Here is a 57671-nt window from a genome sequence, read left to right on the forward strand (position 1 = left end):
GATCCCAAGACCTCGGTGGTGAACGGGAACAACCAGGTGCACACCTGCAAGAACGTCTACGTGACCGATGGGGCCTTCATGGCCTCTGCCAGCTGCGTGAACCCCTCGCTCACCTACATGGCATTCACCGCAAGGGCCGCCAACCATGCCGCCCAGGAACTCAAAAAAGGAAACATCTAATGGAAAGAAGATCAGCACTCAAGAACATGGGGATGGCCTTCGGCTACGCCGTGGCGACCCCCACACTGTTAAGCCTGCTCCAGGGCTGCAAGGACAAACCGGCCTATGCGGAATGGACGCCCGGCTTTTTGGACAAGGGACAGGGACAGGCCCTGGCCACCACCCTGGACGTGATCCTTCCCAGGACCGATACCCCCTCGGCCACCGAGGTGAACGTGCACGCCTTCATCGACTCCTATCTGGACGAGGTGATGCCCCTGGACCAAAGGGACTTCACAATGATGAAGATGGAGAAGTTCTATGACAGGGCATTGGAGGGCTCCGGCAAGACGGAGCTGGCGGAGCTGGAGGCGGCGGACATCGAGCCGGTGCTCGCCACCTACCTGAAAAAGCGCACCGACGAGGAGGAACAGGCGCACAACGAGGCGGTGATGAACTACATGCAGGCCATCATGCAGGGGGGCGAGGCCACCCTGGACGACGAGGTGGCGCGCTACACCTTCGCCAACGAGCTCAGGGACCTGGCCACATGGGCCTACAAGTCCTCTGAGAAGGTCGGCGAGGAGGTACTGGCCTACCTGCCCATCCCAGGGGAGTACATCGGCTGTGGGGACCTCAACACCCTTACCGGTGGAAAGGCATGGTCCGAATAGCGACAGGAACATAGAATAACAAAAGGGCCTCCCAAACCGGGCGGCCCTTTTTTTATTCAAAAAAATACCTCGGATGATTCTAATGTGGGGTGAACCTTTTCCGAGGCATTTAATCAATAAACACTATCACATGTACCGTAAAGCCCGGTACTGACTATGATCCACACATCAAGCAGTCATCGTCTGCTTGGCCTTCTTTGGCGCGTGCAATCATTTCTTTCATTTCTTCTGGCGTTAAGGGCTGTATGTCAACTTCCTGTTGACTTACAGACATAGCGTTTACATTTATTTCTTCTGCAGCATTGGATGGGGTTTCAATTTCGGCCACAACAGCCACTGGTTCCTCGCTCTTTTTGGTATTGTCCAGCGTGAATTTAATGGCGTCTACCGCGGCTTTTGTTCTTAGGTAGTACATACCTGTCTTCAATCCGCTTTTCCAAGCATAGAAGTGCATAGAGGTCAATTTAGCATAATTGGCATTCTCCATGAACAGGTTCAAGGATTGGCTCTGATCAATGAAATATCCTCGTTGACGGCTCATGTCGATGATATCCTTCATGCTGAGTTCCCAAACGGTTTTATAAAGCTCCTTGATGTCTTGTGGAATGGCATCGATATCTTGTACCGAACCGTTGGCACGCATCAATTCCTGTTTCAGATTCTCGTTCCAGAGTCCCAGTTTTACCAAGTCTTCCAACAAGTGCTTGTTCACCACAATGAATTCCCCGGAAAGCACTCTTCGGGTATAGATGTTGGAGGTATAGGGTTCAAAACACTCATTATTCCCCAAAATCTGCGAAGTGGAAGCAGTGGGCATAGGAGCGACCAACAAGGAGTTCCTTACCCCATGTTTCAAGACATCCTTTCTCAATTTATCCCAATCCCATCTTCCGGATAGTTCGCTGTCCTTTATCCCCCAAAGGTTATGCTGAAACTCCCCTTGGGAAATAGGTGATCCCTTGTAGCTGGAATAGGCCCCATCTTCCTTGGCCAATTCCATGGAAGCGGTGACCGCTGCAAAATAGAGGGTCTCGAAAATTTCTTGGTTAAGCTTTTTGGCCTCATCACTGGTGAAGGGCAATCGCAACATGATAAAGGTATCCGCTAATCCTTGGACACCCAAACCAACAGGTCTGTGCCTCATGTTGGAATTTCGTGCCTCTTCCACAGGATAAAAGTTCCTATCGATTACCTTGTTCAGGTTACGGGTGACTTGTTTGGTGACACGGAAAAGTTCTTTATGGTCGAACTCTCCATTCTTTATGAACATGGGAAGGGCTATCGAGGCTAAATTACATACGGCCACCTCATCCGGGGAAGTATATTCCAAAATCTCCGTACAAAGGTTGGAGGAACGGATAGTCCCCAAATTCTTTTGGTTACTCTTGCGATTGGCGGCATCCTTGTAAAGCATATACGGGGTACCTGTTTCGATTTGGGATTCCAGGATTTTTTCCCAAAGGTCCCTTGCCTTTATGGTCTTTCTACCTTTGCCTTCGGCTTCGTATTTTAAGTAACGGGCCTCAAATTCTTCACTATGGGAATCGAACAAGCCTGGGCATTCATTGGGGCACATCAATGTCCATTCGGCATCTGCCTCTACCCTTTTCATGAACAGATCGGGAATCCACATGGCATAGAACAGGTCGCGGGCACGCATCTCCTCTTTTCCGTGGTTCTTTTTCAGTTCCAAGAAGTCAAAAATATCGGCATGCCAAGGTTCCACATAAATGGCGAAACTACCCTTACGTTTTCCGCCACCTTGGTCCACATAACGGGCTGTATCGTTAAAAACCCTGAGCATGGGAACAATTCCGTTTGAGGTACCATTAGTCCCGGCGATGTAGGATCCCGTGGCCCTAATGTTGTGTATGGACAACCCGATACCTCCTGCAGATTGCGAAATCTTGGCAGTCTGTTTCAAGGTGTCGTAAATGCCATCGATGCTATCATCTTTCATGGCCAAAAGAAAGCAGGAAGACATTTGCGGTTTTGGGGTGCCGGAGTTGAACAGGGTCGGGGTGGCATGGGTGAAGTACTTTTTGGACATCAACTCATACGTTTCCACTGCGGAATCCAAATCATCCAAATGGATGCCCACGGCAACCCTCATCAACATATGTTGGGGACGTTCGGCAATCTTTCCGTTGATCTTCAACAAATAGGAACGTTCCAAGGTTTTAAATCCAAAGTAATCATAGCCAAAATCACGATTGTAGATGATGGTGGAATCCAGCTTTTCAGCATTCTCGGAAATGACCTGGTACACTTCATCCGAAAGTAACGGGGCTTTTTTTCCTGTTCTTGGGTTCACATATTCGTAGAGGTCCTTCATGGCTTCGGAGAAGGACTTTTTAGTGTTCTTGTGTAGGTTGGAGACGGATATCCTAGCAGCTAGCTTCGCATAATCGGGATGTGTTGTGGTCATAGTGGCGGCGATTTCCGCAGCCAAATTGTCCAATTCCGAAGTGGTAACCCCATCATACAGTCCCTCGATGACCCTCATGGCCACCTTTACCGGATCAACAAGACCGTTGAGTCCGTAACAAAGTTTTCTAACCCTGGCCGTGATCTTATCGAACATGATCGGCTCTTTTCTCCCATCTCTTTTAACTACATACATAGTGTTACTCGTGTTTTAGTCGTTGTTGATTTGTTCCTTAGTACTGTTAAAAAATTAACATTTTAAAATAAAGGCCATGAAAACCCTCTAAACCTATGGTTAGGAGGGCTGCAATTTTCTAATGATCAAAAATCCGCGTCGAAACTAATCTTCTGGGAATCGGAGTCCTTCTCTTTGTTCAGCACCCCTGCCTTTTGATATTCCGATACACGTTTTTCAAAGAAATTGGTCTTCCCTTGGAGGGAGATCATGTCCATGAAATCGAATGGATTGGTGGCATTGTACACCTTTTCACATTCGAGTTCCACCAACAATCTGTCCGTTACAAACTCCAAGTACTGGGTCATTAATTTGGCGTTCATCCCGATCAGGCTCACTGGTAGTGATTCGGTAATGAACTCCCTTTCTATATTGAGGGCATCCACAATGATGTCCTTGATACGTTCTTTTGGTACCTTGTTCACCAAATGTTTATTGTGTAGGTGAACGGCAAAGTCGCAGTGCATCCCCTCATCCCGAGATATCAACTCATTGGAAAAGGTTAGGCCGGGCATCAATCCCCGTTTCTTCAACCAGAAGATGGAGCAAAAGGCGCCGGAAAAAAAGATTCCTTCCACCGCAGCAAAAGCGATCAAACGTTCGGCAAAACTTGGTGATTCTATCCATTTAAGGGCCCAATCGGCCTTCTTTTTTATGGCAGGAAAATTTTCAATGGCCTTGAACAAGGTGTTTTTTTCCTTCTCATCCTTTACATAGGTATCGATGAGCAAAGAATAGGTTTCTGAATGGATGTTCTCCATCATAATCTGAAAACCGTAGAAGAACTTGGCTTCTGAAAACTGCACTTCGTTCACAAAGTTTTCGGCAAGGTTCTCGTTCACGATACCATCCGAAGCTGCGAAAAAAGCAAGTATGTGCTTGATGAAATACTGCTCGTCCTCGTTCAATTTGGTATTCCAATCGGTAAGGTCTTGATGAAGATCGATCTCTTCGGCGGTCCAAAAGCACGCTTCACATTTTTTGTACCATTCCCAAAGGTCATGGTGTTGAATGGGAAAGATTACAAATCTATCCTTGTTTTCCTGTAATATGGGCTCAATTGCTTCGGACATGTTGTTCTTTATATCGTTATTTAGTTTGGAAGGAGGTTTCCTCTTGAACAGAGGAGACAAATATTTAAAAATGTTGGTGAAAAGTAAAGGGGCAAACCCGAAAACGGGAGCAAAGTTTTTAACACTCAATGTTGAAATCTAGGATGGCCAAGCGTGGGCGAAGGGCTGATGAAATCAGGGATCGTGGAAAGATTTCTCAGCGCAAAAAAAAGACCAAAAAGTATATTTGAAGATACCTTTTGGTCCAGCCTTTATGATGAACGTGCATATGATTAAGATATTACCAAACAGTACGGCCTCTCCAAGTTGTGCCTTGACAATCCTTTATTGTTCTAGGTAGTTCCCCCGAAACCTAAAATCAATTCCAGATTTGGCCAAACTGAAGATTTTGTCTTGCAAGCGGTTTCCTATAATCAAGAGAATGGTTGCTCTGGCCGTACAATTTTTGGTAATACAATATGTTAAGAACGTTGGTTGTGAGATGTCATTTTTTGGCAACGACATTGTCCCAGTCGGATCGAATCTTGATTTGCTTGTGCTCCGATACCGCAGCAAAAACCAAGGCAACAATCAAAATCACAAAAAGAATTATACATTTTCTCATCTCAATACATCTTTTAGTGTCCCCTAATTTTTGGTAGCGCCAAGATAGATAACAAAAATTCTGGGCCATGTTGGGTATGTATGAACGGTCGCTTTTTGTGTATAATTGGTTTTGGGCATTTTCCCAATCCGATCCTGTACACCCAATAATTCCGTTTTTTGTCCCAAAAGCTGACATTTTTCACATGATTTTGCATTTTCTACCAGTTATACGCGTTAAATGTCCATTAGCACATAATTTTAGATCTGTATTAAGAATAATCCTAAATTTGAAATAACGTATACCTACACCATATGTTGGAAGCCGTAATTGTTGACGACGAGATCAAGGCACTTCAAAGCCTAAGTTGGGAATTGACCAATTTGAGTGATGAGGTGGATATTGTTGCGTCCTTTACCGATGCCCATGAGGCATTGGACTATTTGGAGCGCAATACCCCCGATTGCCTTTTCTTGGACATTGAAATGCCGGCCATGGATGGTTTTCAGTTTATCAAAAACCTGAAGAACAAGGATTTCCCTGTAGTGATCACAACAGCTTATAACCAATATGCACTCCAGGCCCTCAAGAACGAGGCCATCGATTATTTGCTCAAACCCATTGATACGGATGATCTTGAAATTACCATTGCCAAGATCAAGCGACACAATGCCAAGAATCTGACCGTTGAACGGCTGGAAAAAATTCTATTGAATTTCAATGCTGAGTCTCACAGCAAAAAAATCACCATAAATACTGACGGTAAATTGGTCTTTCTGAACAGCGATGAAATTCTGTTTGCCGAATCCGACGGAAATTATAGTACCATCTTTTTAAAGGATGGGCAAAAGATCCTGCTCACCAAAAAATTAAAGGAAGTCAATGCGCTTTTGCCTGAAAATAGTTTTTTCAGAATCCACAACTCTTATATCATTAACCTCAACAAGATCAAAGAATTCCTAAAAACCGATGGCTATGTGGTTTTGGAATCCAATCATAAAATCCCTGTCTCCCGGCAAAAAAAATCCGACTTTTTGGATATGCTGTAACCATCCCAAAACCCTGTGGCCATAATAAAGTTCAAACAAATCGACCACCTACATCGAGTACAAAGAACAACTCTGTTTTTTTTGTTTGCTCTTCTTACAACTATTGCCTCAAACGGTCAAGACATTCCTGAAGGCTTTAAGGAAAAAGCAGAAACCCTTGCGCAACTAAGGCCCAAAACCTATGAGTCCATAGACGAGGAACTCGACCAGGAAAAAAGGGATACCACCTTATTGCGCTATTTTGCCGCCATAAGCAAGGAAAACGATTACTTGGAAGGCGAGGCCTACGCCTTGAACCAATTGGGAATGAAGTACAGGAACTATTCCCAATATGAGAAATCGGTCCAGTTGCACGAACAGGCCCTGGAACTATCGGAAAAAGCGAACAATACCGAGATGCGGGTATTGAGCCTGAATATGTTGGGAGTTGTTTACCGACGCACCGATGCCATAAAGACGGCACTGGATTATCACCAAAAGGCACTTGAATTGGCCGAACAGGTGGAAAACCCATCGGATCATATCAAAAGGAGCATCAATGTGGCCTTGAACGGCATTGGGAACCTTTACCAGACCTTGGAACAGTACGACTTGGCCATTATGCAGTTTCGCCGTGCCTTAAAACTGGAAGAGGAACTGGGCAACAAACTAGGTCTTGCCATCAACCACCAGAACATTGGCCATTGCCTTGAAGAAAAGGGCGATTTGGATGCTGCACTCGAAAATTATCGAAAATCACTGGCCTATAATGAAGAAATCAACTCAGATATTGGACGTGTGATCTGCAAGAACAGTTTGGCACAGATCTATCTGAAACAGGATATGCCCTATGCCGCCTTGGTACTTTTGGAGCCCCTACATGACGAATCCAAAAGAATCGGTGATTATTTCATCGCCTCATCGGTCTTCATCAACACTGGTTGGGCACATACCAAATTGGGGAATTACGAAAAGGCCCATGATTTTATTGCGGAAGGCCTTGAAATGGCCAAAACCAGAAATCTCCCCAGTAGCATCCTGTACGGGTACCAAAAAATGTCGGAACTGGAGAATGCCCGAGGTGATTATAAAAAAGCGTACGAATTTTACAAAAAAGCAGATGAGTATGATGCCGAAATATCCAGTGCCACCAACCTACGGTACATGAACGATATCATCGTTAGGTACGAAGCGGACAAAAAGAACAACCAAATTGCCGTACTGGCCAAGGAAAACGAGATCGTTAGGCTAAGGTTGAAGAAAAACCAGACTACGCTGTTGGTGAGCGCATTGATCGTTGGGCTCATTTCTTCCATTCTTTATATCCTGTACCGACAATATCAGAGCAAAAACGAAAAAAGGGTACTTACCTTGGAACAGAAAATGCTCCGCAGCCAAATGAACCCCCACTTTTTGTTCAACTCGTTGAACTCCATCAAGCTTTACATCATCAACAACGAGCAAAAAAATGCGGTGCACTACTTGAACAAGTTCTCAAAACTGGTCCGAAAGATTTTGGAAGCCTCTTCACAACGGGAAATTTCCCTAGCAGAAGAGTTGGAGACCGTGGAGCTTTATATGAACATCGAGAATATTCGATTTTCCAATGAAATCGATTTCAGCATCAATGTGGACAAGGATATCTACATCGACAATATTAAAATCCCTTCCCTTACCCTACAACCATTTCTAGAAAACTCTCTTTGGCATGGACTGTCTCCCAAGGAGGGCGACAAGAAAATACAGATACGGGTTAAAAGAAAAGACCAAGGGCATGTAACCATCGAAATCATCGACAATGGGGTGGGACGAACCATGGCCGAAGCCAACAAAGAGAACAGGGTACTCAAAAGAAAATCAGTGGGTATCCATATTACCAAGGAACGACTAGCCAATTTCTCCAAGGATTACCAAAACAAATTTGATGTGGACATTGTGGACCTCTTCGACGAAAATGGGAATCCCAATGGAACCAAGGTCATCTTGGACATCCCCACTATTTAGGATTGCCCTTGGCAACCTCTTCCAATTCGTTGTACCATGCCTTACCAAATTTTCTGATCAGGGCATCCTTCACGAATTTGTATATGGGGACTTTCAACTCCTTGCCCAAACTGCATGCCGGATCACATATTTCCCATTTGTGATAATTTACCGCCGTAAACTCGGAATATTCCCGGGTCCGAACAGGGTACAGGTGACATGATATCGGCTTTTTCCATTTGGTAACACCATCTTCATAGGCAGCCTCCAATCCACATTTGGCTATCCCATCCTCCGAAAACACCACATAGGCACACTCATTGTTGTTCACCAAGGGGGTTTCCCATTCACCATCCTCTCCCTTTACAAAGGCACCTTGTTCCTCTATGGTCTTTATACCTTCGGGGCGTAAATACGGTTTAACATCCTGATAAACGTTCACCAATTTATCCGTTTCGGAATCCTCCAAGGGCGCCCCATACTCCCCACCTACACAGCAGGCTCCCTTACAGGCATTCAGGTTGCAGACAAAATCGTTTTCCAAGATCTCTTCGGATACGATGGTTTTTCCTATCTGGAACATACAGCTCAGTTTTGGGACAAAGGTAGTCCAAAACCCAAAATTTGACATTTTATAAACTTTTTAATGTCATCCAAAAGGTTTTTTTACACGTACATTTGCTGTCCGAAAAAAATAGGTGCCATGAATTTCAACTTTAAGGAAATAGCTACAGCGGGAATGATCCTTTTTGCCGTGATCGATATCTTGGGAAGCATCCCGATCATCATATCGCTAAGGAACAAGGTAGGTCACATACAATCGGAAAAGGCCTCGATTGTTGCTGCCTGCATTATGGTGGCGTTTTTGTTCGTTGGGGAAAAGATCTTGAAGCTCATCGGTATCGATGTGAACTCCTTCGCCGTGGCCGGTGCATTCATCATTTTCTTTCTGGCCATTGAGATGATCTTGGGGATTACCCTATATCGTGACGATGTGCCGGAGACCGCTTCCATCGTTCCCATTGCTTTCCCTTTGATCGCTGGTGCAGGAACCATGACATCACTTTTGGCCCTTCGCGCCGAATATCATGTGGAGAACATCATTGTTGCCATTCTACTAAACATTATCTTTGTATATATCGTTCTTAAATCCAGTGCGCGAATAGAACGGGTGTTGGGCAAAAATGGACTTAACATCATCCGAAAGGTGTTCGGTGTGATCTTGATGGCCATTGCGGTAAAGCTTTTTGCCTCCAACATCAACCAATTGCTCGAGCACGGATATTAAAACAGTGTCATGAATAAGACCCTTAGTATCATCCTCATCATTTTGGCCATGGGGCTCATCGCCTATAATGTGACCTTAGTGGATTTTGAAAATCCGTTCCATGGCGATAGTACCATTGCCCTCATCGGCATTGTGGCCTCGTTGTGTGCCATCGTATTGCTGCTGATCTTTATGACCTCCAAAAAGATTGAAAAGAAGCTGAAGTAAGATTCGATCAAGGTTTGACCCTAACGGCTCCTACTTGGGATGGGTCTATTATGGCTTCATCCAGTTGTTTTACCTTTTTCAGCATGGGATCAAAATCCCCTTTGATTTGTGCGGACATGTTGGGCGAAAACAATTGCTCTGCAATATTTGCCTTCAGATAGGCCTTTATCTTATCCTCATAGGCATAGAAATCCAACCTTACCTTTCTATCCAACACAAACTGGATAAAACGGTCAAAAAGGATGTCGTCTACCTTGAATTCATCCAAAAATTGGTTCTGGGTATATTCGGCATAGCGTGTCCTGTCCTCTTCCAAATGTTCAAAAACAAACCTAGCGAAGAATTGGTAGGTGTCATCCATGCTGTCTATGGCCTCTTCCTCATTGCTGCCTATGGGCACGAATACATCGGGAATGATCCCACCACCACCGTAGACCACTTTCCCTTTTGGGGTCACAAATCTTAGGGAGTCCGCTACCTTAATGCTATCGGCCGATACAAGCTCCCCGCTGGAATAGCGTTCCATGAACTTTTTATAATAATCGTGGTTACCGTTCTTGTATGATTTTTGGATGGAACGACCCGTGGGCGTGTAGTATCTGCTTACCGTCAACCTGACCGCAGAACCGTCCCCGAGGTCCATTTCGCGTTGTACCAAACCTTTGCCGAAAGAACGTCTTCCCACAATGGTTCCGATATCGTTATCCTGAAGGGCTCCTGCGATGATCTCGCTGGCAGAGGCCGATCGCTCGTTGATCAGCACATATACGGGTTTGTCCTCAAAATCTCCTTTGTCGGTAGCGTACGCTTTTTTTATCCTTCCCTTTTTATTTTTGGTGAACACGATCAATTTGTCCTCCCCTAAAAATTCATCGGCCAGTTTTTCTGCAATGCCCAAATATCCACCGGGATTGTCCCTAAGGTCGAGGACCAATTTTTCGGCCCCTCTCAATTTTAGTTTCTTGAGGGCATCCTTAAATTCATCAAAGGTGGATTCCGCAAAACGATTTATTTTGATGTAACCCATATCACCCGTTAGCATGTAGTATGCATCCACGCTCCTGATCGGTACACGGTCACGGGTCACGGACATGTCCAATACCTTGTTCTCGGATTTTCTAAAAACCTTCAGGTTCACCTTGGTCCCTATTTTTCCTTTTAAAGTGGAAACCACATCGTCATTGGGTATCCTCCTGCCGTACAAGGTATCTTGATCGGCCATTAAAATACGGTCACCAGGCCTTATACCGCTAATGTAGCTGGGCCCGTTCTTTATGGTCCTGATCACGGTGATGGTATCCCTAAACATATAAAAACTGACGCCGATACCGGCAAAATCCCCCTTCATGCTCTCAGCGACCTCGTTCATTTCACTCTTGGGAATATAAACGGAATGGGGGTCCAATTTGCCCAATATGTTGTTGACGGTCACATCCACAATACTGTCCGTATCTATTTCATCCACATACTCATAATCGATATAGTCGATGAGTCTGTTGAGTTTATCCTTTTTGGAATTGGTGGAAAAGAGTTTTTCCGGTGAATCGTTGAAGTGGAGTTTGCCCCCTATAAAGATGCCGATGGCTACTGCCAGTGCCAACAAGGTGGGCCAAATATATCCGTTGATCTTTTTCATAATAGCAATATGGTGTTTAGACCATTTCTTCCAAAATGGGCAAATGGAGCACTTCTACCCCAGCCCGCTCCAAGAACTTCAATCCGGAGTCATCTTTATAAGCTTGTTGGTATACCACACGTTTTATGCCAGCTTGGTGAACCAACTTGCTGCATTCCCTACAAGGGGACAAGGTAATGTACAAGGTAGCCCCCTCACAGGACTGGGTTGAGGATGCCACTTTCAATATGGCATTGGCCTCAGCATGAAGCACATACCATTTGGTATAGCCTTCATCGTCCTCACAAACATTCTCGAAACCTGTTGGGGTCCCGTTATACCCATCGGAAATAATCATTCTATCCTTTACGATAATGGCCCCCACCTGCCTTCTTTTGCAGTAGGACAGTTTACCCCATTCCTGGGCCATCCTTAGGTATGCCTTATCGTACTTTTCTTGTTTGCTCTCCTTCATAAATCCATGAATAAGCTGATAATTAAATAAATATACCTGCTTTGGAAGATCCTTACAACCTTATTCGATTAATTTTAACGATGCCCTCACTTGGGAAACGTAGCAATGAGCAAGGGTATTGTAATGGCAATGATCAAAATTGAGGCCGCCGCAATAAAAATGCTCCGTTTTACCTTCAACAGATCCAATACCACAAAAGCTATGCCCAAAACTATCAGGATAATGGTCACCTGTGACAGTTCTATTCCCGTGGCAAAACCTAAAAGCGGTGTAACCTTGTCTTCTTCTTCTGCCATCAACATCTTGAAGTAATTGGAAAAGCCAAAACCGTGGACCAATCCAAAAAATCCGGTGGCCACATAATGCAATAGTTCACCAATATTCACCCCTTCTTTGAACATGTAGGTAAAATTGAACAAAGCCGTCACCAAAATGGTCACTGGAATCAAGAACTCTATGAGTCCCACATCCACAGTCACGACTTCATATACGGATAGTGCCAACGAGGTACAATGGGCCACGGTAAAAATGGTCGCCAACACCAATACATGCTTCCAATTTTTGAACGTAAAGGGCACCGCCAAGGCCGATAAGAACAAGATATGGTCATAGGCCCCAAGATCCAACACGTGGTGAAGCCCCATTTTAACGTAGAAAAAAAACTCTTGCATAGCTTCTTGATTATGAAATTCCTCGCTCCTTTTGAATGGTCTCGTAGGCTTTTTGTACTTCCTTGAACTTTTCCTCCGCTCCTTTCCGGATGGCCTCATTTTCGGTCACCACACGATCGGGATGGTATTTTTTTGCCATGTTACGATAGGCTTTTTTCACTTCATCATCCGTGACACTTCTATCAATTTCCAAAATTTTATAGGCATTATCGGCAGATTTCACGAACATGGCCATTATGCTTTCAAAATCATGTGCGCCCACTCGCAAATAACCGGCTATTTCCCTCAGCTTTTGGACTTCGGAGGAGCTCAATTGCCCATCGGCCTGTGCAATACCGAACAAAAAATGTAACAATTGTAATCGGACCTCGTAACGGGTGCGTTGTACCATATAGGCACAGATACGCTCCGCGGAAACCTCTCTTTTTTTGATGACTTCGTTGAAGGTTCGGAAAATGGCGTTGGCCCTTTCCTTTCCATACGTGTTCAAAAAATACTGCCTTACATAATCTAACTCGGTTTGGTTTACCTTGCCGTCGGCCTTTATGATGATGGAGCACAGGGAAAGGAGGTTCAATTCAAAATCGGCAGGGGAAACGGTCTGTTTGCTGGCATTCTGGAACACCGTACCGCCTCCGCTGTTGGAACTTCCCCAACTATCCAGAAGGCTTCCCACGATAAACCCCAGAACAGCTCCCGGAAACCGAAATACAAAATAGCCGAGAAAGGCGGCCACCCATTTAATCATCCTGCAAATTTTAAACCCCAAATATAGGGCTTTGCTCAGTAAGCAAAGCTTTAAGCAATGTTAAGGGTGGTGAAAAAAACCATACAATACCGTATCTTTGGAATCTAATTAAAAATAAGCCTATGTATCCCGAAGAATTGGTAAAACCTATGCGCGCAGACTTGGCCAACGCCGGGTTTGAGGAACTACATACAAGTGAGGCGGTAGAAAACGCCCTAAAACAGGAAGGAACCACCTTGGTCGTGGTCAATTCGGTTTGTGGATGTGCCGCAGCCAACGCCAGACCAGCAGCCAAATTGAGCCTACAGAATGGTAAAACACCAGACCATTTGGTGACCGTTTTTGCCGGGGTTGATATGGACGCCGTGACAACTGCAAGAAACCATATGGTCCCTTTTCCTCCATCGTCGCCAAGTATGGCACTTTTTAAGGATGGGGAACTTGTACATATGATCGAAAGACATCATATTGAAGGTAGACCTGCTGAAATTATTGCAGAAAACCTGATGGAAGCATACGACGAATTTTGTTAATGCTTTCGATTATATAGAAAAGACAGACCACCCTTAAGGGTGGTTTTTTTATTTTTACGCTTAACTAAAATTAAAGTCGCGGCCGTGCTCAAATTGCTTTCCTATCCATTGACCGTTCTGTTCTTCATCTGTTTCGGATTGGTCTTGGTGATTTTCCATCCCATTCAATGGTTTTGCCTAAACGTTTTTGGATACGATGCCCATAAAAGGAGCGTTTCCATCCTCAATTGGTTCATTATGTTGTGCACCGGTATTTTGGGAACCCGTTACAAGTTTGAAAACACACATGACATCCCTACGGATAGGCCTCTGATCATTGTGACCAACCACCAGAGCATGTACGATATTCCCCCCATCATCTGGTTTATGCGAAAGTACCATCCCAAGTTTGTGAGCAAAATAGAACTCGGTAAAGGGATTCCGAGTGTTTCCTTCAACCTAAGGCATAGTGGATCTGCTTTAATCGACAGGAAAGATCCCAAACAATCCATTGAAGAGCTCCAAAAACTGGGAAAATATATCCAAAAGCATAACCGAAGTGCGGTGATATTCCCAGAAGGTACCCGAAGTCGGACCGGGGCACCCAAACCTTTTAGAACCACTGGACTCAAGGTGTTGATGAAGAACGCGCCTTCGGCCTTGATTATACCTATCAGTATAAACAATTCATGGAAATTGTTAAGATATGGCAAATTCCCCATGGGACTGGGCTCCTATGTACAGTTCAAGGTGCATGCCCCAGTAGAAATCCAAGGAAATGCAGATGACGTTATCGCTGAAGTTGAAAAACAAGTTGTTTCGGGAGTAAATACCGCATCATGAATCAAGACCAATTGGTACAAAATACTGTTCATTTTGTGAAAAAAACCCTTTTGGAAGCCGAGGGCGGTCATGATTGGTTCCATGTCGAAAGGGTATACAATACCGCAAAACTTATCTTGAAAAATGAACGGGCAGATGTCTTGGTAGTACAACTATCGGCCCTACTGCATGACATCTCGGACCCCAAATTCCATGATGGGGATGAAACTTTGGGGCCTAAAATGACCCAAGAATTTTTGAGGGGTCAAAATACTTCGGAAGACACTATCGACCATGTAGTGAAAATTATTCAACACATGTCGTTTAAAAATAGTCTGGACAAAAACCAAGGAGCATTTACTTCAAAAGAAATGGAGATTGTTCAGGATGCCGATAGGTTGGATGCCATAGGCGCCATCGGTATAGCAAGGGCCTTTAATTACGGAGGATTCAAGAACAGGGCACTGTATGACCCTGGCATGCCCCCGAACCCCAATATGACCAAGGAAGAGTACAAAACTTCCAATGCCCCCACCATCAACCACTTTTATGAAAAACTGCTCTTGCTAAAAGATGGCATGCACACCGAAACCGGAAAAAGAATTGCCCAAGAAAGACACCAATTTATGCTTGAATATCTGGAGCAATTCTACAAAGAATGGAATGGTAGGGAATAACTTTCTCCTAAAAATTTAGACCCCTATTTTTTCTGGGATAAACCTCGTGTCAGCCAACCTCTTCTATTTGCCGTAGCTATGGCATAAGGTGTAATCCAAAACAATCCGAAAGTATAAAGGATACTATACGAATAGGCCCAAAAAGATTCTGACAGTTGATACCGCTTTGCGTAGAACAATACCGGGAAAGTGGTCACAACAAGAATGCTGGCCAATGTGGAACTGATGAACAACAATGGGTGCGACAAAATGAAGAACAGCATGAACAGCAATAAAGGATAGCTCATAACAATATGAAGGAATTGGCTCAAAAACAGAAAACGCGTTCCGGATTTTGGGCCCTTACGAAAGCTTTTGAACACATATTTTGACATTTCTATATTCTCACGGACATTGCTCCTACCCCATCTAATGAACATTTTGTAGAGTCCACGATATTTTTCGGGAACATTGGTATAGCAATAGGCATTCCTTTGGAACAATACATGATGGCCCTGCTTTAGAATCATGTTGGTCATGGCGCGGTCCTCGCCAATATCCGAGGGCTTACCCATAAAAGTTTGGTTGATCCAATCGGGCAAACAGGCAAAAACTGCCGAACTTCTATAGGCAGCCAAGGCACCTGGGGTACAAAGAACAGAGTTCAAACTGCTCTCTGCAGACCGAACAAATTCAAAACTAAGAACAAAGCTCACATCCAACATTTTTGGCAATAAGGCTTTTTCGTTGTTCAACACTCTAATATTGCCGGCAACTGCACCACATTCCGGATTGGTGACAAAGGGGCTTACCAAATTGCGCAAGGTGTCTCTTTTTACTATGGAGTCACTATCAACAGTAACAAAAACCTCTCCCGTACCTTCATTGAAACCGCGGTATAGTGCATGCCGTTTTCCTTGGTTCTTGGATTGTTTGTATATGACCAAACAATCTCCCAATTCCCTTTTGGCCTCCTGTATCCAATGCCATGTATCATCTTGACTTCCATCGTCCACGGCAAGTAGCTGCAATTTTTCCTCGGGATAATCATTTTTGGCAAGGCTGATCAACGTATGGTAGACTTGTTTTCCTTCATTATAAGCCGGAACAATTACGGTACAAGTGGGCAGTTCCTCATCCGATACAGAGGCTATGGCCTTATATTTAAAGTACCTGTACACCGTATATAGAAAAAAGCCGACCCTGAAGAAAAGCAAGGCCCCTGCAAAAACCATAAAATAAAGACCCAATGTGGATCCCATTCGTTCCAAGTTGAACTGTTCAAAATCGCCCTGTAGGATATATACAAGATAAGCAGAGCCCAACATAAGCACAAAAGTGCTACCCAGAACAAAGACACCCCAAGCATCCGCTGTTTGGAAAAAAGTCCTGATTCTTTGTTTTAGATGAAATCCCTTTTGTTTTTTATACGCGATATGAAGATTATTATTTGCGTTTTTTTGCGATTGGTTATATACAGTGTTTCCCATGTGTCCTATTCGTAATTTTTTTATTTGTTGGGATGTACGTTCTCATTCCCTTTTTAGATGCTTTTTCATGATTTTTTAACGTAATAGGCACATAACCGATTCTAAGAGGCACCTTAATTGCAGATCAAATTGATGGAATCCGTGGCAAATCCCATGATCTTTTTCTCTTTTTCGTATCTTGCTAGGACATAATCAAACTAAACAAAATGCAAAGAAGAAATTTTTTGAAAAATGCCGCCGCTGCCTCGGCTGCATTCTCTATTGTTCCCAGCTATGTATTGGGCAAAACGCATGTACCACCAAGTGATACTTTGTATGTGGCCGGCTTTGGTGTTGGTGGCAGGGGCAACAGTGTAATTAATGGGTTGAACGATACCGGTCGCGTAAAATTCGTGTCGTTCTGTGATGTGGATGCCCGCCGTGCCAAGGAAACTTTTGATAAGTTTCCTGATGTACCCCGCTACAAAGATTTTAGAAAGGTATATGATGAACGATTGGGCGATATTGACGCCATAATGGTGGCCACACCCGACCATATGCATGCTACCATAGCATTGCCCTTTATGCGCGAGAAAAAACACGCTTATGTTGAAAAACCCTTGACCCATAATATTTACGAGGCCCGTTTGATGACCAAAGTGGCCAAGGAAAATGGCATCGTGACCCAAATGGGGAACCAAGGTGCCTCAAGTGATGATAGCCGAATTGCCCGTGAATGGGTAGAATCCGGCATTATCGGAAAAGTACATACCATTGACTGCTGGACCAACCGACCTGTTTGGCCACAAGGAGTTCCCATGCCTACACAAAAGCAAAGGGTTCCCAAGGAATTGGATTGGGACCTTTGGTTGGGCGTAGCCGCTGATAGGGATTACAATGAAGCCTATCTTCCCTTTAAATGGAGAGGTTTCTGGGATTTCGGTACAGGTGCTTTGGGCGATATGGGCTGCCATATTATGGAAACTCCTTTCAGCGTGTTGGATTTGGGTTACCCAAAAGAAGCCGAGGCCAGTTGTACCACGGTTTGGGTGGGTGATTTTGTAGAAGCCGATTATAGCCATTCCTGTCCTCCATCATCCAAAATACATTTGAAGTTTGACCATGAAGACCATGGTGAAATTGCCCTTAACTGGTATGATGGCGGTATCAAACCTGACCTGCCGGACGAGTTGAAGGATGGAGAGACCATCGGTGATTCTGGAGGTGGAACCGTAATGTACGGGGACAAAGGCATCTTGGTTTGTGATACCTATTCCAGAAATGCACGACTGTTGCCTTCCGATATGATGGATCTGTATAAAGCTCCGGCTCCAAAATACCCAAGGGTACCTGGTAGTGTGGGCGGACATATTGCAAACTTTGTGGATGGTTGCCAAAACGGAACCCCTACCTCTTCCAACTTTGAAAAAGCTGGGCGATTGACCGAAACCGTATTGATGGGCAACCTTGCTGTAAAAGCCTACCAGTACAAAGAGTTGAAACCGGGCAAAAAAGCCACTGATTGGGATCCATACGATTCTCCAGGAAGGAGAAAGCTTATGTGGGATGGTGAGAACATGAGAATCACCAACTACGATAAGGCCAATGAATGGGTCACCAGAGAATATAGAAAAGGTTGGGAATTGAAATGATTTTCTCCAATCATAATAAAAAGCCACCTAAAAGGTGGCTTTTATATTTTATAAAATTATTATGGAATGCTGACACTAGAACAATTTCATCTGGCTATCTTTGTATTGCTGGTGCAGGTCCATGTTCAGTTTTGGAAATACTTTATCCCCAAAATACCTCTTTCTGGCCAAATGTGCCATTTTATGGATCTGTTCGGCTATCTTCCCCTCCCCTCTGGTACGGACTCCAAATCGACTATCGTTTACTGAACCTCCATGACAATCTTGGATCTGGTGCAATACTTTTTCAGCACTATCGGGCATGGTCTTTTTTATCCAATCGGCAAAGATTTGACCAATGGCACCGTTCAACCGGACCACGGTAAGACCGAATGAAAGGGCCCCGTATTCGGAAACCTTTTTTGCCAAAGGCAACAGTTCATGACTGTTTATCCCCGGAATCATAGGGGCCAACATAGCATTTACGGGAATCTTGTTTTCCGATAAAAGCCGAATGGTTTCCAATCTTTTTTGGATGGATACCGTTCTGGGCTCCAATATTCTTCGTGTTTTTTCGGAAAGCGAAGTGACCGATACGTTGACCCCTACCAACTGATGGGCATTGAGTTCCTTCAAGATATCCAGATCCCTTAGAATAAGAGCGTTTTTGGTGATAATGCCCACGGGATGCCTATATTTTAAAAACACCTCCAGACATTTCCGGGTAATTTCGAACTTTTGTTCCGCGGGTTGATAGCAGTCCGTGTTTCCGGACAGGACAATGGTCTGGGCCCCCCAATTTTTGTGTTTTATCTTGGCTTCCAACAAGGTTGGGGCCGATTTCTTCACCAAAATCCGTCGTTCAAAATCAAGACCGGCACTGTAGCCCCAATACTCATGGGTGTTTCGCGCATAGCAATATATACAGCCGTGCTCGCACCCTTGGTAGGGGTTCATGGAATACATCATACCCACATCCGGGCTATCCACTTTGTTTACAATGGTCTTGGGAAAAATGGGAATGTATTGGGTCCTATTGCTCTCTGCTTCTTCCCCTTCCAAACGACAAAACTCCAAAAAGTCCTCCCGCATTTCATACACATGTTGTAGAAATGTATTGGGTGTGTTTTTCTGTGCACCTCTCCCTTTAATAAATTCACTGGATGACATTTTTTGGATTTATTCCAAATATATGGGATATTTCCTTTTATTGGATTTGAATCAAAAAGTTAAAAACTAAAAAAAGCCCCTAAAAAGGAGCTTTCATGTTAGCACGTTTCATGATTGAGAACAGTCATTGGAATCAACCTTACCATCCTTGTTCTTGTCTTCCTCTTGGTCGGCAACACCATTTTTGTTAAGGTCCCAGCATTTGACTTCAACTGCTTCTCCCATTGTAACAATATTACCTGAACCACTTGCTGGCTCGGAATCATAATCTTTGGTACAAGACATTAAAAAAAGTCCAAGGGTCCATAAGCCCATGGTAAGTAGGTTAAGTTTTTTCATGATAATGATTTATAATTTGGGCTAAAATAGACCTGCTTGCCATTTATTTTTATAAGTAGTTGACCTATGGCCTGTTAGGGTTGATGGATTCCGAATACCGGTTGATTGGAAAACAATGACCTTCTTAAAAAACACATTTATGATCATATGGGCTGAAAAGAAAAAACTGGGCCAAAGCCCAGTTTTCCGGTAGTGTTTAGGATCCCTGTTTTGGGAATGGTAATTTAGATGTTATTCAAGGCCGAAGTACTTGGCGACCGCATGGTAATCGTTAGTGTCCACCCCATCGGCCTTTAATTGATCCATGGCGTTTGCTTGAGTGGCTTTGGCACCTGTTGTGTTAATCTCAACGGCAATGATTATTAAATTGATATAGGAACCTGCTGGAACATCAAAACCTACACCATTATAGTCCCTAAATGAAATATATCCACTCGGACTTGAATCTCCATTGGTATAATCAACATCAGACATATAAGAAGCTAAAGCAGAAGCTCCTGGAACTGCATGCACAGCGGAACCCGACCCTAGCACATATTCCAAATAGAAAAGATAGCCATAGTTGGCTCTTTCCTCTGCTGCAATTGGCATATCAAATTGGAAAAGAGAACCTCCTACCCACTCGGTCATATCTATCTTAAAAGCCTGTACATTGGCGTTGCCATCAACGCCATCTTCTCCATTCGTTCCGTTCGTTCCATCTACGCCATCTACACCAGGTATCCCTTGTTCTCCTTTTGGGCCTTGCTCCCCGTCATCACCGGAACAGGAAAACAAACCCATGGCCACTACCAACAGTACCATACCCAATACTTTACTTGTCTTCATATTATTTGTTTTTAATGTTTTGAAAGCCAAATGTATTAAGCCATTTAGCGTGTTTTGAGCACCGATCAACCACAGTGCCCTATCAGTTGATGGATGCCCTTTTACGATTGATTCATCCTTATTAGCTATCAAAGAAAAAGCCCCTTTTCAGGGGCTTCTTACAAAATATGGGTAATCACTAATTGGCCTTTTTCATCTCCAAATACCTATATAAAGGAGCCATTTTTTCTTCGTAGCTCATACTGTTCCAATCATCCTTGCCATTAGAAATGGCGCTCTTTGCAGATTGACTGTCAACCTTTTCAGTTTCAATGACCAATAACGGCCTTAAATCTTCCAAACTATTTTCACTGGCGATAATACTCATACTGCCTGATCCCACATCTGTGGTATTTGGATCAAGTCTTAAACGGATACCTTTGTTGGTATTGGGACTACAAATCCAATCCTTTACAACACTTCTTGGCAGCAAGATAGGAAACCATCCATAGGCAGATCCCTGTCCCTTGGGTAATAAAAATGGATAGTCGTCAGACCCAATAGGTCCGGCCCATTGCTCGCTTTCCGCTCCATTATCGCCCCAATCCTCGCTGCTATTGGCCATTGACCAGGAGACCTCACTTTCCACAAAATAGGGGTCTTGATTCCCATAAAACCCTGCCTTAATGAACAAGTTGTCATAACTCTGATTGATATAATTGGAGATATAAACATACAAAGTTGCCTTGTTTATATAAAATGCATCCTCGCAGGTTTCACCTTCATTTACCAAAGCAGAGGTAAGTGTTTCATCAATACCATCAAAACGCAATAAAGCTCTACGTTCTGCTATTGCCAATCCATTGTTGGAGTAATACAATGACATTAAATCCTCATTGACACCTACCCCATCCGTTATAACACTGGCGTCGTTGGTTCCGGCATAATCCTTAAAGCCGTCCTGGAAATAAAAATCCATATTGGGTTTGTCCTCCCCAGGCACACCTTGTTCCCCTTGGACCCCCTGCTCACCTTGGGCTCCTTTTTCGCCCTGTGGCCCTTGTTCCCCGTCATCACCTGAACAGGAAACCAAACTCATTGCCATAGCTAGTACGGCGATACTCAATAATTTACATGTCTTCATAATATTTTTTAATTTGGGTTATTACCAAGCCAAAAGTAGGCTGCACAAACAGGTAATCTGGACCCAAACTTACCGATGCTCCCTATGGTTTGACGGATGGGGCATGGGAATTGACATGAATCCTATTTTGTAATCTTTTTCTTTCTTTTTATAGGTTGAACCCAATAAAAAAGGGCTTCCCGCGGGAAGCCCTTTTTCTATGTTTTATGGTCTTTTTATTTAAAATCTACTTTTACCAATTGCTTTTTTCCTCCCCGTTTGGCATAGAAAAGCATCTTATCCGCCGCTTCATCCTTTAACGGCATGGAAACCATAAAGGGCAATCGGGCCTCTTGTTGGTCAATGATCTTTTCATAATCCATAACGCCGTTTTCATCCAATGAGATCATGAATACATTCCGGTTTCGGCTCAATCCCTGCTTAAAGATCAACCTTTCATTATTGATCAACTGTGGGTTTTCGGCTGCCGTACAGATGAAGAAGTACGTTTTTCCGTCCTTGCAATAAGAACTGTAGGAGGCGTAGGCACCATCGCCTTGGGTAACCTCTGTTTTATTGATGTTCCTGGCCCATTCCATGTTGCCGTTCGGTGCAAGCTTCACACTAACAATGTCGTTGTAGTGGTAACGTTCAATTTTTACACGTTGTCCCGCTCCGGTGACCTCAAGGCCCGTACTCACAAAGTACTCTTCCGCATTGAAGAAAATTTCCTCGCTTGGAGTGACCTCCACTCCTTTGAAGACTAAGTTTTTGATGTCCTTGTCCTCTTCCCGACCAAATTTATCGTCCATGAATTGCTGGGAAAAAGGATTGTAGCGCTGGGAGCGGATGTCCAAGGTATTGGGATCCAAATCAAAATAAGCGATACCATTGTACCTGTTGTCCTTTCTATCGGCATAGAATCCTACACAGACCAGTCTGTTTTTCAAGAGGATAGGATACAACGCCTCTGGATACTTGCCAGGATCCACAAAGGATTGGGTCTGATTGCTATTTTGGGTGATCTTGATCAGTTCATATTGAAACTTGCGTTCATCAACCTGAAAACGCTTCTTCTTGAAATAGGCCTTCCCAACAATGTAAGCGGTCTGCAAGTCTTTGGAAAAAGCAACATTCTCAAAAGCATAGTTCTTTTCTTCGATCTCATCAGAAAAATCATATTCAAAACGCTTCTTCAAGGTAGTATCGAACAAATGGATGATGTGCTTTTCCTCTTTTCCCTTTTTATGGTGGGTACTGATAATGAACCCCGTTTTATCCTCATTGAACAAGATTGCTGTGGTAAACCCATTGGAGAAATTTCGATTATAGTAGTTTTTTCCCACGGGATCGTTCACTTCTTCCGAAGCAATGGAAAGCAGTTTTTCCGTCCTGAAATTGAACTCGAAGATTGGACTTCTGTGTACCCAATACTCATATTCTCCCTTATCATAATTATAGTTGAGGAACAACAGGTTCAGTTGTCCATTCTTGAGAAAACCATTTACAAAGTCCAGGCCCTTGAGCTTGTAGTTGTATTCCGAAACCAGTTCAAGGTCGCTGTTGTAATGTTCAATGAGATAGCCTTTGGGCCTAAGGATCAATCCTTGGTAGTAGGCCCTTACCAATATGTAGCCTCCTGTACCATCTTCATCAATGGTCATAAGGTTGGAATAGCGGTACCTATCATTGTATTTTTCACCAAAATCATAGCTCACGGGCATTTTTTGGGCAGATGCCATTATTCCCGCAAACACTAGGCAAAGTAGAAGAATCTGTTTTTTAATCATGGTCTGGCTTGGTTAAGGCTAACGGTCATGATCCGGGGAAATCTGCTTTGCGTTTTTCCAAAAAGGCAGTTGTGCCTTCTTTAAAGTCGTCCGTACCAAAGCAATGGCCAAAGGCATCTATTTCCACGGCATAGCCATCGGCGTCATACTTAAAACCTGCATTTACCGCTTTTATTGCATGTTTTATGGCCACAGTGGAATTATTCGATATCCTGCTCGCCAATTTCTCGCAAAGTGGTAATAATTCCTCGGGAGAAACCACATGGTTTACCAGTCCGTAGGCGAAAGCTTTGTCCGCATCGATCATACTGGCCGTCATGATCAATTCCATGGCCCTACCCTTGCCGATGAGTTGTGGCAAACGTTGTGTACCCCCATAACCCGGGATTACACCAAGGGACACTTCCGGAAGCCCCATTCTTGCATTGCTGCTCGCCACCCTAAAATGGCACGCCAAGGCCAGTTCCAATCCACCACCCAATGCAAATCCGTTAATGGCGGCAATGACAGGAGTTGTTAAGTTCTCAATCAGATTGAACAGGTTCTTTTGTCCCATGGCCGACAATTGCCTTCCTTCCTTCACCGAAAAATGGGCAAACTCTGAAATATCCGCACCTGCAACAAATGCTTTTTCCCCGGTACCCGTAATAATGATCACCTTGATCTCGGGGTCCTCATCCAATTCCTTGAAGGCCACGTGAAGCTCCTCAATGGTCCTTTTGTTCAGGGCATTTAGTTTGGTGGGCCTATTGATGGTAATGGTGGCCCATTGCTTTTCTTCCTCGATGTAGATGTTCTCGTATTTCATAAGTACTATTTTGAAGGAGGTCGGAGATTTTTCCAATCACATATTATCTTTTTTATTCCTTGGGAAATCGGATGGTGAACACCGTTCCCTTTCCAATCTTTGAAGTAAAGTTAATGGTTCCCCCATAGTTTTCCACTATGTTTTTAACCATTCCCAAACCGAGTCCGGTACCACTGGATTTTGTGGTAAATTTGGGCTCGAAAACCTTTTCCCGGTTCTCGTCCAAGATGCCCACCCCATTGTCCGCTACCGAAATTTTCACATGGGGGCCTTCGGTGGCCACAGTGACCAAGATTCTAGGCGACTCCACATCGGGTACGGCCTGTATGGCATTTTTTACCAAATTGGTAATGACACGGATCAATTGGGTGCGGTCCAACTTCGCAATGATCTCCTCTTCGTCCGCGATGAAATGGATATAGTCCTCATTAAAGATTTCCAAGGCCAGTCTTACCACTTTCACCACGTTCAATGTCTCGTTTTGCTGTGCGGGCATATCTGCAAAACTCGAAAACGCGGTGGCAATATTGCTCATGGTATCGATTTGCTGGATCAACGTCTTGGAAAACTCGTTCACCTTCTTTTGGATGTCGGGATCATTGGGGTCGAATTTCCGTTCAAAACTTTGTACGGTCAGCCGCAGCGGTGTCAATGGGTTCTTGATTTCATGGGCCACTTGTTTGGCCATTTCCCTCCAAGCCTGTTCCCTTTCACTTCGGGCCAATTTTACGGCACTTTCCTCCAACTCATCTATCATACGGTTGTACGAATCCACCAGTTTTGCAATTTCATCGCCTGGATTGGCCAAATAGATTTTCTCATTCTGGCGGGTAAGGTTGGTCCTGTTGATCTTATCGGATATGGTCTGTAGTGATCTGGTGATATATTTTGAAATGAAATAGGCCAATCCGATCGCCAGGATCAGCATTAAAAGATAGACCATCCCCAATCGGAAAAGAAATTCCTTGAGCTCCTTGTTGTTGAAAGTGTTGTCCTCAAAATAAGGCAGGTTCAAGATACCGATGGGCTTAAATTTGAGATCGTTGATATAGGTATACGTCGCCTGATAGTTATCCCCAGCGGCGCGTTTCTCCTCCACAAACCTCGATTCCCCAGTGTCTCTCAGGTAATTCAAAACATTGGAGTTTAGGCAATTGGCTATGGAGTCCGCCTCAAAACTCGGTCGTGAACTTTTGATCAGGTTACCTTCAAGGTCGTATATGTTGAAGTTAACGTTTTCCACATTCGCGATCTTGTAGATCTCGTCCCTAAAAATGAGTCCTAGATTCTCGGTGTTCACGGGGTATGTGGTTTCCTTTAGCACATAGGATATGCTCTTGAGGATCTGTTCCTCCTTTCGCTGCAACCTATCGTCATGATAGTCCTTGCCTTGTTCTTTATATTGATAGATGGTTATCCCCGCGATCAACACAGAGGCAATGACCACCAAGGTGATCATACCAAAGAAAATACGGGACCGTAGGGATAATTTAGTGAACAATACTGCCTGATTTGATGATAAATGTAATCAATTATCGCGCCAACCAATGACAAGGTACAAGTTCAAACACAAGCTCAAGTTCAAAAACGAGTCAAAGTGAAAAAGAAAGTTCAGGACATTGTTTGGCTAAAAATTCAGATTGTAATTGAACTTGAAACTTGTACTTGCTCTTATCAAGCATCTGGGTGTTTCTCCCGATACCGTTTGTACATTTTTATCCCCAGCATTAAAAGGATGGCCAAGACGAACATCCCCACAATGCCGTAGATCCAATTGAAGGCACTTTTCAAAATCACCAAGAACACTACGGCAAATAGGATGATGGTGGCCACCTCGTTCCATATCCGCATAAATTTGGAAGTGTACCGGATATCGTCCCGTTGCATTTGTTTAAATATCTGATGACACTTGAAATGGTACACAAAAAGCAGCACAACAAAGGCTAATTTTACGTGCATCCACGGTTGTTGGAGCCACCCTGGCATCAAAATCAAAAGCCAGATAGCGAAAAGGGTGCACAAAACGGCCGAAGGCCATGTGATGATGTACCACAATCGCTTGGTCATCAATTTTAATTGTTCCGAAAGGATTTCCTTATCGGGTGACGGTTTCTGCCATGCCTCAATATGGTAAATGAACAATCTAGGGATGTAGAACAACCCGGCAAACCAGGTCACCACAAAAATAAGGTGCAACGATTTTATGTAATTGTATAACACGATCTTCTATATTTTACATTCTGATGGCACCTACCCCATTTTCCCAAAGCTTTTTGTTGAAATTGGGGATGTCGGTCTTTATCAAGGTCTCTGCTCTTTGTTTCAATCCTACCCATTGGGCATCCAATTCCTTTCTTCGATCCTTGGAAGATTGGTTCACCCTGGGCAGGGAACTGTTGCTCTGGTTCATCAAAAATAAGTACTCAGCCGTAAACTTGTTCGGGAAATTCTCCACATCGTCATACGCCTGCGATTTTCGCTGTACCATATCCTCGTCCCAAGCTTTCAATTTATCCAGAAGCGATTGCCCTTCTTTTTTGAGGTCTTCGTTATCCAAATCCTTCAGCAAATCCTTTAATTGGCCCTGCACCTTGAACAACGCGTTCAACTTGTTGTGCATATCCGTGAGATTGGCCTCAAGCTCATTCATAAACCGGTCCTGTTCCTCAAACCGTTCCTGGGTCATATCGGTATTGGGTGTGGGTACAATCATCCCCTGGGTGCTGACTGTTTGCCCATCCGCTTTTAAACTGATGGTATAATTTCCGGGAGGTACTTTGTGTCCTGTAAAATTGGCTTCAATATAAACATTGGGAATCCCGGGCAGGATAGGGGTCTTTAAATCCCAAACAAATCGGTTAAGGCCCTTATCCGTTCCCAAGACAGGAGCAGGAGGTGCGCCTCCCCCGTGATGCGGCACATAACTTTCATCCTTTTTAGAGCTGAACGTACGGACCACCTTGCCTTGACCGTTCTTGATTTCCATGGTGATCTCGGTGCTATCCATGGCTTTGGGCAAGTTGTAATAGATGACCATGCCATTGGCGGGGTTGACCCCTTCGTAAGGATTGGTCCCCTCCACCTTTTTGGAACTACTGTTGAGTGGGCTTCCCCAGAATCCGTGAACGGTCTCCTCTGGCTTAAACAGTTTCAGTGATGCGGAATCTCCCTTGTATTGGGATAGGGTAGTAATGTTGTCCAAAATCCAAAATGATCTTCCAGAAGTGGCAACGATCAAATCTCCTTGGTGTACTTTTAAATCGGTGATCGGGGTCTTGGGCAAATTCAATTGCAAGGGTTCCCAACTTTTCCCATCGTTCCAAGAAACATAAAGTCCTTTTTCGGTCCCCGCGTACAAGAGTCCTTTTTGTTCCTGATCTTCCCTGACCACCCGAGTAAAGGCTCCATAAGGAATACCGTTACTGATATTCGTCCACGTTTTGCCATAATCCGAGCTTTTGTACAATGCCGGGGTGTAATCGTTAAATTTATATCGAGTAGTAGCGATGTAGACTGTTGCCGGGTCATGGGGAGAAACCTCAATGGCGTTCACCAAACATTCCTTTAACCCCTTTGGGGTGATGTTCTCCCAGGTCTCCCCACCATTTTTGGTGACGTATACCAATCCATCATCACTACCCGTGTACAACACTCCTTTTTCATGGGGAGATTCGATGATATAAGCCAAGGTACCATAGTTTTCGGCCCCAACAGCTTCGTTGGTATAAGGGCCGCCGCCATTGCCTTGCTTATCATCTTGTTTTCGGGTCAGATCAGGGGATATTTCCTCCCAAGTAAGTCCATTATCACGGGTACGCAACACCAATTGCGCTCCGTGGTAAAAAGTACCCGGTTCGTGTTGGGACCAAATAATGGGAGCGTTCCAGTTAAAAAGGTACTTCATGTCCCTAGCCTCTCTCCCCAAATATTGAATAGGGGCCGCCATCACATCGGTGGCCATTTTGGATTCCATATCCAGCAACTCAATGGTCCCCAAATAACTGCCTCCCATCACATATCTTGGATGATCCGGGTCAAACGCCAAAAAGGCACTTTCGCCACCTGCGGCATAATGCCAATCTTCTTGGCCGATGCTCCATCTGCCTACGGAAAGACTTGCTATTTTCACCGAAGTATTGTCCTGTTGCCCGCCATAAATATTGTAAGGAAAAAGATTGTCCGTGTTGATGCGATAAAACTGTGCTGTGGGCATATTATAGGGCAGGGTCCAGTTTTTTCCATAATCATACGTAATGGTGGCCCCTCCATCGTCCGCCATCACCATATTGTTGGAATTATTGGGATTGATCCAAAGGTTGTGGGTATCTCCATGGGGAACCGATATGGTCTCCCATGTTTTCCCGCCATCTTCGGAACGGAATATTTCAGCGCTGAGCACATATACTGTATCCTCATCATTGGGATCCGCAAACACCTCAATATAGTACCAAGCGCGTTGCACCAAGCGGTTATCACCACTGACCATGCTCCAGCTGTTGCCCGCATCGTTGGAAACGAACAAACCACCTTTATCCTGGTTGGAGTCACTCTCGATGATGGCATATACCTTATCCGAATTGGCAGGACTCACTGCAATACCCATCTTTCCCTTTTCTTTGGGAAGACCTTCGGTCAACTCTTTCCAAGTATTTCCTCCATCGGTACTTTTGTAGAGTCCACTGCCTGCCCCACCACTCATGACATAATTGGGTTTGCGTTGATGTTCCCACATGGCTGCATACAGCACCAACGGATTATTGGCATCCATGGAAAGTTCCGCGGCACCCGTGCTTTCATTCACAAATAGAACGTTCTCCCAAGTCTTACCCCCATCCATGGAACGGTAAACGCCTCTTTCCTTGTTCGGGGCAAATAAGGCTCCTTGCGCGGCCACATACACAATCTCAGGATTTGTCGGATGAATGATAATCCGTGAAATATGTTGTGTCTGTTCCAGTCCCAATTTGATCCAGGTCTTGCCTGCATCGTTGGATCGATACACCCCATCACCATAAGAGGTCATGACCCCACGAGGAGCGTGTTCCCCCATACCGCAATACACAATATTTGGGTTAGATTCCGAAACAGACACGGCCCCAACGGAACCCATTTCAAAAAAGCCGTCGGAGATATTGTCCCATTTGCCTCCTGCATTGGTGGTCTTCCAAAGTCCGCCCCCGGTGGTGCCCATGTAATACGTAAGCGGATCACCGATTACACCGCTGGCCGTTACGGAACGCCCTCCGCGGAACGGTCCGATGTTCCTGAATTTCATGGTCTCGAAATACTCATTGGCGGTCTGGGCCATGGCCATTGTACAGGACAACAGTCCCAAAATCAACATTGACTTTTTCATCCTTCTGATTCCTTTGTGTTCTAAAAATAAACCCCTTACCGGATGGCAAGGGGCTTTGATGTTTATTCTTCTATGCTCAAATAATCCAGATTGAGCTTGTTGAACTCTGCGTTGAATGCGGCAACCTCATCATCAACCAATTTATCAAAATCGGCCAATTGTGCCTTTATACCAGCTGATAATTCCTCCTTAACGGCAATATCCTGTTCCGTTGGTGGGAAATCGTCCATGGAAACCAGACTGTTCAGGTGACCTAACTTATTGGTCAATCGAATGGGGAAGTTCAGTGGATCTTGCCCACTTCGGTTTTGGGTCTGGTATAGTTCCTTCTCTATGGTCCCGAATTTTTCCTTCATGGCCTTTGCTTTTTCCACCACTTCTTTGGTGGCATCATTGCCTTTGTATTTGGCAATGAACTCATCCAATTTTTTGTTGATGCCCCTTATCTTTTTGATGGATTGGTGTGCCAAGTCAATGGTCTCATTTATTTCTGAAATGAAATCGTATTGCTTCTGCATATCGGCAACAGAAGCCTCTGCCCTAGGATCTGGAAGAATCTTGAAATCTTCCGTTTGGGTTTTCCCGTTTACATTCAAATGGACTTTGTAAGTACCTGGAACTGCCTTGGGACCGCTAAGGTTGGCCCACCAAAGAATCATACCGTCCAAACGTTCGGCGCTTTTACCGCGAGTGTCCCAAACGTGGGTATTCCCTCCTTTTTTGACCTCCAATTTTTTATCCTTCTCTTTGGAATAGGTACTGTAGGTGGCCAAGGTATCCCCGTTCATTTTGGTATAGGTAAGGGAAATACTGTCCTTGTCGGCGACGTCTTTCAGATAAAAGTGGGTAATAACCCCATTGGCCAAGTTCGTTCCTTCGGTCTTAGAAGGTCTTCTGGCCACGTTGCCTTTTGTTCTGTAGCTCTCCCTTGGTTTGTACAAGATGGTGCTGGCCGTTTTCTTGGCATCATTCAATTGGTGAAGCACGGTAAGGTCGTCAATGATCCATAGGCTCCTACCTTGGGTGGCTACGATCAGGTTATCATCCTTAATGGTCAAATCCGTGATAGGAACAATGGGCAGGTTCATTTGGAATTTCTCCCATTTGGCCCCATCATTAAAGGAAATGTACATTCCGGTTTCGGTACCGGCATATAACAACCCTTTGCGTTTTGGATCTTCACGCACCACACGGGTAAAATGTTCATCCTCAATACCGTTGGTAATCAACGACCAGGTTTTGCCATAATCGGTGGTTTTGTACAAATAGGGTTTAAAATCTCCCAATTTGTATCGCGTAGCGGCCACATAGCAAGTGCCTTCATCAAAAGCGGAAGGTTCTATGCTGTTGACCATGTTCCATTCGGGCATGATGGATGGAGTTACATTCTCCCAAGTCTTGCCACCATCCTTGGTCACATGGATCAGACCATCATCACTACCTACCCAAAGCAAGCCTTCTTTTAAAGGACTTTCATTGGCCGCAAAAATGGTACAGTAATATTCCACACTGGTGTTGTCCTGAGTGATGGGTCCACCACTGGAAACCAGTTTCGTTGGATCGTTCCTGGTAAGGTCACCACTCAACAATTCCCAACTCTGCCCTTCATTGGTGGTCATGTGCACATGGTTGGAGAACGTATACAGTTTTTTGGGATCATGCTTACTGAACATGATGGGGAAGTTCCATTGAAAACGATACTTCATCCCTTCGGCTCCATAACCCATAGGGTTATCCGGCCAAACATTTACTCCCCTAACGGTATTTTTTGCATGGTTAACACGCACCAAAAAGCCATCGTAGCTACCGCCATAAACAATATCATCATTGGCAGGATCCACAGCAATATGTGCCGATTCACCACCAGCGGTTTCTTCCCAGTCATCTTCCCCAATGGCAAAACCATCACTCCTGTGTTTAATCCTCAAAGTGGAATTATCCTGCTGGGCTACATAAATTCTGTAAGGGAACGCATTGTCCGTGGTCACCCTGTAAAATTGTGCGGTAGGTTGATTGTTCATGGTACTCCAAGATTCACCACCATCATAACTGATCTGCGCACCACCATCGTCCGCCATGATCATGCGTTTGGAATCCTCAGGAGCGATCCAAAGATCATGGTGATCCCCATGCGGCGCATTGGAAGATTGAAATGTTTTACCTCCATCCGTACTTTTATGGTAGTTTACATTGAGCACATATACCACATTTTCATCATTGGTATCGGCATAGACCCTAGTGTAATACCACGCCCTTTGCCTTAGGCTTCTATCGCTATTGACAAGTGTCCATTTTTTACCACCGTCGTCTGAACGGTACAGACCACCTTTATCCTTGTTCTCGACCATGGCCCAAACACGGTTGCTGTTTTTGGGAGAAACGGTTACTCCAATAATCCCCAAAGTATCTGTTGGGAACCCTTCGTTTTTGGATATTTCGGTCCAGGTTTCGCCACTATCTGTACTTTTCCAAAGCGCCGAACCTTCCCCTCCACTACTTAAACTGTAGGGAGTACGTTGCACCTTCCATGTAGAGGCATATAAAATTCTTGGGTTATTGGGATCAAAAATCAAATCCACGGCACCTGCCAAATCGTTGGCATAAAGTACCTTTTTCCAGGTTTTACCTCCATCGGTAGTCTTGTACACTCCACGATCTTGGGTCGGTTTATACAAGTTGCCCATTACTGCGGCATACACCGTATTGTAGTCGGTTGGGTGAATCCTCATCCGAGAGATGTGTCGGCTATTTTCCAACCCGATGGATTGCCACGTTTTTCCGGCATCTTCGGTTTTCCAGGCACCATAACCGGAAGATACGTTGCCACGAACGGTTTCTTCCCCGCCCCCAACGTAAATGACATTGTGGTCGCTCTTCGCCACCTCAACGGCACCGATACTCCCACCAAAAAATCCATCCGAAATATTCTCCCAAGTGGTACCTCCATCGGTGGTTCTCCAAACACCTCCTCCAGTGGCACCAAAATAGAATAGATTGGGTTGGCCCTCCACTCCGGCCACCGTACCGGAACGACCCCCACGGAAGGGTCCGATCAATCGGTACTCCAAACTGGAATACAAGGCTTCCGGATATTCGGGAGCACTCTGGTTTTTCTTATTTCTTTGGGAATGGATCGGGGTAACGAACAAGGTACTAGCCAGCATAAGCAAGCCAATCCTGAAAAAGCAAGTCTTCATTTTTAAAGTGTTGAGTTAGTCAGGCTTAAATGTAATGAAAATGGTGCAAAAAAAGTTAATCAATATTTTGTACTTTAACCCATCAGAATAAATACCAACAACTAAACCATGTCTAAAATTTTAAAGCTTTCCCTTCTTTTTTTACTTGTTCTAGCCTGTAAGAATCAATCCAAGCCCACGGATGAACCTGAAACCACCGACACCAATGCTGAAAAAGAATCCGAGTGGATCACTCTTTTTGATGGCAGCAGTCTTGAAGGTTGGCGCGGATACAACATGGATTCCCTCCCTCCCGGATGGACGATAAAAGACAGCACCCTCACCTTTGATACGGAATTGGGTCTGGAACAGAATTACACCGGTGGAAAGGACATCCTCTACGGTGCGGAAGAGTTCGATAATTTTGAACTATACCTGGAATGGAAAATCCCCGAAGGAGGAAACAGCGGCATTTTTTACCATGTAAAGGAAGGCTATGACGGCCCACCTGTTGTGGCCCCTGAATATCAGTTGATCGATGACGAGAACTATGCCAACATCCACGATCTGGTGGGTTACAATTCTCAATTTGGTGCCGAACATCCGGAGTTGCTCCAAGATTGGCAGAAAACTGGTGCCGATTACGCCATGCACGTGGCCGATGAATCACAAAAGCAGCTGAACCCTGTCATGGAATGGAACACCACCAAGATCGTGTTTACCCCTGAAAAGGTTGAGCATTGGCTCAACGGCAAGAAATTATTGGAATTTGTACCATGGTCCGAAGAATGGAATGCCAAAAAGGCTTCTGGAAAATGGGACAACGCCCCCGACTATGGCAAATTCAAAACAGGCTATATTGCCTTGCAGGACCATTCCAGTCCTATCTGGTTCCGAAATATCAAAATCAAAAAATTATAACTTACTAAACGAACATGAACAAACGCGAATTCATTAAGAAAAGTAGTGTTGGCGCACTAGGAATCATGTTGGCCCCATCCATTTTAAAGGGCTCCATGAATATTGATAGATTACGTACGGCCCATATCGGGGTCGGGAACATGGGAGGTGAAGACCTCAAGGCGATTTCATCGCATGCCTCTGTGGATGTGGTGGCGCTCTGCGACGTGGACGCCGTGAACCTTGCTGCTGCCCACAAATTACACCCCAAGGCCCGCATCTTTTTTGATTATCGCTCCATGTTGGAAGAAATGGGAGATGAGATCGATGCCGTGATCGTTTCCACACCTGATCATACCCATGCACCAGCTTCCATGATGGCCATGGAAATGAACAAACCTGTGTACTGTCAAAAACCTTTGACCCATTACGTTTCCGAGTCACGGGCCATGAAAAAAATGGCCGCCGATAAAGGCCTGGTCACCCAAATGGGAATCCAGGTACATTCCTTTTACGATTACAAACTAGCGACGTTGCTCATTCAATCCGGTATTATTGGTAAAGTGCATACCGTACATGCCTGGTCCCCTAAAAACTGGGGGTATGATGGCCCGCTTCCACAAGGGGAAGACCCGGTTCCTACCCAATTGGACTGGAACCTGTGGTTGGGCACTTCCAAGGAAAGACCTTATAAAGATGGTATGTACCACCCAGGCAATTGGAGAAAATTGATGGATTATGGTTGTGGCACTTTGGGCGATATGGGTGTCCATATTTTCGATACCCCATACAATGCCCTGCAATTGGATGTTCCCCGAACCATCATGACAGAATGCCGCCCTACCAACGGTTTTGGATATCCGGAACACAATACGGTAACTTATGAATTTCCTCAAACCCCATACACCACCGAGACCTTGAAATGGGTCTGGTATGACGGTCCTGGAGCTCCTGCTTTGAGTGAAGACCTTTTATTGCCTGGTATGACCATGGGCAAAGACGGCAAAGTCTCCAAAGAGGAAAGCATGAAGGATAAAATGTCGTTGGATGCCAAGGTAGCCGCCGAAAATGAGCTTCCCGATCAAGGGGCCATGTTCGTTGGTGAGAAAGGACGATTGTTGCTTCCGCACTTTATGCAATTGCCCAAGAAAATCAGAAAGGGCAAATATGTGGATATCTCCAAAGAAATTGCCAAGGTTTCCAAGGAAAACAATTTGGGCGAGCCCATCCGAAATTATGAAACCGAAGGTCCAAAGCATTACCACCAATTTGTGGACGCCTGTTTGGGCAAAGGTGAAACTTCTGCCCCGTTCAATTATGCGGCACGGTTGACCGAAACCATTCTTTTGGGCACCATTGCAGGTCGTTTCCCTGGTGAAACCTTGCATTGGGATGCGGAAGCCGCCAAGTTCAAGGAAGAAAAGGCCAACCAATATTTGGCCGGGGATTACCGTAATTTTTAGAAGTTCCAAAATAGCATCAATGATGAAAAAAGTGTTGTGCCTCCTCTTGGTTCTACCTTTGTTTTGTATTGCTCAGACTTCGAAAGAACAAGAGGAAAGGGACGCTATTGCGCAAGTACTTGCCACCCAACAAACAGCTTGGAACAATTTTAATATTGAGCTGTTTATGGAAACCTATTGGAAATCCGAAGAACTGACCTTTTATGGCAGTGCAGGTGTGGTAAAAGGCTGGCAAAAGACTTTGGAGCGATACAAAAAAAGCTATCCGACCCAAGAACATTTTGGACATTTGGAATTTGTCACTAACGACATTTCCAAAATCAATGATGATGCTTACACCGTGATGGGGGAATACCATTTGACCCGACCGGTGGGCGATACCCAAGGCATTTTTATGTTGGTGCTTAAGAAAATAGATGGAGCTTGGAAGATCATTGCGGACACTTCGTGTAAAGTGGAGTAACCGCAGTATATTTTCCACGCTTTATTTTTCAGGGGCCTAGGCCCCTTTCTTTTTTCTCTCGGAACATGGGCTTTAGGGGTTTCCTTTTTGATGGATAATGGTTAAATTGGATGCCACATGCCATCAACCCAAATGAAAAGAAAACACCATACCTTATCTTTTATTTTCCTGATCCTTTTTCCATTGTTCACCATGTCACAAAACCGACTTAGAGACCACGGAGTAGCCATTGGGGTGCTCCATCCCGGAACCCTCAATGCCATTACCGATGTTCCTGGCGTTCAGGTGGGCCATACAACTTTGATCGAGGGCGATGCCATCAGAACTGGGGTAACGGCCATACTTCCGCACTCCGGAAATATTTTTCAGGAGAAAGTGCCGGCGGCCATTTATGTCGGCAACGGATTTGGGAAATTGGCCGGTTATACCCAAGTGAAGGAATTGGGGAATCTGGAAACGCCCATCATCCTCACCAATACCTTGAGTGTTCCCACGGCTGTGAATGCAGTCATTGAATATACTTTGAATCAATCTGGCAACGAAGAAGTCCGTTCGGTTAATGCGGTGGTGGGCGAGACCAACGATGGCTACCTCAATGATATTCGAGGGCGACATGTTACCGAAGCTGATGTGCTCCATGCCATCCAAAATGCAAAAACGGGACCTGTTGCCGAGGGCAACGTAGGTGCAGGAACGGGAACCATTTGTTTTGGTTTTAAAGGCGGCATTGGCACCGCATCCCGAGTCTTGCCGAAACAATCTGGTGGCTATACCGTGGGTGTATTGGTGCAGACCAATTTTGGTGGCGTGTTGCAAGTGGCCGGAGTGGAAGTGGGCAAAAAATTGGGGCAGTATTCCGACAGTTTTAAATATTCCCCTGACGGTTCCTGTATGATGGTGGTATTGACCGATGCGCCTTTGGATGCCCGAAACCTGAAACGCTTGGCCAAAAGGGCGATGCTTGGGTTGGCCAGAACAGGTGGCATTGCCAGCAACGGTAGTGGCGATTATGTGATAGCCGTTTCCACTGCAGAGGAATGCCGTATTCCCTACGAAAGTGAAAACCCTATTCAGACGGTACCCACCTTGCGCAATGAAGCCATGACTCCTTTGTTTTTGGCCACCATCGAAGCCACGGAGGAAGCCATTCTCAATTCCCTTTTTGCCGCCGAAACGATGACCGGACGGGATGGGCACAAAGTCGAGGCGCTTCCCAAGGAAAAAGTGATGGAAATGTTGAAGGAGGCCGGGAAGATGGAATAGTTTTTCAATTAACCTGTAACATTCTCCCTTCATTTCACACTAACCTAACGGAAACCTTCCACACTTTTTTTAACTTTAAACTTCAATAATAAAAAACACTAGACCATGGATATTTTTGGAAAGATCAAGGAAAAACTCAGTAACGAGTTTATTGATATTATTGAGTGGCTCGACTATACCGACGACACCATCGCGTATCGGTTTGAGCGCTACCAGAACGAAATCAAGAACGGGGCAAAACTGATTGTCCGTGAAGGGCAGACCGCCGTTTTTATCAACGAGGGGCAACTGGCCGATGTGTTCACCCCCGGCACGTATGACCTCACCACCCAAAACCTGCCTATTTTGTCCACGTTGAAGGGGTGGAAATACGGTTTCAACTCGCCATTTAAAGCAGAAGTGTACTTTGTGAACACCCACTTGTTCACCGATGAGAAATGGGGCACCAAAAGTCCCATTACGTTGAGTGATGACCGTTTTGGACTGGTGGAGATCAGGGCCTTCGGAACGTATGCCTATAAAATTTCGGATGCCGGTAAGTTCATCAAGGATATTGTGGGTACCGATAGCAACTTTACCAATTTCGAGATCAACGAGCACTTAAAAAGCTTGATCGCCACCCGCTTTACCGATACCGTGGGCAAGGCCAACCTTCCCATAGAACTGTATGCGGCCAACACCACCGAACTTTCCGATACCTGTCGCGAAGTGATGGCCCCAGAATTTCAAACGGTAGGTATTTCCTTGGAGAAATTCTATATTGAGAACGTCTCCATGCCCGAAGAACTCAAAAAAGAGATTTTCGAATACAGCCGAATAGACAAACTGGATCTGGACAAATTGGCCAAGTTCAAAGCTGCCAAGGCCATCGAAGCCGCTGCCCAAAACGAAGGTGGCACCGCTGGTGCCGGAATGGGCATGGGTATGGGCTTTGTGCTAGCCCAACAAATGGGGAACCTGATGGGCGGTGCCACACAAGCGGCACCACAGGTCACAGGACAACCCGCTGCTGGGGCAGTACCTCCACCAATGCCTGCCCAGACCCTATATTATTATGCCACAAATGGCACACAACATGGCCCGGTAACCTTTGAACAACTGCAATCCCTTTTTGCATCACGCACCGTTAACCGCGACAGTTTGGTCTGGAAACAAGGCATGGCCGCCTGGACCGCTTTAAAGGATGTAGAGGAACTGAAATCGTTCTTGGGAGGTAATACCCCTCCGCCATTGCCTGGACAATAATTTTACATTGTCATACTGAACGAAGTGAAGTATCTTATGGATTTTAGTCAACGTGGGATACTTCACTTCGTTCAGTATGACCTATAAATAAATGGAAACAACCGGTATCCAAACAAATAATTAGATTCCCGCTTTCGCGGGAATGACAACATGGAAGAACCTACCATCCAAAAATCAGAACTCAAAAAAACCTGCGTCAACTGCGGGGCGGAACTCACATACAAACCTGGGACTACCAGCATCACCTGTGAGTACTGTGGCCATGAAGAAGCCATCGCCCCAAAAGAAAATGGTTTTGAGGAACTGGAGCTGTACCCTTACCTCAAGGAAATGGGGTCGCAAAGGCACAGCGAGGAAATCTCTATGCTGCATTGCAAAAATTGCGGTGCCGACCAACATGTGGAGGAAAACTATAAATCGCTTCATTGTGTGTACTGTGGCCAACCTTTGGTAGTGGAAGATACCTATAAGGAGAATTGGATCTTGCCCGGGGCCGTGTTGCCGTTTCAAATCGATAAAAACCAATCTTTCCGCATTTTTAAGAATTGGGTGAAACAATTGTGGTTTGCCCCTAACAATCTGAAAAAGGCCGCTCTGGACCCTCAATTTACGAAAGGTCTCTATCTACCCTATTGGACCTTTGATGCGCAACTGTATGCCTCTTATATCGGTCAGCGGGGAGAATATTATTATGAAACACGAAGGGTTCGGAATGCAAACGGTAAAATGGTGACACAGCAAGTCCGGAAGACCCGTTGGTACCCCGCTTCAGGGGAAGTTTCCGGGTTTGTGGACGACACCTTGATCAAGGCTTCCAAGCAAAAATCAGGAAGGATTCCGGGTAAAATTGCCTATTGGGATTTGAAAAAATTGCAACCTTTCGACAGTGGATACCTATCCGGTTTCGTGACCGAAAAGTACACGATTTCATTGAACGAAGGGCATCTGCATTCCAAGGAAGTGGCACATGATATTGCCACCCGGTGGTGCATGCAGGATATTGGAGGCGATACCCAAAGGGTAACCTCCATGGACATGAAACTGTCCGAAGAAACCTTTAAACATATCTTATTGCCCGTTTATGTAAGTACCTATCGGTACAATGGCAAGGAGTACAATTTTTTCATCAACGGGGAAAACGGGAACATTTCAGGTACACGACCTTATAGCTTCTGGAAGATTTTCTTTGCCGTGCTATTGGGCTTAATCGTGATTGGGGTGATTATTTTATTATCAAAAAAATAGGTCTTGGTCAGTTCGAGTGATTTCCGAAGGAAATCGTATCGAGAACCTCGTATATCTCGATACAAAATCGCCAAGCGATTCCACTCGATGTGACAAATTGATGAATTTCTAATCCTCAAACACCAAACACACCGGAGCGGGCAATTGGGTCTCGTTCAAATAGGTCAGTGTTCCTGTTTGGACATCCCTTTCAAAAATGGTGATGTTATCACTCCTCTCATTGGCCACCAGTAAATATTTCCCGGTTGGATCTATCGTAAAATTACGGGGCCAGTTCCCTTGAACTGACTCCCTGCCAACCAGTTGTAGCTTGCCTGAGCCAGCATCAACTGAAAAAATCACAATGGTGTTCTCTCCCCTATTGGAACCGTATAGAAATTTCCCATCCGGGGATAAGTGAATGTCAGCACATGCATTTCCTCCTTGATAATTGTCATCTATGGTTTTTACCGCTTGGATTTCTTGGTAATTTCCTTGGGGGTCTTTTTCAAAAGCCACTATCGTTGAACCCGTCTCATTTATAACGTAAAGAATTTTTCCATGGCTACCAAAGGTAAAGTGGCGTGGGCCAGCCTTATCGTCGAGCCCAATGGTCGCCTGTTCCCCAGGAACAAAAAGTTTGTCTTCCAATCGGTATCGTTTTATGGCATCCAAACCAAAATCAGCAACAAAAAGTTCGTTCCCAATAAATTGGGCCATATGGGCATGCGCTCTTTTTACCGTATCCAAGACCTTATGATCAATTATCTGTGGCTCACCTTCTTCGAACAATCCATCCCCATTCAACTTAAAAATTGCCACACTGCCCCCGCCATGGTTGGAAACGGCCAAAAATCCCTTGTCGGAAAGAGATACATGGCAAGGATTATCTCCTTGGGTACCCAGACTTTTTTGAAATTCCAATTCCCCATCATTTATCTTAAAAGCCGTAATGCCACCCCCCAAGCTATCAAAATCCGTAGTCTCCTGTACGGCATATAAATGTTGTTTATCCTTGGAAACGGACAAATAGGAAGGGTTAGGTAATTTTGCAACCAATTTTTGATCGGAAAGCTTCCCTTTGGCAGCATCAAAGGTATACGTATAAATGCCTTCACTGGCGCCTCTGGTATAAGTTCCTACATAAAGGGTGTACATGGGTATTTCCTCAGGTTTTTCTTTACAGGCTGATGCGAATAGGATCATCAGACTGGCAAAAAGTGATTTTTTCATGGTTGTTACGTTACGACCTCCAAATTAAACATTCTTTGTTGATACCATTCCATTAGGTCAATTCCTTCTTTATTTCCTTACCTAAATAAATGCCCGTGACCACCGTGGCCAACACATCGGCTATGGGGAATGAAAGCCATACCCCGGTTTCTTGGAAAAACTTGGGCAACAACAAAATCAAGGGGATAAAGAAAAAACCTTGACGGGTCAAGGTCAGCAATAAGGCCGGAATGGCTTTGCCCACCGCTTGAAAATAGGCGGCACCTATCAATTGAAGGGCAATAATAGGCGTGGCCGCGAAAACCAGCCGCATGGCAAATGGGGTATGTTGCAACACAAATTGGTTGGTGGCCAACTCTTCCGGAGACAGACCTGGTCTATTACTCAAGAATAGGGCAGCAAACTCCCCTGGGAAAAGCATCAACACCACAAAAACTAAGGTGGCTACCAATGCCGCATATTTAATGGCGGTGTAGATGGATTCCTTAACCCGGTCGTAATAAGCGGCGCCATAGTTGTAGCCTGCAATGGGCAAAAAGCCTTGCGTAACCCCAAAAACGGGGAATAAAGCAAACATCAGCATACGGCCGATAATGGCGTAGACCGCCACCATAGGTTCCCCACCCAAATTGAACAATATATTGTTCATGAGCAGGTAGGTGATACTGGTAACTGCCTGCCGTGCCAAGGTTACAAAGCCTAAAGAACTGATCTCACGAAGTATGGCCGGGTCCAACCCAAAATGGGAAAGACTGATCTTCAATTCGGAATTTTTGGACAGAAAGAAATACAGAATGTACCCAAAACACAACAGGTAGCCTACGGTTGTTGCCCATGCCGCGCCGTACATGCCCCAGTCGAAAATGTAAATGAAAACGTAATCCATCAACAAGTTGCCCACGGAGGGAATGATCATGGCGATCATGGCAAACTTGGGCTTCCCTTCGGCACGGATCACCGTGTTTCCCATCATACAAAGAGCCAAAAAGGGCACTCCGTACAAAATGATGGTATAGTAGATTTTAGCAGGCTCAAAAATGGAACCCTTTCCTCCGAATGCCGGAATCAGGTTGTCCACATAATACAGTCCAAGGGCCACCATGGTCACCGTGACCAAAAGGGTGAGCGTAATCTGGTTTCCAAATGTTTTTAAGGCCTTTTCATGGTTGTTAGCACCCAAGGCACGAGAAATGATACTGGAACCCCCAATACCGATGGCCATCCCCAAAGCGGCAATAAAAAAGGAAACAGGTAATACAACATTGATGGCCGCAATGGCAATGGAACCTATCCAATTACCCACAAAAATGGAATCGACCAGCACGTTCAGCGACATCACCAAAATACCGATGGATGCCGGAACGGCCTGTTTGATCAATAATTTTCCGATGGGTTCCTTCCCGAGTTCTTCAGAGGTAACTTTGGCCATGCCAAGGATTGTTCTTTTGGTGTAAGACTAGCGTGAACTGAATGGTTCCCTCAAATCTACAACGCATCCACCAAATTATCCTTGTTCTCGGTGAGTTTTTTGGCGATGCTGTCCCAAAGTCCGATTCTGCGTTCCAAAGCTTTTTTGCTGTAGTGGAAGACTTCCTCCCATTTCTGCACATCGGAACCGCATAAAGCCTTGATCATTTTAACGGCCAAGGGGCCGTGTTCGTCACCGTCAAGCTCAATATGCCTTTTCAAGTAATAGGAAAGTTTGGCGTATTTGCTTGGGCCGTTTTCTCCGGATTGCTCAATGATACCCAAAAACATATCGGGAATGAGGTCTTCCCTTCCGAAAGTAAAGGCAGCAGCAATGATATGAGGTTGTTGGGTATTGATGGCCTCAAAGGTAAATTGAAGAAAATTCTTTTCCGCTTGATCCAAGTCAGTGTTTTCAATTTGTTGGAATATCTCCTCCAAATCGGTAAATGTGGAGATGACCTGCATCACTCTGGATGTATCGGCTTCCACTTCTTCCATGGCATCCAAGTACATTTCAAAATGGCTTTTGGCCTCACCCAACTCGTTGAAATCACTTTCCTCCTCCAGCACAATCTCATTGATGAATCGGGCCACAGACGCATCCGAAGCTGGTTTCCAAGGAAGGGAGGTACAGGTCAAATGTTGCTGTAATGCCTTCAATAAGGACATAAAATCCCAAACAGCATACACATGACTTTCCATAAAAATCTTGATGTCCTCCACCGATTCCAGTTGGGCATACAGGGGGTGATTTTTGAGTTGGTCGCGTACCTCTTGCAGGTGGTGTTCCAAGTCTTCCATTTTCATAGGGCAATTTTCTTTTTCCAGTATTATTGAATATGGTATTCGGGCAAGACACCGCTTTTTTCCCATTGGTTTATCCATTCGGCCATCAATTCGGCCCAATCGTCACGATCGTTCAAACAGGAAATATGGATGTAATCCTCTCCCCCTGCCTCTTGGAACTGGTGTTTGCCTTCCATGGCAATTTCTTCCAAGGTTTCCAGACAGTCACTCACAAAGGCCGGAGTGATGACCGCCAACTTCTTGACACCTTCCTGGGCCAAGCGTTCGAACTCCTTGTCGGTAAAGGGTTGTAACCAAGGATCGCTCCCCAATCGGGATTGAAAGGAAGTACTCACTTTCTCTTCAGGAAGCCCCAGTTCTTTTTTTACCAATTCGGTAGTGTCCAAACATTGGTGCTTGTAACAGGTATGATGGGCAACCGAGTTGGTTTGGCAGCATTTACCATCCAATTTGCAGTGCGACTTGGTTGGGTCCGACTTTTTAATGTGGCGTTCCGGGATGCCGTGATACGAAAAAAGAATATGGTCGTAATCGAAACCTTTCAACCCTTCGGCTATGCTTTGGGACAAAATCTTCACAAAATCCGGATTGCTGTAAAAAGCAGGTAGGGTGGTCATTTGCATCTCAGGGAAAAATTCGGCCTGAACGTCCATGGCCTTTACCACCACGGTTTCGCATGAGGACATGGCGTAATGCGGGTACAAAGGCACCAAAAATACCTCATCCACCCCTTTTTCCTTCAATTCTTGCAAACCTTCCTTAATGGACATGGAACCATAACGCATTCCCAGCGCGACCGGCAATTGGGTGTGCTTTTGCACTTTTTCCGCAAACCGTTTTGAAATCACTATCAAAGGAGATCCTTCATCCCACCATATTTTGGAATAGGCCTCAGCGGAACGCTTGGGGCGGGTGTTCAGGATAATGCCCCGAACGATGATGTTCCTTAAAACCGGATTCACATCGATGACGCGCTCGTCCATCAAAAATTCATCCAAGTACGGTTTTACATCTTTTGCGGTGGGGCTGTCGGGCGAACCCAAGTTGACCAATAAAACTCCTTTTTGCACGGCTTTCTATTTTGAGCAGCAAAAATAATACACGTGACCGACTTTGTCCTTGGAGCATCAAAATACTTTCTTATGATGAAATAATGAATCTCGATTTTGTTGAAGCCTGTATCTGTGGACATTTCTCCCTATTTTTGTGGATATGGAGTCTTTTCAAGAGCAAGTTTCCAAAGAATCCCTGATTTACTTGGGCATTGCCCTGCTTGTTTTGGTGTCTCTATATTGGGGCACCTCCGTGGTGATGAAACGAATGGGTAAAAGTCCGAGATACCTTTTGCCTAAGGGTTCCTTTAGAAAACTGGCAACACCCTTAGTATTGATTTTCCTTTCCGTTCTCCTTAGGATGAAAGCACTTCGTGATGTTCTAAATCTGGAAGAAGCAGGGTTTTGGTTCCGAAAGGCGAGTACCTTGTTGTTCATTTTTGCGATGAGCTGGGTGATGATCGCCCTGCTGAAGATCGTTAAACAAATTGTGATCCGAAATTATGATGTGGGGGTGGCGGACAACCTGAAAGCCCGAAAAGTCTATACACAGTTTACCATTTTGGAGCGGATTTTCATTTTCATCATCATCCTTTTGGCCATCGGTTTTGCCCTGATGAGCTTTCCCGAAATCCGGGAATTGGGACTGAGTGTTTTTGCCTCGGCTGGGGTAGCGGGGATTATCATCGGCTTTTCGGCTCAAAAATTCATCGGTACTATTTTGGCGGGTATCCAGATTGCCATTGCACAGCCCATTAAATTGGATGATGTGGTCATTGTGGAAGGCGAATGGGGCCGTATTGAGGAAATCACCCTAACCTATGTGGTGGTGGCCATTTGGGACAAGCGTCGTTTGATCGTACCCACACCTTATTTTATCGATAAACCCTTCCAGAATTGGACCAAGACTTCCGCCGATATCCTGGGCACCGTGTTTTTGTATGTGGATTACAATGTTCCGTTTGATAAACTTCGGGAAGAATTGACCCGGATATTGAAAAACACCGACCTTTGGGATGGCAAGGTGAACGTTTTACAAGTAACAGACTCTAAACCCAACCATGTGGAGGTGCGTGCTTTGATGAGTGCCAAGGATTCGCCAACGGCATGGGACCTTCGGGTCCTGGTTCGTGAAAAACTGATTGTTTATCTACAGGAAAATTATCCGGAGAGCATTGCCAGGACAAGGGTAATGATCCAACAAGATGAAAAAGATGAAGTCGACTCATAACATCGTAATGCTTCTCCTGTTTTTGGGAAGCTTCGGAAACGCCCAACAAATTACCTGTTCCCCAAAGGACAAACCTCTTTTTGAGTCGAAAATGGCCGCTTTGGAAAAAACCCATGCTGCTAGTTTAGGCGATACCATCACAACCGTGGGCAAATCCTTTTTGGGTACTCCGTATGTTGAAAAAACACTCGAAATCGGGGATACCGAAACCCTGGTGGTAAACTTCAGCGGGTTGGATTGCACCACTTTTGTTGAAAATATCATGGCCTTCAGCCTTATGCTGAAAAACCATGAAACGGATTTTGATACTTTCGCCAAAAATTTAGAAACCATTCGGTATAGAAATGGTGAGATGAATGGGTATCCTTCTCGTTTACACTATTTTACGGAATGGATTCGCAACAACGAAAAGAAAGGATTGGTGAAAGACATCACGGCGGAAATAGGTGGTGTGGAATTGGAAAAATCCATCGATTTTATGGGAACACACCGAAATCTGTACCCCTTTTTGGCAAGCGATAAGAACTTTCAAGCCATGCAACACTTTGAACAAGAACTGGCGAAAGAAACATTGTGTTATCTACCCCAAGACCAAATTGCAGGCAAGGAACAACTCATCCATTCTGGGGATATTATCGCCTTGGCCACCTCCATCAAAGGGTTGGATGTGACCCATACTGGAATTGCCATCCATCAACCTGATGGCAGGTTGCATCTACTTCATGCCTCCAGTAAAAATGGAGAAGTGGAAATCAGCGAACTGCCCTTGGCGGACTATCTCAAGAACATCAAAAGCAATATCGGGATCATCGTGGCAAGACCCACCTTACTTTCGTTTTAAACACCATTCAATGGCACCCAAAAGGTGTTGGCGAAATTCGGGTTCATCGTAAGAAGCTTCGGTATGGCCCAAACCCGTATAAAAGACCCTGCCCCCATCATATTCGTGGTACCAAGCAATGGGGTGGTTATCCCCATTGATACCGCCTTTATAACTGGATTCGTCCAATTTTAGGAGCACATGTACATCCGGGTTTAGGTCCTTGAAGTTGTACCATTCATCAAAATGCATCCAAACATCGGGTAAATGTGCCGTGGACGGATGGGTTTTGTCCAGTACATCAATTTTGGCCTTTTGTTGCTCGGGATGGCTCACAAAATATCCCCCAACCAATTTACCGTACCAGGGCCAATCGTATTCAGTATCGGAAGCGGCATGGACACCCAAATAACTTCCTCCATTTTTGATGTAGGATTCAAAGGCCTTTTGTTGGGCATCGTTCAGCACATCCATGGTCGTGTTCAAGAAAACGATCAGCTTATAGTTTTTCAGGTTCTGTGGGGTAAAGTCTTCCCCACTTTCTGTTTGCAAGGCGATGAAACCGTTTTTCCTACCCAACTCGCGAAAGGTCTGTACTCCTTTTTCTATGGATTGATGCCTAAAACCAGCTGTTTTGGTAAAGACGAGGACCAATTCTGGCATTTTGACTTCTTTGCTTTCAGTCGATGGGTCATCCTGTGCCGAAATTTGGGTAAACAGGGTCAAACCTAAAATAAGGAATACAATTTGTTTCATGATGCTTTTTTACACGTTTGAAGTTACATATTTTTTAGGCGTGGTTCCGAACTTCTTTTTGAACGAGGCAATAAAATGGCTGGCGGTACTATATCCCACTTTCAGGCCTACTTCGTTCACGTTGTGCTTGCCGGATTCCAACATTTTGCGGGCATATTCCATCTTATAATCGAACAAAAAGCCATAAACGGAATCCCCATAAATCTGTTTAAACCCTTCCTTCAATCTTTTTAGACCAAGCCCTACCTCTTCTGATAGTTCGGCCAGAGTAGGTGGCTCGGCCATACGTGAAATGATGATTTCCTTGGCCATTTTAATGCGGCGTACATTATCCTCATCGGCCAGATAAGGGCATTGCTCCAAATCGGCATCTTCGGTTTTGTTGAAATAGAGGGAAATCAGCTCGAACACCTTTCCCTTTAAATACAATTTTTTGATGGAAGGGTGCAAGTTGTAGTTCATCAGTTGGCTCAAGACCACAGCAATGGCAGGCGACACCATTTCTTGGGAATAGTATTTTTTTTCCTTGTTATCCTCGCTCAAAAAAGGAATGTAATCCGCTTCATCGGAAAACAAAGAATGGAACTTCCTAATCGTCATCACCACCGATAATAACCATGAGTTGGGTGAAACCACCAAATCCAGTGGGAGGTCCTTTTGGGTATTGTACAGCAACAGGGAATTTTCCTCGTTCACTTCCAAATAATAGCTCCCTTCATTAAAATTGAACCGTGAACGGCCTTTTAAACAAAAATGGAATTGAATGTAGGAACTGTCAATATCCCTTGTAATGACCTTTGGTTCTTTGGTATCGTTCTGGATTTTAAGGATAAAAATCCCATCTTCCACGAAAATTTCATCATAGGAACCTTCAGCGATATTTTTCATATGGATTCTTTGTATCGATTTTCAAAACCTTTAATTTAGAACGGCTCTAAATTAGATTACATTTCATCAAATTTATCAATAAAATCAATGCATTAGCAGATTTTAAGTAAAATTTAAACCTTGAATATGCCCACAAACTCCGTATAGTTCCGCTAGCGTTATTTTATGACGGGCAACACTGTTAATTTTGTGTTGCGATTTTATCCTTTATGAGGAACTACCATATTTCAAAACATAATTCCTTCTACGCCGTCGGGTTGAGTTACAAGAAGGCAGATGCAGAGGTGAGAGGAAAGTTCAGTCTAGATGTTCCTGCTATTGACCAAATCCTGGCCAAGGCAAAAGAAATGGAGATTGATGGCCTTTTGGCGATATCTACCTGTAACCGAACCGAATTGTACGGCTTTGCCCAGCATCCCTACCAACTTATCAAATTGCTTTGCGACCAGACCCAAGGAACCGTGGAAGAATTCCAGGAAGTGGCCTATGTCTACAAAAACCATGATGCCATTTCCCATATGTTCAAAGTGGGTACGGGTCTCGATAGCCAGATCTTGGGTGACTTTGAGATCATCAGCCAGATCAAACAAGGATTTTACCGTGCCAAAAAGCAAGATATGGCCAACCCGTTCCTGGAGCGTTTGTGCAATTCGGTGATTCAGGCGAGTAAACGCATCAAAACGGAAACTGAGCTTTCTTCAGGAGCCACATCGGTTGCTTTTGCCTCCGTAAAATACATTCTGGACAACGTACCTGATATTTCCGAAAAGAACATTCTTTTGTTCGGAACGGGTAAAATTGGAAGGAATACCTGCGAGAATCTGATCAAGCACTCCAATAACTCCCATATCACCTTAATCAACCGAACCAGGGAAAAAGCCGAGGATATTGCCGGAAAGTTCCATTTGACGGTTAAGGATTATGGCGACCTTCAGACCGAAATCCGCAAAGCGGACATTTTGGTCGTGGCCACGGGCGCACAATTGCCTACCGTGTCCAAGGCATTGATCTATCCCAAAAAACCATTGTTGATCTTGGACCTCTCCGTTCCCAAAAATGTTTCGGACGATGTACAGGAATTGGAGAACGTTTCTTTGGTACATCTAGATCAGCTTTCGCAAATTACGGATGATACCCTGGCCAAGCGCAAGGAATATGTGCCCAAGGCTGAAGCCATTATTGAACGGGTAAAGAAAGATTTCCTAAAATGGTTGGAAACCAGAAAATTTGCCCCGGTCATCAATGCACTCAAGGAAAAACTCAATACCATGAAGGCCGAAGAAATCGACTTTCATTCCAAAAAGATCAACGATTTCAACCAAGATCAGGCTGAAATGATCTCGGAAAGGATCATCCAAAAAATCACCAAGCAATTTGCCAACCATCTTAAAAGTTCCGAAGTGGATACAGAGGATAGCTTGGAACTGATTCAAAAAGTCTTTCAGTTAGAAATCGATTCCAAATGAGCAAGATCATAAGAATCGGTACCCGCGACAGCGAACTGGCACTGTGGCAAGCCACCACTGTGCAGGAAAAACTCGAAAAACTGGGTTATGATACCACTTTAGTGCCCACAAAATCTATGGGGGATCAAGTGCTGGACAAGCCTTTGTACGAACTAGGCGTTACTGGAATTTTCACCAAGGCTCTGGATGTTGCCATGTTGCAAGGGCAAATCGATATCGCCGTTCATTCCATGAAAGATGTACCCACCCAACTACCGAAAGGTATCGTACAAGCTGCCGTACTCGAGCGGGCCATTACCCACGACATTTTGGTACACAAAGGTTCCTCTTTTTTGGAGTCGGATACCCCTGCTACTATTGCTACGGGCAGTTTGCGAAGAAAGGCACAATGGCTGAACCGATATCCCAACCACCAAGTGGTCGATCTACGGGGCAATGTGAACACACGATTGATCAAATTGATCGAGAACGATTGGCAAGGGGCCATTTTTGCCCAAGCGGGTCTGGAACGTATCAAATTGTTGCCCAAAGACGCCATTCAATTGGATTGGATGATCCCCGCACCAGCCCAGGGCGCCATGTTAGTGGTTGCCATGGAAAATGACAAATATACAAGGGAAGCCCTTGCCAAGTTGAACGACTCCGATACCGAACTTGCCACTAAAATTGAACGTGACTTTTTGCGGACGTTGGAAGGGGGTTGTACGGCTCCAATTGGTGCGTTGGCGCAGATTAAAGATCAAAAGGTATTTTTTGAAGGCGTTGTGTTCTCTTTGGATGGAAAACAGAAAATCGAAATCAAAAAAGAAATAAAGTTGTCCGAAGCCAAAGGCTTTGGAGAAACATGTGCCAAGGAAGTATTGGGCAAAGGTGGAGACAAATTGATGCAGGAAATCAGAAATGAAAACAGTGCTCTCCACTAAAATACTCACCCCATCACAAAAAGAACTTTTCCTGAATTCCGGATTAGGACTCGTGGAATACGATGCCCTGCAAATTGAAATGTTGGATGTTGAAATTCCGTTGGACTTTCAGAACTACATCTTCACCAGTAAAAATGCGGTCAAAGCTTTTTTAACCCAGGTAGAAGGTACGGATTTTTCAAAGTTTAGGGCCTTTTGTGTTGGCGAAAAAACGGCCTCCTTTTTAACAGAGGAAAGCATTGAAGTGGTGGAAACTGCCGAAAATGCTTCATCATTGGCAGAAAAGATTTTGGAGAACCATGCCGAAAAGACATTTGTTTTCCTTTCAGGCAATCAAAGGAGAGAGGAACTTCCAGAAGTATTGAAAAAAAATAACGTTCAGTATAAAGAAGTGGAAGTATATAGAACCCAACTGGTACCGAAGGCATTTCACCGCAATTTTGACGGTATCTTGTTTTTTAGCCCTAGTGGTATCCGAAGCTATCTTTTGGAAAACAACATCGCAAACAGCACCTTGTTCTGTATTGGAGAAACTACCGCCATGGAAGCCAAAAAACATACTGAACATATCATAATTGCCAACAAACCAACTGTGGAGAATGTATTGGTGCAGGCTATAAAAGAATTGTCATCCCGCACGGATGCTGAGCGTAGTCGAAGTACGATGCGGGATCCAAATAAATAATAAATAGATTCCTGCTTTCGCAGGAATGACAAATGAAAATAAATGATTAAAAACGATTTGTTCCTAAGGGCATTGAAAGGAGAAACGGTGGATCGCCCACCGGTATGGATGATGCGCCAAGCCGGCCGCTACCTGCCGGAATTTATGGAACTACGCAAAAAATACGACTTCTTCACCCGTTGCCAGACCCCAGAATTGGCATCGGAAATTACGGTACAACCTATCCGAAGATATGGCATGGATGCCGCTATTCTGTTCAGCGACATTTTGGTAATCCCCCAAGCTATGGACATTGAGGTGGAGATGAAACCTAATTTTGGGCCTTATCTCCCCAATCCCATTCGAACCAAAGAGGACTTGGACAAAGTCATTGTTCCTAATATCGAAGATACCTTGGGCTATGTATTGGATGCCGTCACCATGACCAAGGAAAAACTGAACAATGAGATTCCATTGATTGGATTTGCAGGTTCACCTTGGACCATCTTGTGCTATTGTGTGGAAGGTCAAGGGAGCAAAAGTTTTGACAAGGCCCGTGGGTTCTGTTTTACTCAACCGGAATTGGCCCACCAACTGCTCCAAAAAATCACCGATACCACTATTGCCTATTTGAAGGCCAAGGTTAAGGCCGGAGTCAATGCCGTTCAGGTGTTCGATTCCTGGGGAGGGATGCTTTCCCCACAGGATTATCAGGAGTTTTCATGGCCGTATATCCAACAGATCGTTGATGCCCTTAAAGATGAATCCCCAGTGATTGTTTTTGGTAAAGGTTGTTGGTTTGTCCTAAAGGAAATGGCAGTATCCGGAGCTTCGGCGGTGGGTGTGGATTGGACTTGTTCACCACAGAATGCCAGATATTTGACAGGCGGCAAGGTAACACTCCAGGGTAATTTTGATCCCGCAAGATTGTTGTCGCCACCAGATAAGATCAAGAATATGGTGCATCAAATGATTCGTGAATTTGGCAAGGACAGATATGTGGTGAATCTGGGTCACGGTATTTTGCCGAACATACCGTTGGAAAATGCGAAAGCCTTTGTTGATGCTGTAAAAGAATATCAGGAGTGAACCCATTTTCAGTATTAAAACGCGTTAGTTTTAAACATATACTGAAAGGTATTTTGTTGGGATTGAGTAGGCCATTGTTCATCTTCCCAACCTTAAAAGCCACCAAAGATTGTATGAGGGTTTCCACGGCCCATTATGGAAAGTTGCATCATAAAAATGGTCCGGCCAATGCGTTCAGACATGCCCTTTGGAATTCTATGATCGCACAGCGTTGTTTTCGTTGGGTAAAGAATCAAATTAAAGTTTTGGATTGGACAAAAAAGGTTACCGACTGGCATGAAGAAGCTTTTCCGAATAAAGCTTTAGCGAAGGCGATGGATTTGCATAACAATGCCGTGGGAAGATTCATTTTTGAACAAAATCCTGGAAAATCGGAAGAGGAAATCATTGTTATCCTTCAAAAAATGACTGCCAAATCCACTAAAATTGAAGAGGATACCGATTTGTTAGTATTAAAAAACCAGTTGGTACATATTTTAGAATCATGAAAGATAAATTTTACGATTATATCCAAAAACTGCAGGACACCATCACCTCCAAATTAGAAGAAGTGGATGGCAAGGCTAAGTTTCAGCAAGATTTTTGGGAACGCCCCGAAGGTGGTGGCGGTAGAACCCGTGTGATAGAAAATGGGGGCGTTTTTGAAAAAGGGGGTGTGAACATTTCTAAGGTTTTTGGAGCATTGCCCAAAAGCATGCAAACCTATTTTGGAGTAGAAGAAGCGGATTTTTTTGCCTGTGGCCTCAGTTTGGTCATCCACCCAAAAAGTCCCATAGTCCCAACGGTACACGCCAATTGGCGCTATTTTGAAATGTATGACAAACAAGGGAATATAGTGGATCAATGGTTTGGTGGCGGACAGGACCTTACCCCCTATTATCTTTTTGAGGAAGATGCAGCACATTTTCACCAGGTTTGCAAAAAAGCCTGCGATGCCCACAATCCCGAATTTTATCCCAACTACAAAAAGAAATGTGACGACTATTTTTGGAATACACATCGTAACGAGGCCAGAGGTGTAGGCGGGCTGTTTTTTGACTATTGCAAAGCAACCGAAACCATGCAAATGGAAGATTGGTACAATTTTGTGACCGAGGTGGGCGATAGTTTTTTGGATGCCTATGTCCCCATCGTTGAAAAACGAAAGGAACTTCCCTATACCCTAGAACAAAGGGATTGGCAGGAAATACGCCGAGGCCGTTACGTAGAGTTCAACTTGGTACATGACAAAGGAACCCTTTTCGGATTGCGTACCAATGGGCGTATCGAAAGTATTTTGATGAGTCTTCCCCCACATGTGCAATGGCGATATGACCATCATCCAGAAAAAGGAAGTGAAGAAGAAAAACTGATTGGGGTTCTCCAGAGCCCGAAAGATTGGGTTTAATACGTAGCTTTGTTCTGAAACTAGGCCTATGAGACAAAAAATCTATCAAATTGACGCCTTTGCCAGCAAAACCTTTGGAGGCAACCCGGCTGCCGTCTGTATTTTGGAAAAATGGCTGGAAGCTGAACTCATGCAGAAAATTGCCCAAGAGAACAACCTTGCCGAAACCGCTTTCGCTGTAAAAAAGGATGGGGTTTACGAACTCCGTTGGTTTACGCCAGAAGTGGAAGTAGACCTTTGCGGGCACGCTACCTTGGCGACGGCCTATGTGCTTTTTCACTATTATGAGTTAAAAGAAAATACCATTCGTTTTTATTCTCCGAGAAGTGGGGAGCTTACCGTTGAAAAAGCAGCCAATGGATGGTTGACCTTGGATTTTCCGACCGACCATTTAGTAGGCATACAAAATTTACAGGAACTGGACGAGGCCATCGGTGCTAAACCCATAAAAACATTCAAGGGCAAAACGGATTACATGTTGATCTACAATACTCAACAAGAAGTTGAATCCATACAGCCTAACCATCATCTATTAAGCCAGTTGGATGTTCGAGGGGTCATTGTAACCGCTCCTGGTAACGAGGTTGATTTTGTTTCCCGCTTTTTTGCTCCAGCCTGTGGCATACCTGAAGATCCCGTTACGGGTTCTGCACATACTTCCCTTACGCCATATTGGTCAGAAGTATTGCAAAAGACCAAAATGACGGCCAAACAACTTTCAAAACGGCAAGGAGATCTAGTTTGCGAGTATTTGGGCGAGAGGGTCAAAATCTCTGGGAAAGCCGCTCCATATTTATTTGGTGAAATTAATATCTAGCTCAGAGCCCAAAGCAATAAGTTTCAAACCATGGCAAACTATAAAAATTATAAGGTCTGGGAAAAATCACACCAACTTGTACTAGATATTTATGCCATCACCAAAGAATTTCCATCATCTGAATTGTATAATTTAGTTTCTCAAATGAACCGAGCTTCTGTATCTATCCCAACGAATATTGCTGAAGGATGCGGAAGAGAAACAGAAAAAGAATTGGTCCGCTTTTTATACATTGCATCCGGTTCTGCCCATGAATTGGATTATCTCATCCTATTGGCCTCAGAACTGGGCTTTATCGAACCCAACAAAGCAAATAGCATCATTTCAGAAATTGATGAAATCAAAAAAATGTTAGCGGGTTTGATCAAAACCATTAGAACATCACTTAAAACTTAAAGCCAAAAGCTTAAAACTCATAACTATGTATCCATTAATACGCAATCGAAGACTCCGTGCCTCCGAATCCATCCGAAGGTTGGTCTGTGAAACCATCGTGACTCCCGATGATTTTTTAGTTCCTCTTTTTGTGACCGAAGGCAAGGGTGTCAAGGAAGAAATTCCATCCATGCCCAATTATTTCCGTTTGAGCTTGGACCAATTGGAAAAAGAAGTAAAGGAATTGTGGAAAATGGGATTGTGTTCCGTTTTGCTCTTTGTAAAGGTGGATGACAAACTGAAAGACAACAAAGGAACCGAGGCACTCAACCCCAATGGTCTCATGCAACGTGCCATAAAAACAGTCAAAAATGCCTGCCCGCAAATGTTGGTGATGACCGATGTGGCCCTAGATCCCTTTTCTTCTTATGGTCATGATGGCATTGTGGCCGAGGGGCAGATCTTAAATGATGAAACTGCCGAGGTATTGGCCGAAATGAGCGTATCCCATGCCCAAGCTGGGGCTGATTTTGTGGCGCCCAGTGATATGATGGATGGACGAATCCTGACCATTCGGGAAGCTTTGGAAGATGAAGGTTTCATCAATACCGGAATCATGGCCTATTCCGCCAAATACGCCAGCGCCTTTTATGGTCCGTTTCGGGATGCTTTGGATTCTGCCCCTGTGGATATCGCCAATGTGCCCAAGGACAAAAAGACGTATCAAATGGATTATTCCAATCGGTATGAAGCTATTCGTGAGACGCAATTGGACATCGACGAAGGTGCCGATATCGTGATGGTAAAACCTGGATTATGCTATTTGGACATCGTTCGTGAAATCAGAAACGAGGTGGATGTTCCTGTTGCCGTATATCAAGTTTCCGGGGAATACGCCATGGTTAAAGCAGCGGCAGAAAAAGGGTGGCTGGACCACGATGCCGTCATGTTGGAACAATTGACCGCCATCAAACGAGCCGGGGCCAACATTATTGCCAGTTATTTCGCCAAGGATTTTATCCGTACTTTGGGTTAAATCCTCCAAAAAAATGAAAAAAAGCTTTCTATCCTTGGTGTTCTTCGCTTTAATGATGAACATGGGAGTGGCCCAACGTGAACTTATCCATGCCCTTCCTTCCAAATTAGGGTTGGATGAAGCCTATATCGACCAAAAAGTGGATTCCATTATGAACATGGGCATCGACAGCTTGGCATTTCCCGGGGCCCAATTGTTGGTCGCCATCAACGATACCGTCATTTTTCATAAAGCATACGGATTCCATACCTATGATAGTATTGAACCCGTAAAACTGAACGATCTTTACGATCTGGCTTCCGTAACCAAGATTTCCGGTCCCTTGCCCGCATTGATGAAACTCGTGGATGAAGGAAAACTCGATTTGGATGTTCCCTTCAGCACCTACTGGGAACCGTGGAAACATCAAAAGGACAAAAAGGATTTAACATTACGCGAAATTCTGGCACACCAAGCAGGGCTCGTTCCTTACATCGTTTTTTTACAGAAAGTGATGCGGAACGGGAAACTCAAAAAGCGGTTTATCCATCAAACTTCCAGCAAAAAATTCCAAAAACAGGCATACGATGACCTTTTCGTCAATGACCGATTTGAACGGAAAATAGACCGAATCATAAATCGCTCCAAGGTATCCGAAGAAAAAAAGTATAACTACTCTGGGCTTACCTTCTTGATTTTTCCAAGGTTGATCGAACAGCTTACGCATACCGACTACCAAACCTACCTCCACGAGAATTTTTACCAACCTTTGGGTTGTCACACGTTGGGATATTTACCCAGCACCAAACATTTTGTAAACGCCATTGTGCCCACGGAAATCGATACCCTATATAGAAAAACCTTGGTAAAAGGCTGGGTTCATGATGAAAATGCTTCGTTGTTCGGTGGGGTTTCCGGCAATGCGGGACTTTTCGGCACGGCCGATGATCTGGCCAAGCTTATGTTGTTCTATCAACATTATGGCAGTGTAGATGGCCAACAGCTTATCTCCCGGAGAACGGTAAAGGAATTTGCCACAGTACAATATCCCGATAACGAAAACCGACGTGGGTTGGGCTTTGACAAACCTTTGTTGGACAATTCCGAATTACCCCTAGAAGAAGCTTACCCCTCCCCTTTGGCCAGTGCAGCCAGTTTCGGGCACTCTGGTTTTACCGGAACATTTGTTTGGGCCGACCCTGAAAAGCATGTGACTTTTATCTTTTTGTCGAACAGGGTATATCCTTCCCGGGACCACAGGGAACTTTATGGATTGAACATCCGAACAGCTTTGATGGATGTTTTCTATAGGGCAAACAAGTCTGAATGAATCTTTTAAGGTTAAGAAATGGGGAAATTTCCTTCATAAATAAGGGGATACTTTATTTATTTCTCTACATTTAAGGAATCCCCACCTTATATTATTTCATTTTTTAACCCGTTTGATATGAAATTCATCAAGGCCATAACACTATCCATCCTCTTCATGGGGCCTCTTTCAATCACCGCCCAGCAAATTACTGGGGTAGTTGCCGATGGAAAAACAAAGGAACCTCTGGAAGGGGTCAATATTTATCTTGATGACAGTTCTATGGGTACCGTTAGCAAAGCGGATGGAACTTTTCTTCTAAAAAATGGCAAGGCCGGTGATACCATTTTCTTCAGGTACCTTGGCTATAATACCGTAGACTATGCCTTAAAAACATTTATAGGCCAAAAAAGGGACACCGTCTTCCTGTTCCCTGCCGAAGAAAGGTTGGGCGAAGTTGAAGTGGCGGGCCGAAAAAAGATGCGGGACAAGATCATTGCCGAGAAACTACCACCCATGAAGTATGCCCTCACAGGGTTCGGTTCTACCATTGTTGATGGGAAAATATATGTGATTGGAGGGGATCGATCATATAAAGAGGACAATTTCAATAAGGAGTATGAAAAGCTAAGTGAACTAGACCCAACCCAATTATCCAATCCAGCGATTTTTTCCAAATTATTCAGTTCACACAATGAGGCATGGACTGCATATTCTGATAAACTTCAGATATATGATCCTCTCAGTAATGGCTGGACCGAATCTAAAACCAAGTTTTCCAAAAGAGCTTACCACACGCTTGCCCAGCATAATGGCAAAATCTATGTGATGGGTGGAAAAACATTGGCCACCAATGGCGCTTTTGAGTATTTGGCAAACACTATAGAGGTCTATGATATTAAAAAAGACACTATTATGGTCGATGAAGTTAACCCACACCAAGCCTCAAACCCTTTGGCCATAGAATATGGAGACGATATCCTCTT

Annotated in this window: 53 protein-coding genes (1 of these 53 running past the window's edge); 29 read left to right on the plus strand and 24 right to left on the minus strand. The window is 44.5% G+C overall.

Features of this window, described 5'->3' with window-relative positions; genetic code table 11:
• Nucleotides 1-180 (plus strand): GMC oxidoreductase (locus tag D2V05_RS08865; protein ID WP_147378257.1); only part of this gene is annotated, 180 nt, incomplete at its 5' end.
• Entirely contained in the window at nt 180-833 is a 654-nt protein-coding gene (locus D2V05_RS08870) for a gluconate 2-dehydrogenase subunit 3 family protein (RefSeq protein WP_119647253.1), read from the plus strand. The genes D2V05_RS08865 and D2V05_RS08870, both read left to right, overlap by 1 nt.
• Before the next feature lie 154 nt (nt 834-987).
• Here the strand turns inward: D2V05_RS08870 and D2V05_RS08875 are convergent, their stop codons facing one another.
• Nucleotides 988-3456 (minus strand): ribonucleoside-diphosphate reductase subunit alpha, encoded by a 2469-nt coding sequence (locus D2V05_RS08875; protein WP_119647254.1) that lies wholly within the window; start codon nt 3454-3456, stop codon nt 988-990.
• A 125-nt stretch (nt 3457-3581) separates the two neighbouring features.
• On the minus strand, nt 3582-4568 hold the full coding sequence (locus D2V05_RS08880) for a ribonucleotide-diphosphate reductase subunit beta (RefSeq protein WP_119647452.1): 987 nt from the start codon (nt 4566-4568) through the stop codon (nt 3582-3584).
• Between the two features lie 897 nt (nt 4569-5465).
• Here D2V05_RS08880 and D2V05_RS08890 point away from each other — a divergent pair.
• Both D2V05_RS08890 and D2V05_RS08895 read left to right on the plus strand, forming a co-directional pair.
• Complete coding sequence (locus D2V05_RS08890) at nt 5466-6200, plus strand: LytR/AlgR family response regulator transcription factor (RefSeq protein ID WP_119647256.1); 735 nt, start codon at nt 5466-5468, stop codon at nt 6198-6200.
• An 81-nt stretch (nt 6201-6281) separates the two neighbouring features.
• Nucleotides 6282-8183: a tetratricopeptide repeat-containing sensor histidine kinase gene (locus tag D2V05_RS08895; protein ID WP_235855420.1), complete on the plus strand. Its 1902-nt coding sequence runs from the start codon at nt 6282-6284 to the stop codon at nt 8181-8183.
• Here the strand turns inward: D2V05_RS08895 and D2V05_RS08900 are convergent.
• Complete coding sequence (locus D2V05_RS08900; RefSeq protein ID WP_119647258.1) at nt 8176-8745, minus strand: DUF3109 family protein; 570 nt, start codon at nt 8743-8745, stop codon at nt 8176-8178. The two genes, D2V05_RS08895 and D2V05_RS08900, sit on opposite strands and share 8 nt — an antisense overlap.
• A gap of 120 nt (nt 8746-8865) precedes the next feature.
• On the opposite strand from D2V05_RS08900, the gene D2V05_RS08905 reads away from it, so the two are divergent.
• Together D2V05_RS08905 and D2V05_RS08910 are read left to right on the plus strand one after the other, a co-directional pair.
• Nucleotides 8866-9450: a MarC family protein gene (locus D2V05_RS08905; protein ID WP_119640701.1), complete on the plus strand. Its 585-nt coding sequence runs from the start codon at nt 8866-8868 to the stop codon at nt 9448-9450.
• A gap of 9 nt (nt 9451-9459) precedes the next feature.
• Nucleotides 9460-9657, plus strand: coding sequence for a hypothetical protein (locus D2V05_RS08910; RefSeq protein ID WP_119647259.1), 198 nt, complete (start codon nt 9460-9462; stop codon nt 9655-9657).
• A 7-nt stretch (nt 9658-9664) separates the two neighbouring features.
• On the opposite strand, the gene D2V05_RS08915 is transcribed toward D2V05_RS08910, so the two are convergent.
• The 4 genes from D2V05_RS08915 to D2V05_RS08930 form a co-directional block, all read right to left on the minus strand.
• A complete protein-coding gene (locus D2V05_RS08915; RefSeq protein WP_119647260.1) occupies nt 9665-11293 on the minus strand; it encodes a S41 family peptidase in 1629 nt (542 codons plus the stop codon).
• 16 nt (nt 11294-11309) lie between these two features.
• Nucleotides 11310-11747, minus strand: a complete 438-nt coding sequence (locus D2V05_RS08920) for a deoxycytidylate deaminase (protein WP_119647261.1) — start codon at nt 11745-11747, stop codon at nt 11310-11312.
• A gap of 86 nt (nt 11748-11833) precedes the next feature.
• Entirely contained in the window at nt 11834-12418 is a 585-nt protein-coding gene (locus tag D2V05_RS08925) for a HupE/UreJ family protein (protein ID WP_119647262.1), read from the minus strand.
• 10 nt (nt 12419-12428) lie between these two features.
• A complete protein-coding gene (locus D2V05_RS08930; protein WP_119647263.1) occupies nt 12429-13166 on the minus strand; it encodes a TerB family tellurite resistance protein in 738 nt (245 codons plus the stop codon).
• 122 nt (nt 13167-13288) lie between these two features.
• On the opposite strand from D2V05_RS08930, the gene D2V05_RS08935 reads away from it, so the two are divergent.
• From D2V05_RS08935 to D2V05_RS08945, 3 genes are all read left to right on the plus strand, one after another.
• Nucleotides 13289-13699: a BrxA/BrxB family bacilliredoxin gene (locus tag D2V05_RS08935; protein WP_119640688.1), complete on the plus strand. Its 411-nt coding sequence runs from the start codon at nt 13289-13291 to the stop codon at nt 13697-13699.
• An 84-nt stretch (nt 13700-13783) separates the two neighbouring features.
• The gene (locus D2V05_RS08940; RefSeq protein ID WP_119647264.1) at nt 13784-14521 is read left to right on the plus strand and encodes a lysophospholipid acyltransferase family protein; all 738 of its coding nucleotides are present in this window, start codon (nt 13784-13786) and stop codon (nt 14519-14521) included.
• Complete coding sequence (locus D2V05_RS08945; RefSeq protein WP_119647265.1) at nt 14518-15177, plus strand: HD domain-containing protein; 660 nt, start codon at nt 14518-14520, stop codon at nt 15175-15177. The genes D2V05_RS08940 and D2V05_RS08945 overlap by 4 nt, the downstream gene beginning before the upstream one ends.
• 23 nt (nt 15178-15200) lie before the next feature.
• On the opposite strand, the gene D2V05_RS08950 is transcribed toward D2V05_RS08945, so the two are convergent.
• Nucleotides 15201-16646, minus strand: a complete 1446-nt coding sequence (locus D2V05_RS08950) for a glycosyltransferase family 2 protein (RefSeq protein ID WP_119647266.1) — start codon at nt 16644-16646, stop codon at nt 15201-15203.
• 206 nt (nt 16647-16852) lie between these two features.
• On the opposite strand from D2V05_RS08950, the gene D2V05_RS08955 reads away from it, so the two are divergent.
• Complete coding sequence (locus tag D2V05_RS08955) at nt 16853-18277, plus strand: Gfo/Idh/MocA family protein (protein WP_119647267.1); 1425 nt, start codon at nt 16853-16855, stop codon at nt 18275-18277.
• Between the two features lie 75 nt (nt 18278-18352).
• On the opposite strand, the gene D2V05_RS08960 is transcribed toward D2V05_RS08955, so the two are convergent.
• The 10 genes from D2V05_RS08960 to D2V05_RS09005 form a co-directional block, all read right to left on the minus strand.
• Nucleotides 18353-19426 carry a PA0069 family radical SAM protein gene (locus tag D2V05_RS08960; RefSeq protein ID WP_119647268.1) on the minus strand — a complete coding sequence of 358 codons (1074 nt, stop codon included), beginning with the start codon at nt 19424-19426 and terminating at the stop codon, nt 18353-18355.
• Between the two features lie 108 nt (nt 19427-19534).
• Nucleotides 19535-19765, minus strand: coding sequence for a hypothetical protein (locus D2V05_RS08965; RefSeq protein ID WP_119647269.1), 231 nt, complete (start codon nt 19763-19765; stop codon nt 19535-19537).
• Between the two features lie 231 nt (nt 19766-19996).
• Nucleotides 19997-20593 (minus strand): collagen-like triple helix repeat-containing protein, encoded by a 597-nt coding sequence (locus D2V05_RS08970; RefSeq protein WP_119647270.1) that lies wholly within the window; start codon nt 20591-20593, stop codon nt 19997-19999.
• A gap of 178 nt (nt 20594-20771) precedes the next feature.
• Nucleotides 20772-21716 (minus strand): collagen-like protein, encoded by a 945-nt coding sequence (locus tag D2V05_RS08975; RefSeq protein ID WP_147378258.1) that lies wholly within the window; start codon nt 21714-21716, stop codon nt 20772-20774.
• Between the two features lie 215 nt (nt 21717-21931).
• Nucleotides 21932-23485, minus strand: a complete 1554-nt coding sequence (locus tag D2V05_RS08980) for a hypothetical protein (protein WP_183114811.1) — start codon at nt 23483-23485, stop codon at nt 21932-21934.
• Nucleotides 23486-23510: 25 nt separating this feature from the next.
• Nucleotides 23511-24293, minus strand: coding sequence for an enoyl-CoA hydratase/isomerase family protein (locus D2V05_RS08985; RefSeq protein ID WP_119647272.1), 783 nt, complete (start codon nt 24291-24293; stop codon nt 23511-23513).
• Between the two features lie 52 nt (nt 24294-24345).
• The gene (locus tag D2V05_RS08990; RefSeq protein ID WP_119647273.1) at nt 24346-25752 is read right to left on the minus strand and encodes a sensor histidine kinase; all 1407 of its coding nucleotides are present in this window, start codon (nt 25750-25752) and stop codon (nt 24346-24348) included.
• Nucleotides 25753-25967: 215 nt separating this feature from the next.
• Nucleotides 25968-26513 (minus strand): CopD family protein, encoded by a 546-nt coding sequence (locus D2V05_RS08995; RefSeq protein WP_119647274.1) that lies wholly within the window; start codon nt 26511-26513, stop codon nt 25968-25970.
• A gap of 13 nt (nt 26514-26526) precedes the next feature.
• On the minus strand, nt 26527-29649 hold the full coding sequence (locus tag D2V05_RS09000) for a VPS10 domain-containing protein (RefSeq protein ID WP_119647275.1): 3123 nt from the start codon (nt 29647-29649) through the stop codon (nt 26527-26529).
• Nucleotides 29650-29711: 62 nt separating this feature from the next.
• Entirely contained in the window at nt 29712-32846 is a 3135-nt protein-coding gene (locus D2V05_RS09005) for a WD40/YVTN/BNR-like repeat-containing protein (RefSeq protein WP_119647276.1), read from the minus strand.
• Between the two features lie 108 nt (nt 32847-32954).
• Here D2V05_RS09005 and D2V05_RS09010 point away from each other — a divergent pair, with 108 nt between their 5' ends.
• The 6 genes from D2V05_RS09010 (at nt 32955) to D2V05_RS09035 (ending at nt 39404) form a co-directional block, all read left to right on the plus strand.
• Nucleotides 32955-33746: a 3-keto-disaccharide hydrolase gene (locus D2V05_RS09010; RefSeq protein ID WP_119639127.1), complete on the plus strand. Its 792-nt coding sequence runs from the start codon at nt 32955-32957 to the stop codon at nt 33744-33746.
• Nucleotides 33747-33760: 14 nt separating this feature from the next.
• Nucleotides 33761-35188: a Gfo/Idh/MocA family protein gene (locus D2V05_RS09015; protein WP_119647277.1), complete on the plus strand. Its 1428-nt coding sequence runs from the start codon at nt 33761-33763 to the stop codon at nt 35186-35188.
• Nucleotides 35189-35207: 19 nt separating this feature from the next.
• Nucleotides 35208-35651, plus strand: coding sequence for a YybH family protein (locus D2V05_RS09020; RefSeq protein WP_235855421.1), 444 nt, complete (start codon nt 35208-35210; stop codon nt 35649-35651).
• Between the two features lie 117 nt (nt 35652-35768).
• Complete coding sequence (locus D2V05_RS09025; protein WP_235855422.1) at nt 35769-36914, plus strand: DmpA family aminopeptidase; 1146 nt, start codon at nt 35769-35771, stop codon at nt 36912-36914.
• Between the two features lie 105 nt (nt 36915-37019).
• Nucleotides 37020-38159 carry an SPFH domain-containing protein gene (locus tag D2V05_RS09030; protein ID WP_119647278.1) on the plus strand — a complete coding sequence of 380 codons (1140 nt, stop codon included), beginning with the start codon at nt 37020-37022 and terminating at the stop codon, nt 38157-38159.
• A gap of 150 nt (nt 38160-38309) precedes the next feature.
• Entirely contained in the window at nt 38310-39404 is a 1095-nt protein-coding gene (locus D2V05_RS09035) for a TFIIB-type zinc ribbon-containing protein (RefSeq protein WP_119647279.1), read from the plus strand.
• A 108-nt stretch (nt 39405-39512) separates the two neighbouring features.
• On the opposite strand, the gene D2V05_RS09040 is transcribed toward D2V05_RS09035, so the two are convergent.
• Genes D2V05_RS09040 through hemH form a run of 4 tightly spaced genes read right to left on the minus strand, consistent with a single transcriptional unit; the run spans nt 39513 to nt 43963 of the window.
• Nucleotides 39513-40616, minus strand: a complete 1104-nt coding sequence (locus D2V05_RS09040) for a lactonase family protein (protein ID WP_119647280.1) — start codon at nt 40614-40616, stop codon at nt 39513-39515.
• 52 nt (nt 40617-40668) lie between these two features.
• On the minus strand, nt 40669-42045 hold the full coding sequence (locus D2V05_RS09045; RefSeq protein ID WP_119647281.1) for an MATE family efflux transporter: 1377 nt from the start codon (nt 42043-42045) through the stop codon (nt 40669-40671).
• Nucleotides 42046-42101: 56 nt separating this feature from the next.
• Nucleotides 42102-42893 carry a DUF3050 domain-containing protein gene (locus D2V05_RS09050; protein WP_220473544.1) on the minus strand — a complete coding sequence of 264 codons (792 nt, stop codon included), beginning with the start codon at nt 42891-42893 and terminating at the stop codon, nt 42102-42104.
• 23 nt (nt 42894-42916) lie between these two features.
• Nucleotides 42917-43963: a ferrochelatase gene (gene hemH, locus D2V05_RS09055; protein WP_119647282.1), complete on the minus strand. Its 1047-nt coding sequence runs from the start codon at nt 43961-43963 to the stop codon at nt 42917-42919.
• A gap of 142 nt (nt 43964-44105) precedes the next feature.
• On the opposite strand from hemH, the gene D2V05_RS09060 reads away from it, so the two are divergent.
• Both D2V05_RS09060 and D2V05_RS09065 read left to right on the plus strand, forming a co-directional pair.
• Nucleotides 44106-45176 (plus strand): mechanosensitive ion channel family protein, encoded by a 1071-nt coding sequence (locus tag D2V05_RS09060; protein ID WP_119647283.1) that lies wholly within the window; start codon nt 44106-44108, stop codon nt 45174-45176.
• Complete coding sequence (locus D2V05_RS09065) at nt 45160-46017, plus strand: N-acetylmuramoyl-L-alanine amidase-like domain-containing protein (RefSeq protein ID WP_119647457.1); 858 nt, start codon at nt 45160-45162, stop codon at nt 46015-46017. The genes D2V05_RS09060 and D2V05_RS09065 overlap by 17 nt, the downstream gene beginning before the upstream one ends.
• Here D2V05_RS09065 and D2V05_RS09070 read toward each other — a convergent pair.
• Entirely contained in the window at nt 46003-46752 is a 750-nt protein-coding gene (locus D2V05_RS09070) for a ThuA domain-containing protein (protein WP_119647284.1), read from the minus strand. The two genes, D2V05_RS09065 and D2V05_RS09070, sit on opposite strands and share 15 nt — an antisense overlap.
• A 9-nt stretch (nt 46753-46761) precedes the next feature.
• On the minus strand, nt 46762-47640 hold the full coding sequence (locus tag D2V05_RS09075) for a helix-turn-helix domain-containing protein (RefSeq protein WP_119639111.1): 879 nt from the start codon (nt 47638-47640) through the stop codon (nt 46762-46764).
• Between the two features lie 209 nt (nt 47641-47849).
• Here D2V05_RS09075 and hemA point away from each other — a divergent pair, with 209 nt between their 5' ends.
• The 11 genes from hemA to D2V05_RS09130 form a co-directional block, all read left to right on the plus strand.
• Nucleotides 47850-49106: a glutamyl-tRNA reductase gene (gene hemA / locus D2V05_RS09080; RefSeq protein WP_119647285.1), complete on the plus strand. Its 1257-nt coding sequence runs from the start codon at nt 47850-47852 to the stop codon at nt 49104-49106.
• Nucleotides 49103-50029: a hydroxymethylbilane synthase gene (gene hemC, locus D2V05_RS09085; protein WP_119647286.1), complete on the plus strand. Its 927-nt coding sequence runs from the start codon at nt 49103-49105 to the stop codon at nt 50027-50029. Before hemA ends, hemC begins: the two co-directional genes overlap by 4 nt.
• Complete coding sequence (locus D2V05_RS09090) at nt 50007-50714, plus strand: uroporphyrinogen-III synthase (protein WP_119647287.1); 708 nt, start codon at nt 50007-50009, stop codon at nt 50712-50714. The genes hemC and D2V05_RS09090 overlap by 23 nt, the downstream gene beginning before the upstream one ends.
• 42 nt (nt 50715-50756) lie before the next feature.
• Nucleotides 50757-51782, plus strand: coding sequence for a uroporphyrinogen decarboxylase (gene hemE, locus D2V05_RS09095; RefSeq protein ID WP_119647288.1), 1026 nt, complete (start codon nt 50757-50759; stop codon nt 51780-51782).
• Nucleotides 51779-52270 carry a DUF6973 domain-containing protein gene (locus tag D2V05_RS19985; RefSeq protein WP_119647289.1) on the plus strand — a complete coding sequence of 164 codons (492 nt, stop codon included), beginning with the start codon at nt 51779-51781 and terminating at the stop codon, nt 52268-52270. Before hemE ends, D2V05_RS19985 begins: the two co-directional genes overlap by 4 nt.
• Nucleotides 52267-53169: an oxygen-dependent coproporphyrinogen oxidase gene (gene hemF, locus D2V05_RS09105; RefSeq protein WP_119647290.1), complete on the plus strand. Its 903-nt coding sequence runs from the start codon at nt 52267-52269 to the stop codon at nt 53167-53169. The genes D2V05_RS19985 and hemF overlap by 4 nt, the downstream gene beginning before the upstream one ends.
• A 28-nt stretch (nt 53170-53197) precedes the next feature.
• Nucleotides 53198-53986 (plus strand): PhzF family phenazine biosynthesis protein, encoded by a 789-nt coding sequence (locus D2V05_RS09110; protein WP_119647291.1) that lies wholly within the window; start codon nt 53198-53200, stop codon nt 53984-53986.
• A gap of 30 nt (nt 53987-54016) precedes the next feature.
• The gene (locus tag D2V05_RS09115; protein ID WP_119647292.1) at nt 54017-54382 is read left to right on the plus strand and encodes a four helix bundle protein; all 366 of its coding nucleotides are present in this window, start codon (nt 54017-54019) and stop codon (nt 54380-54382) included.
• Nucleotides 54383-54407: 25 nt separating this feature from the next.
• The gene (hemB, locus tag D2V05_RS09120) at nt 54408-55397 is read left to right on the plus strand and encodes a porphobilinogen synthase (protein WP_119647293.1); all 990 of its coding nucleotides are present in this window, start codon (nt 54408-54410) and stop codon (nt 55395-55397) included.
• Nucleotides 55398-55410: 13 nt separating this feature from the next.
• A complete protein-coding gene (locus D2V05_RS09125) occupies nt 55411-56706 on the plus strand; it encodes a serine hydrolase domain-containing protein (protein ID WP_119647294.1) in 1296 nt (431 codons plus the stop codon).
• 117 nt (nt 56707-56823) lie between these two features.
• Nucleotides 56824-57671, plus strand: the 5' portion of a protein-coding gene (locus tag D2V05_RS09130) for a carboxypeptidase-like regulatory domain-containing protein (protein WP_119647295.1). The gene runs 520 nt beyond the window's last position; 848 of the gene's 1368 nt are visible here — the first part of the coding sequence; it begins with the start codon at nt 56824-56826; its stop codon lies beyond the right edge, outside the window.

The organism is Flagellimonas pelagia (genome assembly GCF_003584135.1).
GTDB classification, from domain to species: domain Bacteria; phylum Bacteroidota; class Bacteroidia; order Flavobacteriales; family Flavobacteriaceae; genus Flagellimonas; species Flagellimonas pelagia.

Bases quoted from the DNA above. Each gene is read 5' to 3' on its own strand.
- D2V05_RS08970 (WP_119647270.1), bottom strand. From the start codon at position 20,593: ATGAAGACAAGTAAAGTATTGGGTATGGTACTGTTGGTAGTGGCCATG.
- D2V05_RS09040 (WP_119647280.1), bottom strand. From the start codon at position 40,616: ATGAAAAAATCACTTTTTGCCAGTCTGATGATCCTATTCGCATCAGCC.
- D2V05_RS09015 (WP_119647277.1), top strand. From the start codon at position 33,761: ATGAACAAACGCGAATTCATTAAGAAAAGTAGTGTTGGCGCACTAGGA.
- D2V05_RS09050 (WP_220473544.1), bottom strand. From the start codon at position 42,893: ATGAAAATGGAAGACTTGGAACACCACCTGCAAGAGGTACGCGACCAA.
- D2V05_RS08945 (WP_119647265.1), top strand. From the start codon at position 14,518: ATGAATCAAGACCAATTGGTACAAAATACTGTTCATTTTGTGAAAAAA.
- hemB (WP_119647293.1), top strand. From the start codon at position 54,408: ATGTATCCATTAATACGCAATCGAAGACTCCGTGCCTCCGAATCCATC.
- D2V05_RS09075 (WP_119639111.1), bottom strand. From the start codon at position 47,640: ATGAAAAATATCGCTGAAGGTTCCTATGATGAAATTTTCGTGGAAGAT.
- D2V05_RS08890 (WP_119647256.1), top strand. From the start codon at position 5,466: ATGTTGGAAGCCGTAATTGTTGACGACGAGATCAAGGCACTTCAAAGC.
- D2V05_RS09060 (WP_119647283.1), top strand. From the start codon at position 44,106: ATGGAGTCTTTTCAAGAGCAAGTTTCCAAAGAATCCCTGATTTACTTG.
- D2V05_RS09030 (WP_119647278.1), top strand. From the start codon at position 37,020: ATGGATATTTTTGGAAAGATCAAGGAAAAACTCAGTAACGAGTTTATT.
- D2V05_RS09005 (WP_119647276.1), bottom strand. From the start codon at position 32,846: ATGAAGACTTGCTTTTTCAGGATTGGCTTGCTTATGCTGGCTAGTACC.
- hemF (WP_119647290.1), top strand. From the start codon at position 52,267: ATGAAAGATAAATTTTACGATTATATCCAAAAACTGCAGGACACCATC.
- D2V05_RS08925 (WP_119647262.1), bottom strand. From the start codon at position 12,418: ATGCAAGAGTTTTTTTTCTACGTTAAAATGGGGCTTCACCACGTGTTG.
- D2V05_RS09010 (WP_119639127.1), top strand. From the start codon at position 32,955: ATGTCTAAAATTTTAAAGCTTTCCCTTCTTTTTTTACTTGTTCTAGCC.
- hemC (WP_119647286.1), top strand. From the start codon at position 49,103: ATGAGCAAGATCATAAGAATCGGTACCCGCGACAGCGAACTGGCACTG.
- D2V05_RS08900 (WP_119647258.1), bottom strand. From the start codon at position 8,745: ATGTTCCAGATAGGAAAAACCATCGTATCCGAAGAGATCTTGGAAAAC.
- D2V05_RS08975 (WP_147378258.1), bottom strand. From the start codon at position 21,716: ATGAAGACATGTAAATTATTGAGTATCGCCGTACTAGCTATGGCAATG.
- D2V05_RS09065 (WP_119647457.1), top strand. From the start codon at position 45,160: ATGAAGTCGACTCATAACATCGTAATGCTTCTCCTGTTTTTGGGAAGC.
- hemE (WP_119647288.1), top strand. From the start codon at position 50,757: ATGATTAAAAACGATTTGTTCCTAAGGGCATTGAAAGGAGAAACGGTG.
- D2V05_RS09020 (WP_235855421.1), top strand. From the start codon at position 35,208: ATGATGAAAAAAGTGTTGTGCCTCCTCTTGGTTCTACCTTTGTTTTGT.
- D2V05_RS08915 (WP_119647260.1), bottom strand. From the start codon at position 11,293: ATGAAAAAGATCAACGGATATATTTGGCCCACCTTGTTGGCACTGGCA.
- D2V05_RS09110 (WP_119647291.1), top strand. From the start codon at position 53,198: ATGAGACAAAAAATCTATCAAATTGACGCCTTTGCCAGCAAAACCTTT.
- D2V05_RS08930 (WP_119647263.1), bottom strand. From the start codon at position 13,166: ATGATTAAATGGGTGGCCGCCTTTCTCGGCTATTTTGTATTTCGGTTT.
- D2V05_RS09035 (WP_119647279.1), top strand. From the start codon at position 38,310: ATGGAAGAACCTACCATCCAAAAATCAGAACTCAAAAAAACCTGCGTC.
- D2V05_RS08875 (WP_119647254.1), bottom strand. From the start codon at position 3,456: ATGTATGTAGTTAAAAGAGATGGGAGAAAAGAGCCGATCATGTTCGAT.
- D2V05_RS09045 (WP_119647281.1), bottom strand. From the start codon at position 42,045: ATGGCCAAAGTTACCTCTGAAGAACTCGGGAAGGAACCCATCGGAAAA.
- D2V05_RS09025 (WP_235855422.1), top strand. From the start codon at position 35,769: ATGCCATCAACCCAAATGAAAAGAAAACACCATACCTTATCTTTTATT.
- D2V05_RS09115 (WP_119647292.1), top strand. From the start codon at position 54,017: ATGGCAAACTATAAAAATTATAAGGTCTGGGAAAAATCACACCAACTT.
- D2V05_RS08955 (WP_119647267.1), top strand. From the start codon at position 16,853: ATGCAAAGAAGAAATTTTTTGAAAAATGCCGCCGCTGCCTCGGCTGCA.
- D2V05_RS08935 (WP_119640688.1), top strand. From the start codon at position 13,289: ATGTATCCCGAAGAATTGGTAAAACCTATGCGCGCAGACTTGGCCAAC.
- D2V05_RS08870 (WP_119647253.1), top strand. From the start codon at position 180: ATGGAAAGAAGATCAGCACTCAAGAACATGGGGATGGCCTTCGGCTAC.
- D2V05_RS08960 (WP_119647268.1), bottom strand. From the start codon at position 19,426: ATGTCATCCAGTGAATTTATTAAAGGGAGAGGTGCACAGAAAAACACA.
- D2V05_RS08980 (WP_183114811.1), bottom strand. From the start codon at position 23,485: ATGATTAAAAAACAGATTCTTCTACTTTGCCTAGTGTTTGCGGGAATA.
- D2V05_RS08880 (WP_119647452.1), bottom strand. From the start codon at position 4,568: ATGTCCGAAGCAATTGAGCCCATATTACAGGAAAACAAGGATAGATTT.
- D2V05_RS09090 (WP_119647287.1), top strand. From the start codon at position 50,007: ATGAAAACAGTGCTCTCCACTAAAATACTCACCCCATCACAAAAAGAA.
- D2V05_RS08920 (WP_119647261.1), bottom strand. From the start codon at position 11,747: ATGAAGGAGAGCAAACAAGAAAAGTACGATAAGGCATACCTAAGGATG.
- D2V05_RS08950 (WP_119647266.1), bottom strand. From the start codon at position 16,646: ATGGGAAACACTGTATATAACCAATCGCAAAAAAACGCAAATAATAAT.
- D2V05_RS08965 (WP_119647269.1), bottom strand. From the start codon at position 19,765: ATGAAAAAACTTAACCTACTTACCATGGGCTTATGGACCCTTGGACTT.
- D2V05_RS08985 (WP_119647272.1), bottom strand. From the start codon at position 24,293: ATGAAATACGAGAACATCTACATCGAGGAAGAAAAGCAATGGGCCACC.
- D2V05_RS09125 (WP_119647294.1), top strand. From the start codon at position 55,411: ATGAAAAAAAGCTTTCTATCCTTGGTGTTCTTCGCTTTAATGATGAAC.
- D2V05_RS08990 (WP_119647273.1), bottom strand. From the start codon at position 25,752: ATGATCACCTTGGTGGTCATTGCCTCTGTGTTGATCGCGGGGATAACC.
- D2V05_RS09070 (WP_119647284.1), bottom strand. From the start codon at position 46,752: ATGAAACAAATTGTATTCCTTATTTTAGGTTTGACCCTGTTTACCCAA.
- D2V05_RS09000 (WP_119647275.1), bottom strand. From the start codon at position 29,649: ATGAAAAAGTCAATGTTGATTTTGGGACTGTTGTCCTGTACAATGGCC.
- D2V05_RS08910 (WP_119647259.1), top strand. From the start codon at position 9,460: ATGAATAAGACCCTTAGTATCATCCTCATCATTTTGGCCATGGGGCTC.
- D2V05_RS08905 (WP_119640701.1), top strand. From the start codon at position 8,866: ATGAATTTCAACTTTAAGGAAATAGCTACAGCGGGAATGATCCTTTTT.
- hemA (WP_119647285.1), top strand. From the start codon at position 47,850: ATGAGGAACTACCATATTTCAAAACATAATTCCTTCTACGCCGTCGGG.